The organism is Mesorhizobium sp. AA23 (assembly GCF_001672435.1).
Taxonomy (GTDB): Bacteria; Pseudomonadota; Alphaproteobacteria; order Rhizobiales; family Rhizobiaceae; genus Mesorhizobium.
In genome coordinates this window covers 1-57,296 of the sequence record NZ_LYTP01000014.1, presented here as the reverse complement: position 1 = coordinate 57,296, position 57,296 = coordinate 1, and the positions used below count along the sequence as shown (strand labels likewise).

Genomic DNA, 57,296 nt, shown 5'->3' with positions numbered 1-57,296 from the left:
GGTTGGGCCGGACGAGCGTGATGCGCCGGCCGATTTTGCCTCAACCTGATCCGCCGGATTGATGCTCCGCAATCGCGCTCAAGAAGACCTCGCCGAATTCCTTGAGCTTGGCTTCGCCGACACCGTTCACCTCGGCGAAGGCAGCGAGGTCGCGCGGGCAGCGCTCGGCCATGGCGATCAGCGTGCGATCGGAGAAAACGACATAGGCCGGGACTTGGCGTTCCTTCGCCAGGCGCAGCCTCAGCGCCTTGAGCGTGGCGAGCAGCGCGGCGTCCAGGTCTTCGGCGTCCGCCGCTGCCTGGGCCGAACGCGCCTTGTCGCGCAGGGAACGGTGCCGCGTCTCGACGCGATACTCGAAGGCGATCTCGCCGCGCCCGAGCGCGCGGCCGCTCTCGGAAATGGCAAGGCCGCCATAGCCGTCCGGGTCCGGCACCAGGTACCCGCCCGCCACAAGCTGGCGGATCAGCGACAGCCACGCGGGTCGCTTGTGCGCCGCGCCGGTGCCGAAGCTGGCAAGCCTTTGATGACCTCGGGCCAGCACTTTCTCGGTCTCGTGGCCGAGCAGGATGTCGACGATGTGCGAGGCCCCGAACCGCTCGCCGGTTTGCGCGACGGCCGAAAGGATGATGCGCGCCTCGATGCTTCCGTCCGCGCGCGGCGCCTGGCTGAGGCAGTTGTCACAATTGCCGCAAGGCGAGGCGCCTTCGCCGAAATAGCCAAGCAGGACCTGGCGCCGGCATTGCGCCGTCTCACAATAGCCGATCAGCGTGTCCAGCCGGCCATGCGAGCGCCGCCTGTGCTCCGGCGAGGCATCCTCGTCGTCGATGAACAGGCGCCGCGTGCGGATGTCGCCGAGGCCGTAGAGCATATGCGCCTCGGCCGGCCGCCCGTCGCGGCCGGCACGGCCGATCTCCTGGTAATAGGCCTCGAGGCTCGCCGGCAGGTCGGTGTGGAAGACATAGGCGACGTCCGGCTTGTCGATGCCCATGCCGAAGGCGATGGTCGCCACGATGACCACGCCGGACAGCGTCATGAAAGCGTTTTGGTTCGCGTCCCGCGCCTCCTTGCTCATGCCGGCATGGTAAGCGAGCGCGGTGACGCCGTTCTTTTCGAGGAAGGCCGCCATCTCCTCTGTCTTCCTGCGCGACAGGCAATAAACGATGCCGCTCTGTCCCGCATGGCGTTCGACGAAACGCAGCAGCTGGCGCTTGCTGTCCTGCTTCGGCTCGATGGCAAGCTTGATGTTCGGCCGGTCGAAGCCCAGCACCAGCGTGTCGACACGCTCGGCAAACAGCCGCGCCGAAATGTCGGTGCGCGTCGTTTCGTCCGCGGTCGCGGTCAGCGCGATCATCGGCACTTTCGGAAAGAGGTCCCGCAGCCGCGCAAGGTCCTCATATTCGCGCCGAAAGGCTGGCCCCCATTGCGAGATGCAATGCGCCTCGTCGACGGCGATCAGCCGGATGTCGAGCCTGGCCAACGCGTCGAGCATCCGCTCGGTCATCAGCCGCTCCGGCGCCAGATAGAGCAGACGCGTCTGGCCCGAGGCGACGCGGCGCCACGCCGCGACATTGGCATCGCGATCGAGCGAGGAGTTGATCGTATCGGCGGCGACGCCGGCGAGCCGCAGCGCCGCGACCTGGTCCTGCATCAGCGCCACCAGCGGCGAGACGACGATGGTGAGCCCGCCAAGGACCAGCGCCGGAACCTGGTAGCAGAGCGACTTGCCGGCGCCGGTCGGCATGACCGCCAGCACGTGGCGGCCGCACAGCAGCGCCTCTATCACCTCGGCCTGACCGGGTCGAAAATCGTCGAAGCCGAACACGTCCTTCAGCACGCGCCGCTTCGGATCGCGCCCCTCCGCCGCAATGCCCGCCACCGATGCCCGCCCCGCCATCGCGTTTTGCATTTGAGAGTGATTCCCGGTTTCGGCTGAGGTCACGTTCTTAAGGCGCGGATCGCCCGAACGCCATCGCAACCCGTTCTGTCCGCCGTTTTTGCCTGCCGGCGCCGCCGTCTCTGCCGGAGGTGTCGGCTCCTCCCTGCGCCGCAACCCGGCGATACCGAGATGGCAGGGCAAGGCGGTCGGCAGTGTCCACTGAGCCGAGGTTAGCAAAGGCAGGGCGCGTTAGACTCCAAGCCGGCTCCATAGATCCGCAATCAATTTTCGCAGCCCGGCAGCCCGGGGTTCCCCCGGTCGGATTTCGGCCAGCGCGATGCCGCTCTCGCCCGCAATGGCATAGAGCAGCCAGGTCCGGCCATCCTCCTCGAAAATGGCCGGATCGCGCAGCCCGTTCTCCTTGCTTCTTGCCACGCCCGCCTTGCTGCGGCGAACCGGCAGGCCGGCGCCCTCGTAGTCGGTGCCGGGTCTCAGCAATTCGGTCCTGCCGCGCACGACCCAGCGCCGCCAGTCCTTGGAAAGGTCGATGCTGCCGTAAATCACGCGCTCCGGCGCGTCGCCCTTGCGCGTATAATAGACAATCAGCGAATCCCCGTTCTTCTGCACCGCCACATGCCGCGGCCGAACCCGGCTCGAGCCCGGCAGCACGACCGGCCCTTCCTCGAAACCGGAAAGACCATCGATAGATCGGCGAAGCCTGATACTGCCGGTGCCGAAAAGCCCATACCACCAGCCGTCATGCCGAAAGATCCGCGCATAGAACGGCCCTAGCGCCTGGGGACTGGGGTTGAAGCAAAGGCCGTCGACCGATGTCGCCGCAAAGGTCGTCTGCTCGCGGCCATGTCGCTCGGGGCCGTGAAAATACATGACGATGCGTCGGGTCTGCTCGTCGACATGCACGTCGGGAGAGGCGATGTGATCCCTCAGAAAAGGACATTCGCCAAGCGAAAGCACGCCGCCCGGGTGAACGCTCCAAGGACCCTGCAGCGTATCTGAATAGGCTAGGCGGATGTAGGTGCCGTTGTGATGCGCGAAATAGAGGTGATACGTTGCGAGCCGGCCGGTCGCCCACGCCGGCATCCTCACCAGCGATGGGCCGTTTATGCTGGCTCCCTCATCGCCCGGCAGCATATCGGGCGTAATCAACGGTCCTCGCCGTTCGGCTGAAAGGCCGAGCATCGACGTCATGCGTTTGCCCACTCCGGCATGTCATAGCCGAACTCGTCACAGAACCCTCTCAGCCGGGCGAGGAAGGCGGCGGGCAGGGCTTTGAGATAGGCAAGGTATTCCTCGTTCCGTTCCCACTTCTTGAGCGATGTTGCCCGTATCGGGTTGCCGGCATCCTCGCTGAAGCGGATACGCGGCCTGAGGTCGAATGCTCGCGCGATCCTCTCCTGGACCTCGTCCGGCCGAGCGATCATGTCCTCGTAACGGACATAGACGATCGCGCGCTCCGGCTGCGCCTTTCTCAGCCGCAGCAAGGCCTCGTACTCGGCCAGCCAGCGTTCGGAGGTGACATGGAACCGGCGCTCCGCCCTGCTTTCCGGATGCGAGCTGGTGAGCACGTCGAAAGGATGGCGAACGCAATAGATCAGGCCAATGGCGGCGGGCAATTTCGCCAGATGCATATGACCCCGATCCGTGCGCTTGACGACAAGGTTGGATTCGGAGCGGTCCAACATATCCAGCTGGGTGTATTTCGCTTCGGCTCGATGGACGAAGGTGTCCTCGAAACACCCCATCAGGCGCTGGGTCAGCGTCGTGCCGCTGCGCGCGCAACCGGCAATGAATATCTTCTTGTAAGGCGCCGAGCGTCCAGCAAACCAAAGCCGCCACAGCCGCTTCACATCCAGCGCCAAGCGCCGAACCTCTCTGATCGGCCGCCTGATGGCCTTGCGCAAAAAGGCTTCTGATTTTCGTGCGACGTCCATTTCCGACTTCCGCTCCCGCCGGCTTAGTTCATCCGTTGCCAAAGCTGCGGCGCGCCGTCTCTTTGGCCGATATGCCGGCAGAGTGCCAGTCCTCTTCGTTAAACCTATCTTCACCATGTTGCGGCACCGTTGTCGTCCTGCGGCAATGTTTGAGTACCGCGGCGGCGCCACCTGCGCCCAGGCAACAAACCCGCGCCTCACGGCGCGGGTTTTTCTTTGGCAACAGGAATATCGCTATAGGAAGTCGGCCCGATAAGGCGCAAAACTGTCGACCAGCCGCCCCGCTTCCAGCGCCCTGACGCCGTGCACCAGGTTGGACGGCACGATGAAGCTGCTTCCCGCTGCCAGGATCTCTGACTTGTCGTCGATGGTGACTTCGAAGCGGCCTTCGGCGACATAGCTTGCCTGGACGTGCGGATGCGAATGCAGCGCGCCGAGGCCGCCCTTTTTGAAGGCGAATTCGACCATCATCAGTTCGGCCGTGTGCACCAGCACGCGCCGTCTGTTGCCGTCGGGCGTCGGCTCCCAGGCTTTTTCGCCGGCATGTGAAAAGAGAGGCGTCATCGCTTAGCTTCCGTTCGAAATTGGCAGAATGGTCACCGCGCCAGCCAGCCGCCGTCCACCGGCATCACCGCGCCATGCATGTAGTCCGACGCGGGCGCGAGCAGGAAAACGGCAGCATCGCCGATGTCGTCCGGCCGGCCCCAGCGCCCCGCGGGAATGCGCCCGAGGATGGCGGCGCTGCGGTCGGGGTCGGCGCGCAAGGCTTCGGTGTTGTTGGTTTCGATATAGCCCGGCGCGATGCCGTTGACGTTTATGCCTTTCGCCGCCCATTCGCAGGCGAGCAGCCTCGTGAGGCCAAGCACGCCATGTTTCGAAGCGGTGTAGGAGGCGACGCGGATGCCGCCCTGGAAGCTCAGCACCGAGCCGATGTTGACAATCTTGCCGCGCCGCCCAGGCTCGGCCAGCACGCGTCTGGCAAAACTCTGGCAAAGCCGGAAGACCGTCTTCAAATTGATGTCCATCACCTCGTCCCAGTCGGCCTCGGTCAGGTCGACCGCGTCGGCGCGTCGTATGATGCCGGCATTGTTGACCAAGCCGTCAAGCGGTCCCTTCTCATCCCATATCAGGTCGAGCATTGCGGCAGCCGCGGCAGGATCGCCGAGATCGGCAGCCACGGTTTCGAATTGGCCACCAATGGCCGCGACCTTCTCCGCAGTTTCATCCATCGCCGAGCGGCCGATGCCGATGACGGCGCCGCCGGCGCGCGCGGCCGACACGGCAATGCCTTGGCCGATGCCGGTGTTGGCGCCGGTGACGAGGATGCGTTTTCCTGCAAGGCTGAAGGCGAAAAGATCGCTCACTTGAGCTGGTCCATCGCCACCTGGTCGACGTCGATATGGTCGACATTGTCGCCGGCCATGGCCCAGATGAAAGCGCCGGTGTGTGTCTGGTCCATCTCTACCTTGCTCGAATGATTATCCGGTCGACGCAGCCGCCACGGACTTTGCGTAATAGGCCTGCCGCGCCTGCAGGCGCTCGCGGTAGCGCTGCTGGCTGGAGGTGAGATGTGCCCGCATCGCCTCGCGCGCGGCGTTGGCGTCGCCCGCCGAAATCGCGTTGAGGATCACCAGATGCTCGCGCTGCAGGCCGCGCTGGTACTCGTCGGACTGGACGAGCTCGGCCGACCAGGGCGAGGTGACGTCGCAGGGGATGGCGCGGCGGCCGAGCACGTCGAGCATCTCGACATAGAACGGGTTATTGGTGGCGCTGGCGATTGCCCTATGGAAGGCGAGATCCGCCGGACCGGTCGGCTGGCTGGCGAGCAGAAGCCGCTCGAACTCGAAGAAAGCCTCCTGGATCGCCGCCTCTTGCGCCGCGTTGCGGCGGATGGCGGCAAGGCCGGCCGATTCGATCTCGATCGCCAGCCGCACCTCGAGCACGTTGAGCGCGATCGAATCCTTGGCGCCCATATCGGCGGCTAAAACGCCGAGCGTGGTGGAGATGTGTTCGGTTACGAAGACGCCGGCGCCCTGCCGCGCCTCGACGAGACCGTCGGCGGCAAGCTTTGCCAGCGCCTCGCGAATGACGGTGCGGCTGACGCCAAAGGTTTCCGTGAGCTGCCCTTCGGTCGGCAGCTTGTGCCCGGGCGGGATCTCGCCCGCCAACAGCTGCTTGCGGATCGCCGCGACCACCGTTTCCGACAGCTTCGGCTTCCGTTCGACCCTGAGATCCGTCATGGGCCCGGCCACCGTCGCACTCCTCTATCTGAACGCCCTATTTGAGGACGCCTACTTGAAGACACTTGGCAACCACAGCGAGATCGCGGGAATATACGTCACCAGCGCCAGAACCACGATACCCGCGCCTTAGAACGGCCAGTTCGAGCGTATCGCTTCCCAGACCGTGATCTTGCCGAACTTCATGCCCTTCAAATCCTGGCGCCCGGCTCAGAGCCGGTACGCCTTCTTGGCAAGCGTGTAGGCAAGCTCGCGCGCCAGCTCATGCGCTTCCTCCTCGCGCAGCCGATGTTCGGCGACGAGCCGCGCCAGGAAGGCGCAGTCGACACGCCGCGCGACGTCGTGGCGCGCCGGGATCGATGGAAAGGCGCGCGTGTCGTCGTTGAAGCCGACCGTATTGTAGAAGCCCGCCGTCTCGGTGGTCATTTCGCGGAAGCGGCGCATGCCTTCCGGGCTGTCGTGGAACCACCAGGCCGGCCCAAGCTTCAGCGCCGGATAGACGCCGGCGAGCGGCGCCAGCTCGCGCGCATAGCTCGTCTCGTCGAGCGTGAACAGGATGATCGTCAGGTCACGCTCCAGCCCGACGCAGTCGAGCAGCGGCTTCAGCGCCGTCACATAGTCGGTCCGGGTCGGGATATCGAAGCCCTTGTCGCGGCCGAATTTCTGGAAAACAGCCGGCGAATGATTGCGCCACGACCCGGGATGGATCTGCATTACCAGCCCGTCGTCGCGGCTCATCTTGGCCATCTCGGTCAGCATCTGGGCGCGGAACAGTTTTCGCTCGCGCTCGTCTTCCGAGCCGCGGCGGATGCTGTCGAACAGTTCCTGCGCCGCCGTGTCGGAAAGATTGGCGGTGTCGGCGGTCGGATGGCCGTGATCGGACGAGGTGGCGCCGAATTCGTTGAAATAGGCGCGGCGTTTTCGGTGCGCCTCGAGATAGCCGGCCCATGTGCCGGTGTCGCATCCGGTGATTTCGCCCAGGCGATCGAGATTGGCTAGAAACCCTTCGAAATCGGGATCGACCACGGCGTCCGGCCGGTAGGCGGTAACGACGCGGCCCTGCCAACCGCTGTCACGGATCATCCGATGCCATTTGAGATCGTCGAGCGCCCCTTCGGTGGTGGCGATCACCTCGATGTTGAAGCGCTCGAACAGCGCCCGCGGCCGATAGTCGGCGCGCTGAAGAAGCGCGGCGATCGTGTCGTAGCACCGATCAGCGGTGCTGGCGTTGAGCGGTTCGTCGATGCCGAACAGGTGCTCGAACACATGGTCGAGCCAGAGCCGGGTCGGCGTGCCGCGGAAGAGATAGTAATGCTCGGCAAAGCGCCGCCAGATCGTTCTGCCGTCGGTCTCGACCGGCGCTCCGTCGAGCGTCGGCACGCCGAGCTTTTCCAGCGGCACGCCCTGGCTGAACAGCATGCGGAAAATGTAGTGGTCCGGGACGATCAGGAGCTGCGCGGGGTCGGGAAAGGGCTCGTTGAGCGCATACCAGCGCGGGTCCGTGTGGCCATGCGGGCTGACGATCGGCAGGTCCTTGACCCCTGCATGAAGGGCGCGAGCCAGCGTTCGCGTTTCCGGCGCGAACAACAGGTCCGGATCAGTCAATGCAGCCACTTCGCTCCTCCCAGGCTGCCCCATTGGTGGATTAGCAAACAACATTGTCAACATACAAAAACCAGCCAGTTGTATGATGACTTTTGCATAAGGCCCGGCCATTGTACCGGGCAGCGGCGGGTGCTACGCCGCTGCCGCCATTCCTGCCAGGCTCGACGCGCCAATCGGAGACTTCAAACCAATGAACAGCCGTCTGTCGAACGCCTCGATCGCGCAGCTGCCGGGCGCAATCGCCGTACCCCGCTACGATCGCGGCGCCGTGACGCCCGGCATCGTCCATCTCGGCGTCGGCGCCTTCCATCGCGCTCATCAGGCGGCCTATGTCGACGCCGTCCTGGCGGATGGCGATACAGGTTGGGGCATCATTGGCGTCTCGCTGCGCAGTCCCGATACACGCGATGCGCTGTCGCCGCAGGACGGTCTCTACACGCTGGCGGTGAGGGAAAGCGCCGGCGAGCAGTTGCAGATCATCGGCTCGATCGTGTCGTTGCTGGTGGCGCCCGAAGATCCGGACGCCGTGCTTACCGCGCTCACCGATCCGCGCACCCGCATCGTCACGCTGACCATCACCGAAAAGGCCTATCTGAGGGCCGCCGACGGCAGCCTCGACGAAACTCATCCCGATATCGTCCACGATCTGGGAAACCCCGGATCGCCCAGGACGGCGCATGGTTTTCTGGCCGAGGCGCTTGCGCGCCGCCGCGCCGCCGGCACGCCGCCCTTCACGGTGCTGTGCTGCGACAACCTTCCGGCCAACGGCGCCACGCTGCACAAGCTGTTGCTCGAGTTTGCCAAGCTGCGCGACTTACGACTTGCTCGACAGGGCGATGCCGGGCTCGCTCGACAGGACGATACCGAACTCGCCCGCCATGTCGCCAACGAAGTGGCCTTCCCGTCTTCCATGGTCGACCGCATCGTGCCGGCGACCACCGACTCCGACCGCGCCCGCATCGCCGGCGAGCTTGGTCTCGAGGATGCCTGGCCGGTGATGACCGAGCCGTTCTGCCAATGGGTGATTGAGGATCGTTTCCCCACCGGGCGGCCGGCCTGGGAGAAATTCGGCGTCACCATGGTCGAGCATGTCGGTCCCTTCGAGGACATGAAGCTGAGACTGCTCAACGGCGCGCATTCCGGCATCGCCTATCTAGGGCTGCTCAGCGGCCACGCGACCGTCGACCGCGCCTTCGCCGACCCGTCGATCCGACGGTTTGTCGACGCATTGTGGGCCGAAGCCGTGCCGACGCTGCCCCAGGATGCAGGCCTTGATACCGCCGCCTACACCGCCGAGCTCGCCCAGCGCTTCTCCAACACCGCGCTTGCCCATCGCACGGCGCAGATCGCCAATGACGGCAGCCAGAAACTGCCGCAGCGCATCGTCGCGTCAGCCATCGAATGCCTCGAAGCCGGGACCGAGTTCGTACACCTGACGCTGGTGGTCGCCGCCTGGATCGCCGCATGCGCCGCGCGCGGTGGCAGCTTGCCGGAGGGCCATTTCACCGATCCACTCGATACCGCCCTCAGCGACATCTTCGCCCGGATTCTGCCGACGGCGGAGATGACGGAGGCCGTGTTCGACCTCGCCGGCTTTGCCAAAGCTCATCCGGAGCGACAGAAGTTGATCGAGTCTGTCGCCACTCATCTCGTCCATTTCAAGCAGGGCGGTCCGAACCTGGCTCTCGCGGCGATCGGCATCGGCAAAGAACCGCCCCAGCTGGCCGAGTAGCGCGTCTGTACCGACTACTCGCCCGACCGTTCACGACCTGCCGTGTGGCATAGTCGGCCCCCGTTCGAGTTTCAGAACAGGCGCACTGCCTTGCTGACGAGATTAGAGCGGCTCGCCGTTTGCATGAAACGGCACGACACCCTGACAAGCAGGGCGGACCGTCTCCCAAACGAGAAAACGAGAAAACGGGGCAAACAAAAAAGCGGGGCAAGCCCCGGGGCAAGCCCGCTCTCTTTCAGTCCATCGTAAGAGGCCGCCGTCAGGCCGGCAGCAGCGCGCCTTCCAACGTGGTGAGCTGGCTGAGAAACTGCTCGGCCTTGCTGCGGGCCTCGTCGTCCTTGGCGTCGGCGGCGTCTTCCCTGGCTTCCTGGATGCGGCGGGCGAGGTCAGCGCGGTCGATGTCGCCGACGGCGACCGCCGATTCGGCCAGCAGCGTGCAGCCGGAGGGCAGGATGTCGGCGAAGCCGCCGAACACGACGTAGCGCTCTTCCTTGCCCGCCGCGGTTTTCACCGTGACGACGCCGGGCTTGATCGTGGTCATGACCGGAGCGTGCTGCGCCATCACGGTCATCTCGCCTTCGGCGCCCGGGATGACGACGGACTCGACCTGCTCGGAAACGAGCAGCCGCTCCGGCGAGACCAATTCGAACTTGAAAGCTTCAGCCATGCCAATCTAGCGAGTAGGAATAGCGAGTAGCGAGTAGTGAAAAACTCGGCCGGCCCACTGATCCCTATTCGCTACTCCCTATTCGCTATTCGCTTCTTTACGCCGCTTCAGCCGCCAGGCGCTGCGCCTTCTCGACCGCTTCCTCAATGCCGCCGACCATGTAGAAGGCGGCTTCGGGCAGATGATCGTAATCGCCGGCGCAGAGGCCCTTGAAGCCCTTGATGGTGTCGGCAAGGTCGACCAGCTTGCCGGGCGAGCCCGTGAACACTTCGGCGACGAAGAACGGCTGCGACAGGAAGCGCTCGATCTTGCGGGCGCGGGCAACGGTCTGCTTGTCCTCTTCCGACAGCTCGTCCATGCCAAGGATGGCGATGATGTCCTGCAGCGACTTGTAGCGCTGCAGGATCGACTGCACCTGGCGGGCGACCTGGTAGTGCTCCTCGCCGACAACCATCGGGTCGAGCATACGCGAGGTCGAATCGAGCGGATCAACGGCCGGGTAGATGCCCTTTTCCGAGATCGCGCGGTTGAGCACGGTCGTGGCGTCGAGGTGGGCGAAGGAGGTGGCCGGCGCCGGGTCGGTCAAGTCGTCGGCCGGAACGTAGATGGCCTGCACCGAGGTGATCGAGCCCTTGGTCGTGGTCGTGATGCGCTCCTGCAGCGCGCCCATGTCGGTGGCGAGCGTCGGCTGATAGCCCACGGCCGAGGGGATGCGGCCGAGCAGCGCCGACACTTCCGAGCCCGCCTGGGTGAAGCGGAAGATGTTGTCGACGAAGAACAGCACGTCCTGGCCCTGGTCGCGGAAATACTCGGCGACGGTGAGGCCGGTCAGGCCGACGCGGGCGCGCGCGCCCGGCGGCTCGTTCATCTGGCCGTACACCAGCGCGGCCTTCGAGCCCTGGCCGCCGCCCTTCTTGTTGACGCCCGATTCGATGAACTCGTGATAGAGGTCGTTGCCTTCGCGGGTGCGCTCGCCGACGCCGGCGAACACCGAGAAGCCGCCGTGGGCCTTGGCGACGTTGTTGATCAGCTCCTGGATCAGCACGGTCTTGCCGACGCCGGCGCCGCCGAACAGGCCGATCTTGCCGCCGCGGGCATAAGGCGCCAGCAGGTCGAGAACCTTGATGCCGGTGACCAGGATCTGCGCTTCTGTCGACTGGTCGACATAGGCCGGAGCCGGCTGGTGGATGGCGCGCATTTCGACGGCGTCGACGGGGCCGGCCTCGTCGACCGGCTCGCCGATGACGTTGATGATGCGGCCGAGCATGCCCGGGCCGACCGGCACCGAAATCGGTCCGCCGGTGTCATAGACATCCTGGCCGCGCACGAGACCTTCGGTCGAGTCCATGGCGATGCAGCGCACGGTGTTCTCGCCGAGATGCTGGGCGACTTCGAGGACCAGGCGGTTGCCGACATTGTCGGTTTCCAGCGCATTCAGAATGGCCGGCAAATGATCTTCGAACTGGACGTCGACGACGGCGCCGATGACCTGGCGCACCTTGCCGGCGGCGCCGACCCGCTTCGCCGCAACGCTGGCCGCCTTCGCCGGAGCCGCTGCCTTGGCCGGAGCGGCCGCCTTCTTGGCCGGAGCGGCATTCGCGGCTGCTGCCGGAGCCTTTGCCGCCTTGGGGGCCGGTGCCGCCTTGGCGGCGGTCTTCGGGGTAGCTGCTTTCGCCATCGTCTTTGCCCTTTTCGTCTGTCTGTTGCTCACGCCTTCTGCCGCGAGGTCGATGGCCTCGGCGGCGGGGCGCGCCTAGAGCGCCTCGGCGCCCGAAATGATTTCGATGAGTTCCTTGGTGATCTGCGCCTGCCGCTGGCGATTGTAGGTAATCGACAGCCTGTTGATCATGTCGCCGGCGTTGCGCGTCGCATTGTCCATCGCGCTCATCTTGGCGCCCATCTCGCCGGCCGCGTTTTCCAGCAGCGCGCGGAAGATCTGCACCGCGATGTTGCGCGGGATGAGGTCGGAGAGGATCTCGCCCGGCTCCGGCTCGTATTCGTAGACGGCCGTGGCGCCGTTGCTCGTCTCGGCAGCGGCGGAAGCAGGGGCCGCCGGGATGATCTGCTGCGCCGTCGGAATCTGGCTGATCACCGACTTGAACTGCGAATAGAACAGCGTGCAGACGTCGAAGCCGCCCTGGTTGAACAGGTTGATCACCTTGCGCGCGATCGCATCGGCATTGACGAAGCCGAGCGTCTTGACCTCGCGCAGGTCGACGCGCTCGAGGATCAGCGAGCCGTACTCGCGGCGCAGGATGTCAAAACCCTTCTTGCCGACGCAGATGATCTTGACCTGCTTGCCGTCGGCGAGAAGCTTACGAATATGCTCGCGGGCCAGGCGCGCGATCTGGGAATTGAAGCCGCCGCACAGGCCGCGCTCGGCGGTGCAGACGATGAGCAGATGCACGTCGTCCCTGCCGGTGCCCGTCATCAGCGCCGGGGCATCGCCGCCGCCGCCAATCGCCTGGGTGATGTTGGCCAGCACCGCCCCCATCCGCTCGGAATAGGGACGCGCCGCTTCGGCCGCTTCCTGCGCGCGACGCAGCTTCGCCGCGGCGACCATCTGCATCGCCTTGGTGATCTTCTGCGTCGCCTTGACCGAGGCGATACGGTTACGAAGGTCTTTTAATGAAGGCATGCTTCAAACCTGATCCCGTGCGTCCGGCTGTTCGTTAAGCGAAGGTCTTGGCGAAGGCGTCGATCTCGGCCTTGAGCTTGCCGCGCAAGTCGTCCGACAGCGCCTTCTCCTTGCGGATGCCGTCGAGCACGTCCTTGCCGGCCGAGCGCATGTGGCTGAGCAGGCCGTGCTCGAACTTGCCGACCTGGTTCAGCGCCAGTTTGTCGAGATAGCCATTGACGCCGGCGAAGATCACTGCGACCTGCTCTTCGGTCTTGAGCGGCGAGAACTGCGGCTGCTTCAGGAGCTCCGTCAGGCGCGAACCGCGATTGAGCAGACGCTGGGTGGCGGCGTCGAGGTCGGAGCCGAACTGCGCGAAGGCCGCCATTTCGCGGTACTGCGCGAGCTCGCCCTTGATCGAGCCGGCGACCTGCTTCATCGCCTTGACCTGCGCCGAGGAGCCGACGCGCGACACTGACAGACCGACGTTCACCGCCGGGCGGATGCCCTGGAAGAAGAGGTTGGTCTCGAGGAAGATCTGGCCGTCGGTGATCGAGATCACGTTGGTCGGGATGTATGCCGACACGTCGTTGGCCTGCGTCTCGATGATGGGCAGCGCGGTCAGCGAGCCGTTGCCATTATCGTCATTGAGCTTCGCGGCGCGCTCCAGCAGGCGCGAATGCAGGTAGAACACGTCGCCCGGATAGGCTTCGCGACCCGGCGGGCGGCGCAGCAGCAGCGACATCTGGCGGTAGGCGACGGCCTGCTTCGACAGGTCGTCATAGCTGATGAGGGCATGCATGCCATTGTCGCGGAAATATTCGCCCATGGTGCAGCCGGCGAACGGCGCCAGGAACTGCATCGGCGCCGGATCCGACGCGGTGGCGGCGATGATGATGGAGTAGTCGAGCGCGCCGCGCTCCTCGAGCACCTTGACGAACTGCGCGACGGTCGAGCGCTTCTGGCCGACAGCGACGTAGACGCAGTAGAGCTTCTCCTTCTCCGGGCCGTTGTCGTGCACCGACTTCTGGTTCAGCATCGTGTCGAGGATGATGGCGGTCTTGCCGGTCTGACGGTCGCCGATGACCAGCTCGCGCTGACCGCGGCCGACCGGGATCAGCGCGTCGATGGCCTTGAGGCCGGTCGACATCGGCTCATGCACCGACTTGCGCGGAATGATGCCGGGCGCCTTGACGTCGACGCGGCGGCGTTCGGTCGCCTGGATCGGGCCCTTGCCGTCGATCGGATTGCCGAGCGCGTCGACCACGCGGCCGAGCAGGCCGGGACCGACCGGAACATCGACGATGGCGCCGGTGCGCTTGACGGTGTCGCCTTCCTTGATGTCACGGTCGTTGCCGAAGATGACGACGCCGACATTGTCGGCTTCGAGGTTCAGCGCCATGCCGCGGATGCCGCCCGGGAATTCGACCATCTCGCCCGCCTGGACGTTATCGAGCCCGTAGACGCGGGCAATGCCGTCACCGACGGACAGAACCTGGCCGACTTCGGAGACCTCGGCCTCCTTGCCGAAATTCTTGATCTGGTCTTTCAGAATTGCGGAAATTTCCGCGGCGCGGATGTCCATCAGCCGACCTCTTTCAGTGCAAGCTTGAGCGAATTGAGTTTGGTTTTGAGCGACGTATCGATCTGGCGCGAGCCCATCTTGACGATCAAGCCGCCGAGCAGCGACGGGTCGACGGTCATAGCGATGGCCACGTCCTTGCCGGCGATGCCCGTCAGCGTCGCCTTGAGTTCGGCCTGCTGCGCATCCGTCAGCGCATGCGCGGAGGTGACTTCGGCGGACGCCTCGCCACGGTGGTCGGCGGCAATCTGGCGGAACGCCTTGATCATGCCGGGCACGGCGAACAGGCGGCGGTTGCGGGCGACGACGCGCAGGAAATTGCCGACGAGGCCGGTGATGTTGGCTCTGGAGATGATCGCCCCGATCGCCTTGGCCTGATCGTCGCTGGAGAACACCGGGCTGTTGATGAGCCGGGCAAGGTCGGCGCTGCCGTTCAGCATCGCCTCGAAATCGTTGAGGTCGGCCTCGACCTGGGCGACCGAATTTTCCTGCAGCGCGAGCTCGAACAACGAGCTTGCATAGCGCTCTGCGACAGCTGAGATTGGCGATGACGATTGGGCCACGGACCGTCTTTTCTCTTGTCTGACAGGCCGCAGATTGTTGGCGCGAGCGAAAACTCTGGCTAAATCTTTGACCTTACTACGATTTTTCCAAGCACGGAGGGATGCCTTCCGCTATCCCCGGCCGAAAGTCGATTGCCGTCTAGCACAGGCCTTTTGAGACCGCAATGCATCGTCCGGCATGGTTTTCAGGCACTTTTGTCGCATCCGGCGGCGAAGGCCGAGCCTGAGCGGCGGATTAGTCACGAATTCACGGTACGAAGCCGAAGGCGAAGGCAAGCGGCAGCGCCGCCAGGGCCAATTCAACCACGATGGAAGCCCAGTTGAAAGGTGTATTGGCGCCGTCCGACATCATCGACAAAAGCCGACCGAAAGCGGTGAACAGCCATGAGAAGCCGAGCGCCATATAGAGCAGCGGCTGCGCGAGCAGGATGCAACACAGGCTGACGCCGAGATAGAAGCCCGACATGCGGCCGCGCCCTTCGGCGATCGCCGCCGCTTTCTCCGGCTTTGCCTGCAGGCGCAGGATGCGGAAGGCGAGATTCGGCGCCAGGAAGAGGACGAGGCCGATGAGCAGCGTCACGACGGCGCTCGACCATGCCAGCCACTCGCCCTGGCTCGCCGGCCACGGAAACGCGAACTCCATCTGATCCCCCTCGTAAAGTCTTGTTCTGAAATTGCCGGCATTCTAGCCGAGGAAAATCCGCGCGCCAGATGTCGGCCGGCACATTTGAAAAGACCGCAAGAGAAGAAGCGACAGAACAGCGCCCGATCAGGACAATGCGAAGTCGATCGCTGCCTCGGCATGGATGCGCGTGGTGTCGAACACCGGCATGTCGAAATCGCCCTGGCCGATCAGTATGGTGATCTCGGTGCAGCCCATGATGAGGCCGTCGATCTTTTCGTCGCGCCGCAGACGGCCGACTTCCTCGACGTAGGCGGACTTCGAGTCGGCTTTGACGACGCCTTGGCAGAGCTCATCATAGATAATCCGGTGCACCAAGTCGCGGCCGGCCTGGGCGGGCACGACCGGCTGCAGGCCGTATTTGTCGGCGAGCCGCCCTTTATAGAAATCCTGTTCCATGGTGAAGCGTGTCGCCAGCAGCGCCGGGCGCTTCACGCCTGCGGCGACAACAGCGTGTCCAGTTGCGTCGGCGATATGGATAATGGGAATCGAGATGGCCGCTTGCACCGTGTCGGCGAGTATGTGGATCGTGTTGGTGCAAATCATCAAGCCCTCGGCGCCGCCGGCCTCCAGCTTGCGCGCTGCTTTTACCAGAAGGACACCGGCGCCGTCCCAGTCGCCGGCATGCTGGCGTTCGGCGATCTCGGCGAAGTCGAACGACCAGAGCAACAGCTCGGCCGAATGCAGCCCGCCCAGCCGCTCGCGCACGATCTCGTTGAGCAGTCGGTAGTAGATCGCCGTCGATTCCCAGCTCATGCCGCCGATAAGGCCGAGGGTTTTCATAAAGCGAGCACTCCGTTGGGACTGTCTTGCTCGCTTATAGGAAGCTCTGCGGGTCGATGTCGACCTGCACCCTGACGGAGCCGCGCAGCTTCGGCCCCTCCGCCAGCATGGCTCGAATAAACCCTTGCATGTCCGCGCGCCGCCCGCCCTGGACAAGCAAGCGGAAGCGGTGGCGGCCGCCGATCAGCGACAGCGGCGCCTCGGCCGGTCCGAGCACGAAGAGATCGGAGGCTGTAGGTGCCGCGCGCCGCAAGCCCCGCGCATGGGTTTCGGCCTCGGCGCGTGTCGCGGCACTGACGATGATGCCGGCGAGCCGGCCGAACGGTGGCAGCGCGGCGCGCTCCCGCTCCGCGATTTCGCGCTCGTAGAAGGCTTCCGAATCGCCGGAGACGATCGCCCGCATCACCGGATGGTCGGGCTGGTAGGTCTGCAGCAGGCCGAGGCTCTTCTTGCCGGTGCGGCCCGCGCGCCCGGTCACCTGGCTGAGCAGCTGGAAGGTGCGCTCGGCGGCGCGCGGATCGCCATTGGCGAGGCCGAGATCGGCGTCGACCACGCCGACGAGCGTCATGCCGGGGAAGTTGTGACCCTTGGCGACGAGCTGCGTGCCGATGACGATATCGGCCTCGCCATTGGCGACGGCCTCGAGCTCGAGCCGCAGCCGGCGCACGCCGCCCAAGAGATCGGACGACAATACGATCGTGCGGGCTTCCGGGAAATGCGCCACCACTTCCTCGGCGATGCGCTCGACGCCCGGCCCGCAGGCGACCAGATGATCGAGCGTGCCGCATTCCGGGCAGGCTTCCGGCCGCCGCTCATTGTGGCCGCAATGATGGCAGACGAGCTGGCCGCGAAAGCGATGCTCGACCAGCCAGGCCGAGCAGACCGGGCAGCCGAAGCGATGGCCGCAGACGCGGCAGAGCGTCAGCGGCGCATAGCCGCGCCGGTTGAGGAAGAGCAGCGACTGCTCTTGTCTCTCCAGCGTGCGCTCCATCTGCTCCAGAAGGAGAGGCGACAGAAAACCGCCGCGCGCCGGCGGCGCGCGCCGCATGTCGATCGATTTCAGGTCGGGGAGCGCCGCCTCGGCAAAACGCGCCGACAGCACCGCGCGCTGGTAGCGGCCCTGGCTGGCGTTGACGCGGCTCTCGACCGACGGCGTCGCCGAGGCGAGCACGACCGGGAAAGCGCCGATATGGCCGCGCACCACCGCCATGTCGCGCGCATTATAGAAGACGCGGTCTTCCTGTTTGTAGGCCGGGTCATGCTCCTCGTCGACGACGATCAGGCCTAGCTCCTTGAACGGCAAGAACAGCGCCGAGCGCGCCCCGGCGACGACGCGCACGCCACCCTCCGCCACCTGTCGCCAGACGCGTTCGCGCATCCGGGGCGGCAGGTCCGAATGCCACTCCGCCGGTTTGGCTCCGAAGCGGTCCTGGAAGCGCTCGAGGAAAGCGTGCGTCAGCGCGATCTCCGGCAGCAGGATCAGCACCTGCTTGCCCTTGTCGAGCGCCGCCGCCACCGCCTCGAAATAGACTTCCGTCTTGCCCGATCCGGTGACGCCGTCGAGCAGGGTGACGTTGAAGGCGCCGGCGGCGGTCGCCGCGCGCAGCTTCTCGGCCGCCGCCTTCTGGTCCGGCATCAATGCCGGCACAGCATGGCCGGGATCGGGTGCGGCGACCACCGGCCTTGGCGGGATCATCACCGTCTCGAACACGCCTTGTGCCCTCAAGCCATCGATGACGGTCGAGGAGACACCCGCCGCATGGGCGAGACCGGAGCGCGTCCAGGCAAGCCCGCCTTCGGCCGTCTCCAGCACGCGGCGTCGCGCGTCGGTCAATCGGTCGGGCTCGGCAAGCGTGCGCTGCAGGCCTTCGATCCACGGCTCCGGGTCGAAAGCTTCCGGCGCCCTCAACAACATCCGCGCCACCATGCCGGGCGCCGACAGCGTGTATTGGGCGATCCAGTCGACGAAACGGCGCATCGCCTTGTCGATCGGCGGGCAGTCGAAGACCTCCTCGATCGGCCGCAGCTTTTTCGGATCGACGGATTCGACGACGGCGTCCCAGACGATGCCGGCGACCTGCCGCGGCCCCAGCGGCACGCGCACGATCGAGCCCGGCACCACGCGCATGCCTGGCGGCACGGCATATGTGTAGGGCCGTTCGGCCGGCATCGGCACCAGCACCGGCGCGGCCGCGACAAAGGGCGAATCTTCGATCATCGGGCGTGACCTTGCCCCGACTTTGCTCTAGATCAAAGGGGACCCCCGCATCTGCCTGGCCGGCGTCAGGCAATCCCCAAGGAGACAGCCATGAAGTTTTTTGTCGATACCGCTGACATCAAGGAAATTAAGGAGCTGCACGATCTGGGGCTGCTCGATGGCGTCACCACCAACCCGTCGCTAATCCTGAAATCGGGCGGCAAGATCGCCGAGGTCACCAAGCAGATCTGCGACATTGTCGAAGGCCCGGTCTCGGCCGAGGTCGTGGCGACCGAGTACAAGGAGATGATGGCCGAGGCCGAGGTGCTGGCCAAGATCGCGCCGAATGTGGCCATCAAGGTGCCGCTGACGCTGGATGGGCTAAGGGCCTGCAAGACGATCCGCACCGAGATGAACCGCATGGTCAACGTCACGCTCTGCTTCTCGGCCAACCAGGCGCTGCTTGCCGCCAAGGCCGGCGCCTCCTTCATCTCGCCCTTCGTCGGCCGCATCGACGACACCGGCTCGGACGGCATGGAGCTGATCTCGGAAATCCGCACCATCTACGACAATTACGATTTCAAGACCGAGATCCTGACCGCTTCCGTGCGTACGGTGAACCACGTCAAGCAGGCGGCTTTGATCGGCGCCGATATCGTGACCGCGCCGCCGGCGACGTTGAAGGCGCTGGTCAACCATCCGCTCACCGACAAGGGCCTCGCCGCCTTCCTCGCCGACTGGGCCAAGACCGGCCAGAAGATTGGCTGAGGCCGGAGAGCAGACAACAAAAGGCCGGGGGTAACCTGGCCTTTTTTATTGCCTCGAATAGGGGAATAGCGCGGCGGCGCCCAGAGACCAGCTCAGGCCTTCTTGCCATTCTTGGCCAGGTCCTGGGCGATCGCCAGCCTGAGCAGATCGGCGAGCTCGCGGGCAGCGCGGTTCTCGGCGTCGATCTGCGCCCGGTAGGCCGCAAACTCCTGGCGCGGCCGGTCGAAGGAGGAAGGAATCGAGCGCTTGCCGAGCGCGACCACAGTGCCGGTCGCGGCGTCTCTGAGCACATAATTGGCGGTGAGGGTCACGGTGCCCGCCGTCGGCTCATCCTCTTCGGTTTGCACCTGAACGATGGCCGCCGACTCGACAAGCTCGGTGACGCCGAGGTCGAGCGTATAGGCAGGCGATGCCGGCTCGCCCGAGCCCTGGCCGAAAGCGAAGATCAGGTTGTTGCGCACCTGCTGCGCAGGGCGCGTGCTGACCGGCTTGATCGATATCGAGGCCAGCTCGGCGGCGGCCCCGACCTGCGACCCGGCGGTGAGCGGCGCGCTGGAATAGAGCGGCCGCACCGTGCAGGCGGAGACCAGTGCCAGCGAGGCGATCAGGCCGCTGAGAGCAGCGCGACGCAGCAAACGCGCCGCCTGTGACTTTTCCGGATCAGGCAACGACATTGACGATCCTCTGCGGGATGATGATCACCTTGCGCGGGGCTTTACCATCGAGCGCTTTCTGCACGAAGTCGAGAGCCAGCACCGCTTTTTCGACGGCACCTTGATCCGCGTCGCGGGCAATTGTCAAATCCCCGCGCTTCTTGCCGTTGACCTGCACCGGCAGCATGATCTCGTTGTCGACGACTAGGGCCGGATCGTAGGCAGGCCAAGGCCGTTCGGCGACCATCTCGGTGCCGCCCAACGCCTCCCAGCATTCCTCGGCCAGATGCGGCATCACCGGCGCGATCACATGCACCAGGATCTCGACGGCCTCGCGGCAGGCGCCCTTCAGCGCCGCGTCAGCCTTGCCTTCGGCGACGTCGTTGAGCGGCACGGCCAGCGCATTGGCAAGCTCGTAGATGCGGGCGATAGCTCGGTTGAAGCCGAGCTTCTCGATGTCCTCGCCGATCGCCTTAAGGATCTTGTGCGCGGCCTTGGAAACGGCACCTGCCTCGCCTTCGCTCGCCGCGGCCGGCTTCACGTCGGCAAGCTGTTCGGCCGCGATCTGCACCAGGCGCCAGACGCGCTGCACGAAGCGATGCGCGCCGGCGGCACCTTCGTCGGTCCATTCGACGTCGCGCTCCGGCGGCGAGTCCGACAGCATGAACCAGCGCGCGGTATCGGCCCCGTAGCCGTCGGTGATCTCCTCCGGACTCACCGTGTTCTTCTTCGATTTCGACATCTTCTCGAGCGCGCCGATCGTCGCTTCCTCGCCGGTCGCGATCTCGATGGCGCGGCGCTTGCCGCCGGCATCCTCGATCCTGACCTCGCTCGGCGACAGCCAGCGCCCATTTGTCGACGGACCGCCGACGCGGTAGGTCTCGTGCACCACCATGCCTTGCGTGAACAGGCCCTTGAACGGCTCGGCGAGGTTCAAATGGCCGGTCTCGCGCATGGCACGCGTGAAGAAGCGCGAATAGAGCAGATGCAGGATCGCGTGCTCGATGCCGCCGATATATTGGTCCACCGCCAGCCACTCGTCCGCCGCCTTCGGCTCGGTCGGCTCGTTCGCCCAGGGGGCGGTGAAGCGCGCGAAATACCACGACGAATCGACGAACGTATCCATCGTGTCGGTCTCGCGCCGCGCGTCGCGCCCGCATTGCGGGCATTTCACGTGACGCCATGTCGGATGCCGATCGAGCGGATTGCCCGGACGGTCGAACTCGATGTCGTCAGGCAGTTTCACCGGCAGATCGGCCTTCGGCACCGGCACCACGCCGCAGGCCTCGCAGTGGATCATCGGGATCGGGCAGCCCCAGTAGCGCTGGCGCGAGATGCCCCAATCGCGCAGGCGGAAATTCACCTTGCGCTCCGCCATCGGCCGGCCGCCGATCGTCTTCTGTTCGAGCAGCTTCGCCACCTCGTCGAACGCGCGCTGCGGCTTCATGCCGTCGAGGAAGCGCGAATTGATCATCACGCCGTCGTCGACATAGGCCTCCTCGGTGATCTGGAAGCTTTTTGCGTCGCCGTCTTCCGGCATCACTACCGGGACTACCGGCAGGCCGTATTTGTTGGCGAAGTCGAGGTCGCGCTGATCGCCCGACGGGCAGCCGAAGATGGCGCCCGTGCCATACTCCATCAGCACGAAATTCGCGACGTAGACAGGCAGCGTCCAGCCGTCGTCGAAAGGATGGACGACGCGGATGCCGGTATCGAAACCCTTCTTTTCGGCCGTCTCAAGCGCCGCCACCGAGGTGCCCATATGGCGGACCTCGTCGATGAACTTGGCCAGCGCCGGATTGTTCTCGGCGGCTTGTTTGGCCAGCGGATGATCCGCCGCGACCGCCATGAAGGAGGCGCCGAAGATGGTGTCCGGCCTGGTCGTGTAGACTTCCAGCTCGTGCATGTCGCCGCCGATCTTGGCAGAGCTTGCAGCCGCCAGCGGCCAGCGGATCAGCAGCCCTTCCGAGCGGCCGATCCAGTTATGCTGCATCAGCTTGACCTTCTCCGGCCATTCGTCGAGACGGCCGAGCGAATCCAGCAGGTCCTGCGCGAAATCGGTGATCTTGAAGAACCACTGCGTCAACTCGCGCTGCTCGACCAGCGCGCCCGAGCGCCAGCCGCGGCCGTCGATGACCTGCTCGTTGGCGAGCACCGTCATGTCTGCCGGGTCCCAGTTGACCTTGGAGGATTTGCGCGTCACCAGCCCCTTCTCGACGAAGTCGAGGAACAGCATCTGCTGGCGGTGATAGTAGTCGACGTCGCATGTGGCGAACTCCCGCGCCCAGTCGAGCGACAGGCCCATCATCTTGAGCTGCTCGCGCATGACGGCGATGTTTTCGTAGGTCCAGTCCTTGGGATGAACCTTGTTCTGCATCGCTGCGTTCTCGGCCGGCATGCCGAAGGCGTCCCAACCCATCGGGTGCAGCACGTTGAAGCCCTTGGCCCGCTTGTAGCGCGCGACGACGTCGCCCATCGTATAGTTGCGGGTGTGGCCGATATGGATCTTCCCCGAGGGATAAGGGAACATCTCGAGCACGTAGTATTTCGGCTTCGGGTCCTCGTTCCTGGCCTCGAACAGCTTCTTTTCGGCCCAGGCCTTCTGCCATTTGGGCTCTGACGTGCGCGGATTGTATCGTTCGGTTGCCATCAGATGTTTTTCACTTAAAAGCGGGTGCGCGGCGCTGGGCAAGGCCGGCAGCCGAGACAATGTCGTCGCGGTGTTCACCATGGATTGCCAGACCCGTCAACTGTGGCGATCCGGCGTTGGTGCTAAAACTATGGGCAGGATATGGACATGACGAGCCCCGTCGAACAGCTTCGCGCGGTCAAGGCGAAGATCGCAAGCGCCGAACGCGAGGCAAAGCGTGAGCCCGGCGCCGTCATGCTGGTTGCGGTCTCGAAGACCTTCGCGGCCGAAGATATCCGCCCGCTCATCGAGGCGGGCCAGCGTGTTTTCGGCGAGAACCGCGTGCAGGAAGCTCAAGGTAAATGGCCGGCGCTGAAAGCTGCGTTTCCCGACATCGAGCTGCACCTGATCGGGCCGCTGCAATCCAACAAGACGAAGGAAGCGGTGGCGCTTTTCGATGTCATCGAGACCGTCGATCGCGAGAAGATCGCCGCCGAGCTTGCCAAGGAGACCGCCAGGCAAGGCCGGGCGCCGAAACTCTATGTCCAGGTCAACACCGGTTCCGAGCGGCAGAAGGCCGGCATCGAGCCGCGCGACGCCGTCGCTTTCGTCAAACGCTGCCGCGAGGTGCACGGCCTCGCCATTGAGGGCCTCATGTGCATCCCGCCGGCGGACGAGAATCCCGGTCCGCATTTCGCGCTTTTGGAAAAGATCGCTGGCGAGGCCGGCGTCGCAATGCTCTCGATGGGCATGTCCGGCGATTACGAGACCGCGATCGCCTTCGGCGCGACCAGCGTCAGGCTGGGCTCGGCGATTTTCGGCAGTCGCTAAGCGCCTCGAGACGCTGGTAGCCATCTTGTTACCGACCCGACAATCGATCGATAACGCTTCCGCCAGCGCTTGAAACGAACCGGGCCGTTCCTACCAAGCCCGCGGATGACGAGTGATGGGCGTTTCCGCCAAACATTCGACGTACAGAGAACCTCTGCGCCGCTCAGTGCAGCACGAACTCCCCGTCCACTTTCCGCCACTCGTTCGGCGCGATCAGCTTCTGGTGCGTGTACGTCACCGAATGCAGCGGGCCGTCGAGCTTGGTCTTCCAGAATTCGATGAAGCGGATCAGCACCGGAAACTCCGGCGCGATGTCGTAATCCTGCCAGATATAGCTTTGCAGCAGATGTGGATGGTCTGGGAAGTGATAAAGGATCTTGGCCGTGGTCAGCCCATAGCCGCTGAGCATCAAGTCCATTTCGAGATGATGGCGCATTGCCGTCCTCAGTTGATTCTCCTTTCCTCCCAACGCGAAACTCTGCGCCTCGTTGCTTAACCGTCTATTGATTTTCGCACATCAGACCCAAGTTTTCCATCGGAAAAACAGACGGTTAGCAGCCCTAGGGCGAGAGTGCTGACAGGCGTTTGCACTTGCCCCTGCGTCATCCCGCCGCGCGAATCCAACGTCTAATATTGCCGTCACGGCGGAACTGTTAATAATGCCGCGAATTCACGGCTGCTTCGCCGTGATGCCGTCGGCACATCAAGCCGGCGGAACGGTTTCGGAGGAAAGCTAGAAAATGTCCGATGTCCATGTCCACCGCGTCCAGCCGGCGTGGAAGAAAAACGCGCTGATCGACAACGACACCTATCTCAAATGGTATGCCGACAGCGTGAAGAACCCGGACAAGTTTTGGGGCAAGCACGGCAAGCGCATCGACTGGTTCAAGCCCTTCACCAAGGTCAAGAACACTTCCTTCGACGGCAAGGTCTCGATCAAGTGGTTCGAGGACGGCCAGACCAACGTTTCCTACAACTGCATCGACCGGCATCTGAAGAAGCGCGGCAACCAGACCGCCATCATCTGGGAAGGCGACAACCCTTACGATGACAGGAAGATCACCTACAACGAGCTCTATGCGCATGTCTGCCGCTTGGCCAATGTGCTGAAGAAGCACGGCGTCAAGAAGGGCGACCGCGTCACCATCTACATGCCGATGATCCCGGAAACGGCTTACGCGATGCTTGCCTGCACGCGTATCGGCGCGATCCATTCGGTCGTCTTCGGCGGCTTCTCGCCCGATGCGCTGGCCGGCCGCATCGACGACTGCAAGTCGACCATCGTCATCACCGCCGACGAGGGCCTGCGCGGCGGCAAGCCGATTGCGCTGAAGGACAACACCGACAAGGCCATCGACATCGCCGCCAAGGCCGGCACCAAGGTGGAAAAAGTGGTGGTGGTGCGACGCACCGGCGGCAAGACCGGCTGGGTGCCGGGCCGCGACGTCTGGTACCATGACGAGGCCGCGACCGTTAAGGCCGACTGCAAACCCGAGAAGATGAAGGCGGAGCACCCGCTGTTCATCCTCTACACCTCGGGCTCGACCGGCAAGCCGAAGGGCGTACTGCACACCACCGCCGGCTATCTCGTCTATGTTTCGATGACGCACCAGTATGTCTTCGATTACCATGACGGCGACATCTACTGGTGCACCGCCGATGTCGGCTGGGTCACCGGCCACAGCTACATCGTCTATGGCCCTTTGGCCAACGGCGCCACGACGCTGATGTTCGAGGGCGTGCCGAACTACCCGTCGCAGTCGCGCTTTTGGGAAGTCGTCGACAAGCACCAGGTCAACATCTTCTATACCGCGCCGACGGCGCTGCGCGCCCTGATGGGCGCCGGCGATTCCCATGTGAAGAAGACCTCGCGCAAGTCGCTGCGCGTGCTGGGCACGGTCGGCGAGCCGATCAATCCGGAAGCCTGGGAGTGGTATTTCAACGTCGTCGGCAACGCCAAGGTGCCGATCGTCGACACATGGTGGCAGACCGAGACCGGCGGCATCCTGATCACGCCGCTGCCGGGCGCCACCGACCTTAAGGCCGGCTCGGCGACACGGCCCTTCTTCGGCGTCAAGCCGCAGCTGGTCGATGGCGAAGGCAAGGTGCTGGAAGGCGCGGCCGACGGCAATCTCTGCATCACCGATTCCTGGCCCGGCCAGATGCGCACCGTCTATGGCGATCACGACCGTTTCGTGCAGACCTATTTCTCGACTTACAAGGGCAAATACTTCACCGGCGACGGCTGCCGCCGTGACGCCGACGGCTACTACTGGATCACCGGCCGCGTCGACGACGTCATCAACGTTTCAGGCCACCGCATGGGCACGGCGGAAGTTGAATCGGCGCTGGTCAGCCACGACAAGGTCTCGGAAGCCGCCGTCGTCGGCTATCCGCACGATATCAAGGGTCAGGGAATCTACTGCTACGTCACGCTGATGTCCGGCACGACGTCGAGCGAGGATCTGCGCAAGGAGCTTGTCGCCCATGTCCGCAAGGAGATCGGCGCCATCGCAACGCCCGACAAGATCCAGTTCGCGCCGGGCCTGCCCAAGACCCGTTCAGGCAAGATCATGCGGCGCATCCTGCGCAAGATCGCCGAGGACGATTACGGCGCGCTGGGCGACACCTCGACGCTCGCCGATCCCGCCGTGGTCGACGATCTCGTTGCCAACCGGCAGAATAAAAGGGCCTGATGAACGCGCAGGCCGCACTCGGCACCGTCAGCCAGCTATGGCGCTATCCGGCGAGCTCGCTTGCCGGCGAGCGGCTGGACGCCATCTCCGTCGGCACGTCGACTGTCGACGGCGACCGGCTGTTCGGCCTGGTCGATGCGTCGGATGGCGAGATCGCCAGGCCGGACCGCGGACCGAAATGGCACAAGGTGCCGCTGATTCGCACCCGGCTGACCGAAGACCGCCGGCTCGAAGTGGCCGTGCCCGGCGGCGACTGGCTGCCGGCGCCCGACCCGGAAAGCGACCGGGTTCTTTCCGGATTTCTTGGCTTCGACGCCTCGATCCGGCCTTACTTCCGCGAGCACGCGCCGGGCTATGCCGGCCCGCTCACGGCCGAGCGATACAGCAGGACGCCGATCCATCTGCTCACCACCGCCTCGCTGGCGCGGCTGAAGGCGCTGCATCCGCAAGGCGTGCCAGATTCGCGCCGCTTTCGCCCCAACATCGTCGTCGACATGGAGCCGGTCGAAGGCTCCTTCCCGGAGACGGAATGGCTCGGCCGCAAGCTCGCGATCGGCGATCTGTTGCTCACGATCTCCGAGCCCTGCCGCCGCTGCGGCTTCACCATCATCGCCCAGGACGGCTTCGACAACGACCCCGGCATCCTGCGCAACCTGGTCCGCTATAACGCCCACAATATCGGCGTTTATTGCACCGTCGACCGGCCGGCACGCGTCGAGATCGGCGCGGAAGTGCGGTTCGCCTGACCTGCCTTGTCCCTACCGGTACAAATCTTCACGCGTCGGCGGCAGGACGCTTGGTCCCCGCGCGCGCTTGGTGGCGACGGTCTGGAAAATCTGCGCCGAGGCGCGTTCGAAGGCGATCGAGCAGCCGGTGAGATAGAGCAGCCATAGCCGCGCTTTCGCCTCGCCGACCTCGGCGATCGCCTCGTCGAAGCGCGCATGGAGACGCTCGGCCCACAGCCGGCAGGTGCGCTGATAATGCTCGCGAAGGTTCTCGACATCATGGACGAGGAAGCCACGCGCCTCGAGATTGCCGAGCGTCATGCCGATCGTGTCGAGCTCTCCACCTGGGAAGATGTATTTGATCAGCGCCTTGTATTCCGGGCCCTTGCGCAACGTCTTGCGGATGTCGCCCTTGCTGCGCCTGGTGATGGCGTGGTGCAGATAGATTCCGCCGGGCTTGAGCAGACGATGGACGGCCGAAAAGTAGGCGTCGTGATTGGCAATACCCAGATGCTCGAACATGCCGATGGACGATATCTTGTCGAACGTGCCGGAGAGCTCGGCGTAGGATTTGATCTCGATGGTGATACGGTCCTCGAGACCCTCGGCGCGGATGCGCTCGCGGGCAAGCTCCGTCTGGGCCCGCGACAGCGAGACGCCATGGCCGACGACGCCGTAATGCTTCGCCGCATGGATCAGCATCGCGCCCCAGCCGCAGCCGATGTCGAGCAGCCTTTCGCCGGGCTTCAGCCTGAGCTTGCGGCAGATATGGTCGAGCTTGTCGACTTGCGCCTGGTCGATGCCGTTGGCGAAATCCTTGAAATAGCCGCAGCTATAGACCATGCGCTCGTCAAGGAAGAGCCGGTAGAAGGCATTCGAGATGTCGTAGTGATGCTGGATCGCTTCCTTGTTCGACCCGCTGACATAAGGGTTGCGGCCGGAGAGGTCGCTGCGCGCCGTCATCTGTTTTCGCGAGAACAGCACTACCGGGAGGTCGCGCAGGATCTCCAGCTTGGGCAATGATCTGAGCTTCGTCTTGAGCCTGCCCTGCGAGGGCACGGCGTAGAAGTCGAACAGCGTGCCCTCTTCGATGTCGACGGTCTTGGAAATCCACATCTCGACAAGCGTCGAGAAGGCAGGACGCCGCAGCAGTTGCCAGACGATGTCCTGATCGTTGATGGCAAGCACCGGACCGTCGGCGGGCCCGATCCGCTCGCCGGTCCAAAGCCTGACCGCAAAACCCGGCTTCAACGTCTCGACGACCCTGCGTACGATCCGCGCGGCTCTGTCGGCGGCGTCCATTCCCACCTCCCGATAGGCGAAACACCGCCCTCGAGCGCCACTGTCGTCTACCGGCCTGTCGACCGCAATCCCGATCTGTTGCGAAAAAGCATCGCGCGAGGATGATCCTCGCCCGATGCACGGCCATTCCGTAGCGTCATCTTGTGTTTTGCCGCGACGCACCCCATCATTTGGCTGTGTTCAACAAACCGAAAGGAGGTGATCCGATGTCGAGTGATTTCGTTTTCCATAACGTGAGCTCAGCGGATTGCACTTCCGGGAAGCAGTCTTCCCGTTAAGGCGCGAGACGCGCGGCAGGTGACCCGAAGGGGTCGCCGCCAGGAGCCGCGTCATGGACGGAAACACGGAAGGCCGCCTGCTTCGTCAAGAAGCGGCGGCCTTTTCCTTTTCTCGCGGCCTGCCCTGTGGGTCAGCGATTGATGGTGAGCTTCTCGATATTGCGGGTGATCTGATCGAAGGCATCTGACAGTTCGGCGCCCGTGGCGGCCTCGTAAAAATGCTTGAGCGACGACGTGTCGTCGGTCGCACAGTCCTTCAATACGGATCTCGCTTGATCCCTCTCGGTCGTCGTCATCGACGGATCGTTGAGATCGAAGCCGATGGTGAAAACCTCTATGCCGTCGTGCTTCATATTCTCGCAAATGGCTTCGGCATTGGCGCGCGACCTCCGGCCCTCGTCGTCGGACGCGGACGTGCCGCGCCCGCGGGCAAAGGCGGTGTTGAACTGGCCATCCGTCATCAGGATGGCGATCTTTGCCACTTTCTTCGGATCGAAATTCGCCGGACCCGTGCCCAGGCGGGCATCGGCGATGGCCGAACGCCAGGACGGAGAAAGCATGTAATAGCCCCATTGCGCGGCAACCCCACCTGCCGTCACGCCCGCAGCTTGGAAATGACCGATGGCCGTGAGCAGCGTGTTCTGATCGGCCGTCAGCGGAACCAGAGCCGCGGATGGACACACTTTCATGCGGTAGTCGCGGTTGACCTTGGCCTGATAGGTCCTGCCATTGTTGTCCTGCCTCAGCGTATACGGGCCATCGGACGAATAATCGGCATAGCCGTCCTTGTCCTTGCGCTCGGTGGCGCATTTGTCAGGCGCGGTCGTCACGGAAATGGAAAGCGGCGCATCGATCGGCGGCGGCAGCTTCGGTCCGGTCGACGTCTCGACGAAGACGGTGTCGGCGAGGCCGCCAGTGTTGAGGGCCTCGGCATAGGGGACGATCGCCACCCGGACCCGGGGCTCGCCGGGATCCCGGTTCTGTCCCAAGAGATCCTTGACCGTCTGCGACGCGGCTGCCTGCAGGTCGCCGATCTTATTGGTCTTGGCGCGCTTGTTGGCCGCCATGGAGCCGGTGATGTCGAGCATCATCGCCACCTCGATCTTCTTGTCGGAATAGAGCGCGGTAGTCGAGGCGCCGACACGCTGCATATCGCCAACGCTGAACAGCGGAAAATAGAGGCCGACATCGGCATGCGCATTCACCTGCACGGTCTTCGATGTCCTGTCGATGGTGAGCTTGTCGAGCACGATCTGGTCGGCCTGCAGGATGCCGGCCGCGCTGTTCGCGTCGAGAAATGCCTGTACCGATGCGTTGGCATCGGCTTCCTTGATGATGCCTAGGGTGAGATCGCGTGCCGTCGAAGTCACAGCGGCATCGACGACGCTCTGCAGACTCGATCTCGCATTGTAGACCTGCGCGATATTGACTGCGAATCCCACCCCCAGCGCCAGCACCGATGCGGCAGCCCCAAACAGAACCGCGAAATTGCCTCCGCGATCCCGCGCAAAGCCGTCCACCCCACGAGCGAGACCTTTCAACTGCCGCATCGTCACCCTCGCCTGCTGCGGCTTCGGTGCCGCTCAACGGAAGCGCTGCAGGATTTCGGCCAGACACGGCCACCCTTCTGTTCGAAGGCGCGGAGCGACAGTTAACTCATTGTTTTTGCTGGAACACGGCAGACAGGAAGGTGAATGGCGGGTAAATGGAAACACAATAGGGAAATGCCGTTCATAAAGCGCTTACCATGAGTGGCGGAGCGATTGCGGCCCTTCCCGCTTCGGCACAGTGCGCCCTGTGCCAAAGCGGGTCAGCGCTGGTGCTGGCGCCGCAGTGAAACAGCCGCCTGGCTTACGCGAGCATCTGGGCGCTCGCGGTCCTGTCGATGCCGTGATGCGGCGGCTTGAACAGGTTGCCTTGCTGCTCATAGGTCCACACCTTGAACAGGGTAAGCCGATGCGGGCCGAAGCTGTGCAGCAGCGGCACGTCGGTGGCGTCGCGGCCGCGCGCGATCACGACGCGGCCGATCCTTGGACGATTGTGGCGCGGATCGAACGCGTACCATTTCCCGTCAAGGAACACTTCCATCCAGGCTGAGAAATCCATCGGCGCCGGATCGGCCGGCACGCCGATGTCGCCGAGATAGCCGTTCACATAGCGCGCTGGAATGTTCATCGCGCGGCAGAGCGCTATCGCGAGATGCGCGAAGTCGCGGCAAACGCCGACGCGCTCCTCATGCGCCTGCGCCGCCGTGCGGGTGGCGCGGGCATAGCCGTAGCCGAACGAAAGCCGGCTATGGACATAGTCAACGATCGCCTGCGCGCGCGCCCAGCCGGGCGGCAAGTGGCCGAACAGCTCCCAGGCGAGGTTGCTGAGGTGATCGGTTTCGCAATAGCGGCTGCCGAGCAGGTAGACGAGCACCTCGTCCGGGAGGTCCGCCACCGGCATTTCGCGCGCCAGCGTGTTGATCTCGTCGGCCTCGCCGCTGTCCTCGACCACCCCATCAAAGAGGATGCGGAAACCGCCGGCCGGCGCCGTGAAGCGGCGGCAGATATTGCCATGGCTGTCGCGATAGGTGGTCGTCGGCACCGAAGGCGAGGTGAGAAAGCGAGTCTGCCGCTTGATGTCGGCATGGCGATCCGGGTGGATGTCGAGAAGCGCGATGATCGGCGTCGCGGCATCGCATTCGATGGCGATTTCGTAGCCGAGCCTGATCAGCATCACTTCCCCTTGTTGGTGGTCTTGCCCTTGTTGGTGGTCTTGCCCTTGTTGGTGGTCTTGCAAGACTGGTTGGAGAACGCCGCAATGAGGAGCGTTGTTCCGGCGGCGAGTCGAAATGCCGGCATGCGCCTTTGCAGGCTCCGCTTCGGAGGTTAGGATAGCGGTGCGTTTCGCGCTCCCCGAAAACGATTCCCCCAGGATATCCGATGTTCCCAGGCAGAAAGTTCGCCGCTTTCCTTTTCGACATGGACGGCACGGTCCTCAATTCGATCGCCGCGGCGGAACGCGTGTGGACCAAGTGGGCTCGCCGTCACGGCCTCGACGTCGCGAGCTTCCTGCCGACTATCCACGGCAAGCGCGCGATCGAGACCATCGCCGCGCTGAAGCTTCCCGGCGTCGATCCCGTCGTGGAAGCCGATGCGCTGCTCGAGGCCGAGGCGGCCGACCTCGAGGGCATCGTTCCCATTCCGGGTGCTGTGGCGTTTCTCAAGTCGCTGCCGCCGGAGCGCTGGGCGGTCGTCACCTCGGCGCCGCGGGAACTCGCGCTGCTGCGTATGGCGGCGGCCGGCATTCCGGTGCCCGCCATCATGGTCTCGGCCGAGGACGTCACCCGCGGCAAGCCGGCGCCCGACTGTTTTCTTTTGGCGGCAAAGCGTCTCGGCGTCGAGGCGCGCGATTGCCTCGTCTTCGAGGATGCCCCGGCCGGCATCGCCGCGGGCGAAGCCTCCGGCGCCTCGGTGATGGTGATCAGCGCCACGCATGTCCATCCGGTCGTGACGCAGCACGCCAGCATCGCCACCTACGATGCGCTCGGCGTCGCCACTGACGACGATGGCTGGATGATCATCGAGCCGCAGCGCGACGCGGCCTGATGCATGTCGCGGTGTGCAGCGGTTTTGCGAAGACGACAGCACGAACAATGACTTAAAGCGCGTCGCCTGAATCCGCTTCAGCGCGACGCGCCTTGAGTGTCATTAAAAATCAGTGGCCAGACCCTTCACCTCCCAGTCGCCGTAGCGCCCGGGTTCCTTGCCGCCGCGTCCGCCGAACTCTTTCGGCAGGCGGGCTTCCGCCTCGCGGTATGCCTTCCGCCTGGCTTCCGCTTCCGCCAATGCGCGTTGCGCCTCAGGCGACAGCGTCCTTTGCGGCTTGGCGCCTTCGGTTTTGTTGGGTTGATCGGTCATGCGATGCTTCCTGCCGATTGAAACGGGGACCGGCCTTTCCCATCATATAGCCATGACAATGGCAGGATCGACCCCTATTCGCCACCACGCCAGACGGAAGAGACGATGAATACGCTTCGCACCGCCATGCTCCTTGCTGCGATGACCGCGCTGTTCATGGGCGTCGGCTTTCTGATCGGCGGCACCGGCGGCATGGTGATCGCCTTGCTGTTGGCCGCCGGCATGAACCTGTTCAGCTACTGGAATGCCGACAAGATGGTGCTGTCGATGAACCGCGCCATCGAGGTCGACGAGAGGAACGCTCCCGAATATTATGCGATCGTTGAGGCGCTGGCCAAGCAGGCCGGCCTGCCGATGCCGAAGACCTATCTGATCGACAGTCCGCAGCCGAACGCCTTCGCCACTGGCCGCAATCCCGAAAACGCCGCTGTAGCCGCATCGACCGGCCTGCTGGAGCGGCTCAGCCACGAAGAGGTCGCGGCGGTGATGGCGCATGAACTCGCCCATGTGCAGCATCGCGACACGCTTACCATGACGATTGTCGCGACGCTTGCCGGCGCGATCTCGATGCTCGGCAATTTCGCCTTCTTCTTCGGCGGCAGCCGCGAAAACAACAATCCGCTGGGCTTCGTCGGCGTGCTTGTCGCCATGCTCGTTGCGCCCTTTGCCGCCATGATCGTGCAAATGGCGGTGAGCCGCACCCGCGAATACGAGGCCGACCGGCGCGGCGCCGAAATTTGCGGAAATCCGTTGTGGCTCGCCTCGGCGCTCGACAAGATCGCGCGCGGCGCCGAGCGCATTCCCAATCCGGATGCCGAGCGAAATCCGGCGATGGCACATCTGTTCATCATCAATCCGTTGCACGGTGAGCGCATGGACAATCTGTTCTCAACCCACCCGAGCACAGAGAACCGCATCGCCGCCCTGCAGCAGATGGCGCGCGAGATGAGCGGTGCCGCCCAAGCCGCGCGGCGCGAAGCCCCTGCGCCAGGCCAGCCGGACGACCCGCAGGCAGGACCATGGAGCCAGCCGGCCGAGCCGGAGCGGCCGAAGCGCAATCCCTGGGGTCGCAACCCGACCGGCCCCCGCGGCACAGGATCCAAAGGTCCGTGGTCGTGAGCGGAGCGAAGCGCCGACCGCAAACCCAAGGCAGAGGTGACGCAAGTGCGAGCGAAACGGTCGCCGGCCTCGCGGCGCGCAAGGCGGCCGCCCGCCTGCTTGCCGCCGTCATCGATGCCCATACCCCGCTCGACGGCCTGACCGACAACGAGCACGGCCACCCGCAATACAAGGCGCTCGACCAGCGCGACCGCGCATTGGTGCGCGCCATTCTGGTCACGGCGCTGCGCCACCGCATGACCATTGCCGGACTGCTTGCAAGGCGTCTGGAAAGGCCGTTGCCGGCCAACGCCACCGTGCTCTCGCACATCCTGCACGTGGCCGCCGCGCAGATCCTGTTTCTCGACATCCCCGACAGCGCCGCCGTCGACCTCGCCGTCACCCACGCCAAGTCCGACCCACGCACGCTGCGTTTCTCCGGTCTCGTCAACGGCGTGCTGCGCTCGCTGGCGCGTGCCAAGGGCGCCGAGCTGGCGCCGACGCTCGCCGCGACGACCGAGGCGCCCCAGTGGTTCGCAGACCGACTGGCCACAGCCTATGGCGCCGCCAGGGCGGAGGCCATTCTTGCTGCCCATCGCCATGAGGCTCCGGTCGATTTCACCGTTAAAACCGACCCTTCGCTCTGGGCGGAGAAGCTGGGCGGTATCGTGCTGCCGACCGGCACGGTGCGCGTCGAGAAGCTGCAGACCGGCGTCACCGATCTGCCCGGCTTCGCCGACGGCGCCTGGTGGGTGCAGGATGCGGCGGCAGCCCTGCCCGCGCGCCTTTTCGGCGCCATCGAGGGACAACGCATCGCCGATCTTTGCGCCGCGCCCGGCGGCAAGACGGCCCAGCTGATCCTCGCCGGCGCGAACGTCACCGCCGTCGACAGTTCAAAGAACCGGCTGGCCAGGCTGGGTGAGAACCTAAAACGCCTCGGCCTTTCGGCCGAACTGGCGCACACCGACCTGCTCGACTACCGGCCGGCGGAGCCGTTCGACGCCGTGCTGCTCGACGCGCCCTGCTCCTCGACCGGCACCGTGCGCCGGCATCCCGACGTGCCGTGGACCAAAACCATGGCCGATGTCGAGAAGCTCGCCACGCTGCAGCGGCGCCTGCTCGCTCACGCCGTCACTCTCGTCAAACCGGGCGGACGGCTCGTCTTTTCCAATTGCTCGCTCGACCCGATCGAGGGCGAGGAGCTTTATCGCGTCTTCCTTGCCGGAACTCGCGGCGTGATCGCCGATCCGATCCAAGCGGGTGAATTCGCCGGCCTCGATCCCTTCCTCACGCCCGATGGCACGCTGCGCACCACCCCCGCCGATTTGGTGCTGAATTCACCGGGGGTTTCGGGGCTCGACGGCTTCTTTGCCGCCCGGATGAGAAGGACGATTTAGGACGTTATTGCATAAATCTTGCCGACTTTTTTAGCGATGCCCAGGTCATGGCCGCGTGAAGGGGTTCACTTCGTGGAATCCGCCTTCGCATAAGTTCTTGAATCATATAAGCTTGTGCTTAGGGGCTGACGACTATCAGGAGGGGTTTTGGCACTTGCTGCCGGCAGCACGACGCGTCTTTGGACGCTTGTCGCGAGGGAGTTCTGGCGCAAAACGCGCCGGCGCCTTCGTGCCGGTCCTATCTATCGCTGGCGTTATTCCGGCCGCACGCCCGAGCGCGTCCTCATCGCGCCGCCGGATCTGAGGCTCGCCGACCCGCAGATCGCGCTCGAAATCTACTATGGCCGCTATCCGCTGTCCGGCCACATGGTCGAGACCGGCGGCAAATCGCCTTTCCAGATCAATGTGCCCAATCGCGGCTGGCAAAAGTCGCTGCACGGCTTCCGCTGGCTGCGCCATATGCGCGCTGCCGGCACCGAGCTCGCCGCCGCCAATGCTCGCGCCCTGGTCTCGGACTGGATCGTCATGCACGGCAACCAGATATCGGGCGTCGCCTGGGAGCCTGGCACGACAGCCAAGCGGGTGATTGCCTGGCTGCAGCATTCCTCGGTCGTGCTGCAAGGCGCCGAATTCCCGTTCTACCGCGCCTTCCTCAAATCGCTCGCCATGCAGATCCGTTATCTCAGATCGATGGCGCGCGAGATGCCGGACGGCAAGGACAGGCTGCGCGCTCGCATCGCGCTCGCCTTCTCCACCCTGTCGCTACCCGCGCCGGCCTCGGCGCTGCGCGCCGCCACGCGCAACCTGGCCGAGGAGCTCGACCACCAGATCCTGCCGGACGGCGGTCACATCTCGCGCAACCCGATGACGGTGCTGGAATTGCTGGCCGACCTTCTGCCGTTGCGCCAGACCTATGCCAACCAGGCCGAGGCGCCGCCGCCGGCGCTGATCAATGCCATCGACCGCATGCTGCCGGCGCTGCGCTTCTTCCGCCACCAGGACGGCAGCCTTGCCCGCTTCAACGGCATGGGCGCCACCATCCACGATCGCATTGCCACCATCCTGCGTCATGACGACACGGTCGGCGCGCCGCTGCTGCACGCGCCCCATTCCGGCTATGAGCGCCTGTCGATGGGCGGCGTCACGGTGATTGCCGACACCGGCCTGCCGCCGCCTGTCGACATCTCCAACGCGGCGCATGCCGGCTGCCTCGCCTTCGAGCTTTCCTCCGGGCGCCAGCATTTCATCGTCAACGCAGGCATCGACACTTATGGCGCCGCCGAATTCCGGCCGCTCGCCCGCGCCACCGCCGCGCATTCGACCGCCACCGTCAACGACACGTCCTCGGCGCGCTTCAGTCACTCGTTGCGGGTCAGCGACCTACTCGGCTCGCCGCTGATCGGCGGCCCGCAGCACGTGCCCTGCAAGCGCATCGACCAGAAGGGTGTGCAGGGCTTTGTCGCGCGCCACGACGGCTATGCCGCGCGCTTCGGCTTGCTGCACGAGCGGGAGGTGAAGCTGGCGGAGAACGGCAATGTGCTGACCGGCCGCGACCGCTTCCTTCGCCCCGGAGGTGCGGCGATCCGCAACAATGGCCGCGATTTCGTCACCGTGCGCTTCCATATCCATCCCGACATCGGCCTGCTGCACGACGAGCAGGGCCGCCTGACCCTGGCGGCCTCCCAGGGCGACACCTGGGTGTTCACTTGTGCCGAAGTGGCGCCGGAAATCGAGGAATCGATCTATTTCGCCGGGCTCGGCGGACCGCGCCGCAGCCGGCAGATCGTGCTTGCCTTCAAGGCCTCGGAGATCGCCGAGGTGCACTGGCAGCTGACGCGCGCCGCCGTCGCCGGCTATCCCGAGAACAACTGATTCGCGGCCAAGGAACCCGAGTTGCGCGCTTGATTTCCGAGCCTCATATGCTACGGCCCGCGAACGTTCCCAACCAGCCTTGAAAGGCCGCCAGCCATGGCCGTCCCCGCCAAGAACATTCCGGCGCCCGACCTCGTTCCGATTCGCCGCGCGCTGCTTTCTGTTTTCGACAAGACCGGTTTGATCGACTTTGCCAAAGCCCTTGCCGCCGCCGGCGTCGAGCTGGTCTCCACCGGCGGCACCGCGAAGGAGATCGCCGCGGCCGGCCTGGCCGTACGCGATGTTTCGGAGCTGACCGGCTTTCCCGAGATCATGGACGGCCGCGTCAAGACCTTGCATCCCTCAGTGCATGGCGCCCTGCTCGGCGTGCGCGACGACCCAGAGCACGCGAAAGCGATGCACGACCACCACATCCAGCCGATCGACCTCGTCGTGTCCAACCTCTACCCGTTCGAGGAGGTCCGCCGCTCTGGCGCCGGCTACGCCTCGATCGTGGAAAACATCGACATCGGCGGCCCGGCGATGATCCGCGCCTCGGCCAAGAACCACGCCTATGTCGCCATCGTCACCGACCCTGCCGACTATGCCTCGGTGCTCAACGCGCTCGAGATGAATCTCGGCTCGCTGTCGCTCGATTTCCGCAAGAAGCTGGCGGCGAAGGCCTTTGCCCGCACCGCGACCTACGATGCGGCGATCTCCGGCTGGTTTGCCGACACGCTCGAAATCGAGCATCCGACCTGGCGGGCCTTTGGCGGCCGTCTGGACCAGGTGATGCGCTATGGCGAGAACCCGCATCAGGGCGCCGGCTTCTATCTCTCCGGCGACAAGCGCCCGGGCGTCGCGACCGCCAGGCAGCTGCAGGGCAAGCAGCTTTCCTACAACAACATCAACGATACCGACGCCGCCTTCGAGCTGGTCGGTGAATTCGATCCGACCCGGTCAGCGGCGATAGCCATCATCAAGCACGCCAACCCGTGTGGCGTCGCCGAGGGCGCGACGCTGAAGGCGGCTTACGCCAAGGCGCTGGCCTGCGATCCGGTCTCGGCCTATGGCGGCATCGTCGCCATGAACCGCATGCTCGACGCCGAGGCAGCGGAAGAGATCGTGAAGACCTTCACCGAGGTCATCATCGCGCCCGATGCCACCGATGAGGCCGCGGCGATCATAGCGGCGAAGAAGAACTTGCGCCTTCTGGTCACCGGCGGTCTGCCCGACCCGCGCGCCGACGGCACGGTCGCCAAATCGGTCGCCGGCGGGCTGTTGGTGCAAAGCCGGGACAATGCGGTGGTCGACGACCTCGAGCTCAGGGTGGTGACGAAACGCGCGCCGACTCCGGCCGAGATGGCCGACCTTAAATTTGCCTTCCGCGTCGCCAAGCACGTCAAGTCGAATGCCATCGTCTACGTCAAGGACGGCTCGACCGTCGGCATCGGCGCCGGCCAGATGAGCCGCGTCGATTCCTCGCGTATCGCCGCCCGCAAGGCGCTCGACGCTGCCGAGGCGGCTGGCCTGGCCGAGCCGCTGACCAGGGGTTCGGTCGTCGCTTCCGACGCCTTCTTCCCCTTCGCCGACGGCCTGCTGTCGGCCATCGAGGCCGGCGCCACGGCCGTGATCCAGCCCGGCGGCTCGATGCGCGACGAGGACGTGATCGCCGCCGCCGACGAGCACGGCATCGCCATGGTGTTCACCGGCGTGCGGCACTTCAGGCATTGAGGGCCCTTCTTCCCTTCTCCCCTTGTGGGAGAAGGTGGATCGGCGCTTAGCGCCGAGACGGATGAGGGGTGTTCCAGCTTGGCAATGCGCTTGAAATTGCCGCCGCCTCATTCCGTCCAGCACCCCTCATCCGTCGCCTTCGGCGACACCTTCTCCCACAAGGGGAGAAGGAGAGCGCTATTCCACCGGCTTGTCCGCCGGATATGGCGTCCTGACCAGGATTGCCATGCCGAGGCCGAGGAACAGCGCGATCACCGCCATGCCGAGCCGTGCCGAGCCGCTGGCCAGCGTGATCGTCGACACCAGGAACGGCGCCAGGAAGCTCGTTGCCCTGCCGGCCAGCGCGTAGATGCCGAAATAGCGGCCGGACTCGGCGGCCGTGACGCTGCGCGCCATGTAGGAGCGCGAGGAGGCCTGGACCGGCCCGAAGGCGAGTCCGATCAGCAGGCCGTAGAGGATGTAGGCCTTTTCGGCCGCGGTGCCGAAGAGGCCGCCGGAATCGGTGGTGGGCAGCTGTATTAGGCCGAGCAGCGTGAAGCCTGGCCCGGTCGACACGACGCCGATCGTAGCCAGCAAAAGCAGCATCAGCGCAATCATCACCACTGCCTTCGATCCGAGCGCGGTGTCGAGGCGCGCGGCGATCCAGCAGCCGAAGATCGCGACGACGTTGAGGATGATGCCGAACATGCCGATCTCGGTGATCGACCAGTTGAACATGCCGGCGGCAAAGGTGCCGCCGAGCGCCAGGAGCGCGTTGACGCCGTCCTGATAGATCATGCGGGCGACGAGGAAGCGGAAAATGCCGACGCGCTTGCGCACCTCGAAGAGCGTGGACTTCAATTCCGACAGGCCCTCCCGCACCGCCGGGCCCATTGAAAGCCCCTTGATGGCGTCCGGCGTGAAGATGAACATCGGCAGGATGAACAGGAAGTACCATCCGGCCGACATCGGCCCGGTGAAGCGCGCGTCCTCGCCGAGCTTAGGATCGAGCCCGAACAGCGGGTCGAGGCCGATGATCGTCTTGCCGGTTTCCAGATTGCCGGCCAGGAACAGCACCACGAAGATCAAGGCCACCATGCCGCCGAGATAGCCGAGTCCCCAGGCGATGTTGGAGATCTTGCCGATATCCTCCTTGGGCACCAGGCGCGGCATCATGGAATCATTGAAGACGGTGGAGAATTCCGCGGCCACAGAGGCGAGCGAGAAGAGCAGCACGATCAGGAACAGGCTGGAGCCGGGCGCGGCGAACCAAAGCAGAGTAAGGCTGATGATCTTGATCGCTGCGAAGGAGGCGATCCATGGCTTGCGCGGCCCGGTCTGGTCGGCAATCGAGCCGAGCACCGGCGAAAGCACCGCGATGACAAGACCCGCGGCAGCGATGCCGTAACCCCAGGCAGCCTGCCCGGTTGTGGCGTCGCTCGCCATGCGCGAGACGAAGTATGGCCCGAAGATGAAGGTAGTGACGACGGTGAAGAAGGGTTGCGCCGCCCAGTCGAAGAACATCCAGCCCCAGATGCCGCGCCCCGTTGCCCGCTGCACTGCTACTTCGGCCATGTCCCCTCCGGCATCGTCCGCCCGCGACCCGCGCATGTCTGCATGTTTTCGGGCGGCGATGCAAATGAACAAGCACGGCGCCGCCGCTCGGTGGCTTGCGCGTTTCCACTCCGCGTCAGCGGGAACAAGAGCGCCGGCCGCGACCTCTTCCTTCTGGGGAGGTCGGACCTCAGGTCCGGATGGGGGTGGCGCCGAGCCCCGCCCCGCTGCTTCGCAGCGACCCTCCCCGCAAGGGGCAGGGTAAACCTACATCCCCGTCAGGTCGCTCATCAGGCCGGACGCCACCGACAGCCGAGACACGGTGATGTCGCCGCCTTCGGTCAGCGCCTGCAGCCGCTCGCGGATGCGCCCGACCTGCTCGCCGCCGGCTTCCAGCCAGGCCGCCACCGGATCCACCGCCTGGCCGTGGGCGGTGAGCGCCGCGACCGCGATGCCGCGCCTTGCGGCGCCGATCGTGTCGGTCGCGCGCGACAGCGCCAGCTGGTCGTAATAGTCCGGCGGCATGATCGAGCGCGCGGCCTCCTCGACGCGTGGAATGCGAAAAGCGTCGCTGACGGCGAAGAAGGCCCTGGCGGCGCTGACGATATCGGCATTGGCCGTGCGTGCGGTGAGCGCGATGTCCGGGATCAGGTCGCTCACCTCGGCCAGCGCCAGCTTTTCGGCAAGTTTGTCGGGCGCGCCGCCCTCAGTCAGGTCGTGCCGCCGCGCCTCGATCCGCTCGCGTGAGAAGGCCGGCAGCAGCGAGATGAGCTTCGGCTCCAAAGCCATGCGCGCTTCCTGCAAGTCGGCGATGCGCTGGCCCAGCGGCGCGGAGGATAGGTCGTTCTTCAGGTACCAGCCGCTGGTCATGAAGATGAGCCGGCTGACTGCCTGGTAGAGATCGAGCTGCGTCTGGCCGTCGATCTGGTTGTCGAGGGCATCGATCTCCTTGTAGAGCGAAGGCAGCGCGAAACCGTCGCGCACCAGGGCGAAAGTGCGCACGACGGCGCCCGCTGTGCGGCCCGTCGCTTCCTGCAGCCGGTTGACGAAAGACGGCCCGCCGCGGTTGACGAGATCGTTGGCGACGACGCGCGCGATGATCTCGCGCCGCAGCCGGTGGGCACGGATCTCGCCGGCGAATTTCTTCGCCATCCGCTCCGGGAAATAGCCCATCAGATCGCGGTCGAAATGCGGATCGTCCGGCACGTCGCTGGCGACGATGTCGGAGAAGAGCACGATCTTGGCATAGGCAAGCAGCACGCCGAGCTCGGCCCTGGTCAACGGCTCGCCGCGAGCCTCGCGCTCGGCAAGCGCCGCCGGCGAAGGCAGCGTCTCGACGGCGCGGTCGAGCAGGCCGCGCGCTTCGAGCGCCGTCATGAAGCGCGCCTGGTGCGCGATGTCGGCCAGCCCGCGCTTGCGCGCCAGCGACAGCGCCAGCGTCTGCTGGTAGTTGTTGGAAAGCACCAGCGTGCTCACCTCGTCGGTCATCTCGGCAAGCAGCTTGTTGCGCGCCGGCCGCGCCAGCGAGCCTTTGCGCATGGCGGACGCCAGCGCGATCTTGATGTTGACCTCGACGTCCGAGCAGTTGACGCCGCCCGAATTGTCGATGGCGTCGGAATTGCAGCGGCCGCCCTTCATGCCGAACTCGATTCGCGCCCGCTGCGTGACGCCGAGATTGGCGCCCTCGCCGATGACCTTGGCGCGCACGTCGAGCGCGGTGACTCGGATGGCGTCGTTGGCGCGGTCGCCGACATCGGCATTGGTCTCGCCGGAGCCCCGGACATAGGTGCCGATGCCGCCGAACCACAAAAGATCGACGGGCGCCTTGAGGATGGCGTTCATGATCTCGACCGGCGTTGCCGTGGTCTTGGCGAGGCCGATCGCAGCGGCCGCCGCCTGCGGCAGCGTTATCGACTTCAGGCTGCGCGAGACGATGACGCCGCCTTCCGACAGCTTTGACTTGTTATAGTCCTGCCACGACGAGCGCGGCAGCGCGAAAATGCGCTGGCGCTCGGCCAGCGAGGCCGCCATGTCCGGGTCGGGGTCGATGAAGATGTCGCGGTGGTCGAAGGCGGCGATCAGCTTGGTTGCCGGTGACAGGAGCATGCCGTTGCCAAACACGTCGCCCGACATGTCGCCGACGCCCACGACCGTGAAGGGCTCGGTCTGGATGTCGCGGTTCATCTCGCGGAAATGCCGCTTCACCGCTTCCCAGGCGCCCTTGGCGGTGATGCCCATCTTCTTGTGGTCGTAGCCGGCCGAGCCGCCGCTGGCGAAGGCGTCGTCCAGCCAGAAATTGTGCGTCTCCGAAATGGCGTTGGCCGTATCGGAGAAGGTCGCCGTGCCCTTGTCGGCGGCAACGACGAAATAGGGATCATCCTGGTCGCGCCGCACCACGCCGGCCGGCGGGATGATGCCGTCGACACCGATATTGTCGGTGATCGAAAGCAGGCTGGAGACGAAATTCTTGTAGGCCGAAGTGCCGGCCTCGAAGATCGCGTCGCGGCCGGCGCTCATCGGCAGTTTCTTCGGATAGAAGCCGCCCTTCGCGCCGACCGGCACGATGACCGCGTTCTTGACCTGCTGCGCCTTGACCAGACCCAGCACCTCGGTGCGGTAGTCCTGGGCGCGGTCAGACCAGCGCAGGCCGCCGCGCGCCACCGGGCCGAAGCGCAGATGAACGCCCTCGACCTCCGAGCCGTAGACGAAGATCTCGCGCCAGGGGCGGGGCGCCGGCAGCCCGTCGACCGCCTGCGAATCCAGCTTGATCGCCAGCGACTGTCCTTTGTCTTTCGTATCGGCAACGAAATGATTGGTGCGCAGCGAGGCTTCGATCAGGTTGAGATAACGACGAATGATGGTGTCGTCATCGATGTTGGGCACCTCTTCCAGCGCGTCCTTGATCTTGGCCTTGAGGTGCTTGGCGGCGACCACGCCCTCGGTCTCGGCCGTAGGGCCAAGGCGGGCAACGAACAGCTGATGCAGGCCGCGCGCGATCTCCGGATAGCGGTTGAGCGCGGCGGCGATGAAATCCTGGCTCTGCGGGATACCGGCCTGCTGCAAATAGCGGCCGTAGGCGCGCAGGATCGTGATTTCGCCCGACCAGAGACCCGCGGTCTGGGCAAGGCCGTTATAGCCGTCATTGTCGACGTCGCCGCGCCAGACCGACAGGAAGGCATCCTCGAACAGCGCGCCGTCGCCGAGGTCGATCGGCTTGCCGTAGCTGTTCTCCAGCTCCATGTCGTGGATGAACACCATGCCGGAGGCTTCGTCGCCAACCTCGAAGGTGCGCTCGCTGATGACGCGGAAGCCGATATTCTCCAGCACCGGCACGCGCCGCGACAGCGCCACCGGACTGCCGTGGTGATAGATCTTCAGCGCCGCCTGGTGCGGCTTCTGGTCGGCATGGCGGTAATAGTCAATGGCGATTGGATTGGCCGCATCGATCCTGGCGATGCGTCCTGCATCGGCCAGCGCCACGGCCGGCGAGAACGAATCGCGATAGCTTTCCGAAAAGCGCGAGGCAATTGCCGTAAGCGTTGCATCGGCGCCCGATTCCGACACTGCTTCGCGCAGCGCATCGTCCCAGGTGCGCACGATGTCGCGGATCGCTGCCTCTATCGTTGCCGGCTCGACCTTCGGCGTCTTGCCGCCGGAACGGCCGATGATGAAATGCACACGCGCCAGCCCGCCTTCTGGGAAGGCCGGATAATATGCCGACAGCCGGCCCTGAAATACTGTCTTCAGGTAGGTGCCGATCTTCTCGCGCACGACGCTGTCGTAGCGGTCGCGCGGCACGAAGACGAGAATCGAGACGAACCGGTCGAACTGGTCGACCCGCACCAGCGCCCTGACGCGCGGCCGTTCGATCAGTCCGAGGATGGCTTCGGCGTGCTTCCTGAGGATCGGCACCGGAACCTGAAACAGCTCGTCGCGCGGATAGCTCTCCAGCACGTTGATCAGCGCCTTGCCGGAATGGTCATGCGGATTGAAGCCGGACTTGGCGATGACCGTCTCGGCCTTCGAGCGCAGATAGGGGATCTTCATCACCGAACGCGTGTAGGCGGTCGAGGTGAACAGGCCTACGATGCGCAGCTCGCCTGAAAGCACGCCCTTGGCGGTGTAGGTTTTGACGCCGATATAGTCGAGATAGATGCGCCGGTGCACCAGGGACTTGGCATTGGCCTTGGTGACGATCAGCGGTTCCGGCCCATGCAGGAAGGCGCGGATCTCCGGCGTTGTCGACACCGCCTCGGTGCCGCGCCTGAGAACCAGGACGTCGGGATCCGCGAGGATGCCGAGGCCGGGTTTGTCGGCGCGCTCCAGCATGCCGCTCTTCTCGCCGCCGGTGTAGTTGAACTCGCGCATGCCGAGGAAGGTGAAATTGTCGTCTCGCAGCCATTCGAGGAAGGCGATCGCCTCGGTGACATGCGCCTTGTCGAGCGGCACCGGCGCGTAGCGGAATTCCGAGATGGCCTGATCGAGCCGGGCAAGCATCGGCTTCCAATCGGCGACGGCGGCGCGCACCTGGTCCAGCAGCTTCTTCAGGCGGCCGGCCAGGGCTTCGGCCTGATCCGCCGAAAGGCGGCCGATATGGACGTGGACGACGCTCAGCCGGTCATGGCTGGTTTCGCCCTTGACGGAGCCGCCGTCTCCGAGGATCTCCTCGATGCCGCTCTTGCCGTGCCGGACGACGATAACGGGATGGGTGACCAAAAGCGGCTCGCCGGCGCTCTCGGTGATCTCGCCGAGGATGGAATCGAACAGGAACGGCATGTTGTCGTTGACGACGGTGATGACCGTCATCGGCCGGCCCTGGCGCGTCACGCCGGAATCCACGTCTATGGCAATGATGCAATCGCCCTTTCTGTGCCTGGCGACCGCCCGGCCGGCGAGATCGGCGGCGCGTTCGAGGTCGGCGACGTCATAGGCGGCGATGTCTTCGGCCGGCGTGCGGGCGAGGAGATAGTCGGCGAGCCTGCCGGGCTTTTCGCCTGCCCTTGCCGCGCCTCCTTTTGCCGGACTGGTTTTTTTCGGCTGGCTTGCGGTTTTCAGGCTGGCCATGATGTGAAGTCCCTCCCGTCACATGCTTTTGGGTCTATGGTAGCAGATGAGCGCTATTTGGCGACAAAGGTTTGACGACGCTTTAAGAAAATCGAACCGACGCTCACCCTGCGAGGAGAACGGATATGACCGACAGGATTACGGCGCTCGACCTGGCCCGGGCGGAGCTGAGCGAAGCGACGAAGGCTTATTTGGCCAAATGCGAGGAAAAGCTCGGCCTCGTGCCCAACGTGCTTCTGGCCTACGCCTTCGACGAGAAGAAGCTGCGCGCCTTCACCGACATGTACAACGAGCTGATGCTGGGCGAGTCCGGCCTGTCGAAGCTGGAGCGCGAGATGATCGCGGTCGCCGTTTCCTCGATCAACCAGTGCTACTACTGCCTGACCGCGCATGGCGCGGCGGTGCGCCAGCTTTCCGGTGAGCCCGCTCTTGGCGAGATGATGGTGATGAATTTCCGCGCCGCCGGCTTGCCCGAAAGGGAGACGGCGATGCTGGAATTCGCGGTCAAGCTGACGGAGGAGCCAGCCAAGATCGTCGAGGGCGACCGCGCCGCGTTGCGACAGGTGGGCTTCAGTGATCGCGACATCTGGGACATCGCCTCGACTGCCGCCTTCTTCAACATGTCGAACCGGGTGGCCGCCGCGGTCGACATGCGACCGAACCCCGAATACCACGCCATGGCAAGGTGAGGCTCACCGGCCTCACATTAGCAACGTCGAATTTCTCGTTGCCCGCCCCGCCGTTTGGGTCGATGATCAACGATTGCGGTTAGCCCGCGATGATTGCGGCTAGCTCGCATATCAACGATTGCGGCGTAGCCGCATATCGGATTGCGGCATAGCCGCATACCGCCAGGCGGCGCTGCCGCATCCCGGCTCGACGCCGCCGAAAGGGAGGAGAACATGGCGAAATTTCTCTATGTCTATCACGGCTCCGGCAAGATGCCGACCGAGGAGGCCGAGCGCAAAGCTGCGATGGATGCCTGGACCGGCTGGTACGACAAGCTGGGTTCGGCCGTGATCGACGGCGGCAATCCTGTCGGCATGTCGAGAACGGTGCTGCCCGGCGGCGCGGTCGAGAACAATGGCGGCAGCAATCCAACCGCCGGCTACACGATCGTCGAAGCGAAGGATATCGACGATGCCGTCGCCAAGGCCAGGGATTGTCCGATCCTGATGAACCCGGCCTTCAGCGTCGAGGTCGCGCCGATCATCGAGATGATGTAGCGCCAAAGCGCCCGAAGGTCGTCAGAGTGAAACACGGCGGGCGGCATACTCTTGCCCGCCCGCCGTCGCACGGCTAGAAGAGCCGATCCTTCCCGATTTCGAGTTTCACTTTGCCTCAGTAAACGCCGGTCTCGTCTACTCCCCGAAAGCACGCGCAGGCGCGCTTTGGCGGCGCCTGCATCATTTCATGTGTTCTTCAGGCGGCGGCTCGAGACCGGTTTGGCATTGCTGAGCCGCCGTCGCGCAATTGCGCGGGCGTCTGATTTTCAACCACTACAGCCTTTCGCCACACCGTGCCCGCATGGGCATCTCGGACATTGCCGCGCTGACGGACTTCCCGACGGGAAGGGCCTATCGGCATGTCTCGAACTTTGCGCATTCGCTGGGTGGTCGCGCCCGCAGTCGCGCCTCGACCTCTCATCAACTGCAATCGCTGCGGCGGCGTCAAACCTTACCAATGCAGCGGAAAGTTCCGCGTCAACGCCAACGGCAAGCGCATCGATGCCTGGCTGATCTATCGCTGCACCGACTGCGACAATTCCTGGAACCGAACCATTTTCGAGCGATGCAACCGTCGCGACATCGCACCGGCGCTGATGGCTGCACTGGAGCGCAACGATCCGACGCTGGTCCGACACTATGGCTTCGATGCCGTGGCGCTCAGAAATCGGGTCGGGCGGATCGAAGAATCTCCCGAAGTCACGGTGCGAAAGGAGCCGCTGGATGGCAGGCCGGAAGGCGCGACGGCGCTTTGGCTTGAGCTTCGGCTCGATGCCGCAACGCCCTTGCGGCTTGACCGCTTGCTCGCCGGCGAGCTCGGCATCTCCCGGTCGAGGCTGCAGGCCTGGGAAGCGCGGCGGTTGCTCGCCATCGAACCGTGCGGCGCCAAAGCCCTGCGCAGGCCGGTGCGCGACGGCATGGTCGTACGCGTCGACCTCTCCGGCGAGACCGGCCGTGACGCTGTCGTTTCGGCCGCATGTGCATGAAGTGAAAAGAGAGGGAGCGATGCCCCCTCCCTTGAGTAACTGCCTGGGCTAAAACCCTACGCCGCGCCCATCACCTTGGCCGACTTCTCGAAGCGCTTGCGCTCGTTCGGGTCGAGATAGAGCTTCCTGAGCCGAATGGTCTTCGGCGTCACCTCGACCAGCTCGTCGTCCTGGATCCAGGCCAGCGCGCGTTCCAGCGTCATGCGGACCGGCGGCGTCAGCTTCACCGCCTCGTCCTTGCCGGCGGCGCGGATGTTGGTGAGCTTCTTGCCCTTCAGCACGTTCACTTCCAGGTCGTTGTCGCGGGAATGGATGCCGATGATCATGCCCTGGTAAACCTTGACGCCCGGATCGATGATCATCGGGCCGCGATCCTCCAGGTTCCACATCGCATAGGCGACCGACTCACCCTGTTCGTTGGAGATCAGCACGCCATTGGTGCGGCCGGGCAGCTCGCCCTTGTAGGGCTCGTAGGCATGAAACAGCCGGTTCATCACGGCGGTGCCGCGCGTGTCGGTCAACAGTTCCGACTGATAGCCGATCAGGCCGCGGGTCGGCGCATGGAAGACAAGGCGCTGGCGGTTGCCGCCGGAGGGGCGCAGCTCGACCATCTCGGCCTTGCGTTCCGACATCTTCTGCACGACCACGCCGGCGTGCTCCTCGTCGACGTCGATGACGACTTCCTCGACCGGCTCCAGCAACTGGCCGTCATCGCCCTTCTGCATGACGACCCGCGGGCGCGACACGGCGATCTCGAAGCCTTCGCGGCGCATCGTCTCGATCAGCACGGCAAGCTGCAACTCGCCGCGACCGGAGACGAAGAAGGAATCCTTCTCCGGCGATTCCTCGATCTTGAGCGCCACATTGCCTTCGGCCTCGCGCAGCAGCCTGTCGCGAATGACGCGGCTGGTCACCTTGTCGCCCTCGGTGCCGGCAAGCGGACTGTCGTTGACCAGGAAGGACATGGTCACCGTCGGCGGGTCGATCGGCTGCGCATGCAGCGGCTCGCTCACGCTCGGATCGCAGAAGGTGTCGGCGACGGTGCCCTTCGACAGGCCGGCGATGGCGACGATGTCGCCCGCCTGGGCTTCCTCGATCGGCTGGCGCTCGAGCCCGCGGAAGGCGAGGATTTTCGAGATTCGTCCGGTCTCGATCTGCGTGCCGGCATGGTGCAGCACCTTGACCGCCTGGTTGGGCTTCAGCGAACCGGACTCGATGCGGCCGGTGATGATGCGGCCGAGGAACGGATTGGCCTCGAGGATGGTGCCGATCATGCGGAACGGACCGGGATGCACCGTCGGCGCCGGCACATGCTTGACGACGAGATCGAACAGCGGCGCAAGGCCATGGTCCTTCGGGCCTTCCGGATTTTCCGACACCCAGCCGTCGCGGCCCGAGCCGTAGCGGATGGGGAAGTCGAGCTGCTCGTCGGTCGCATCGAGCGCTGCGAAGAGGTCGAACACCTCGTTCACCACCTCGATGTGACGAGCGTCCGGCCGGTCGATCTTGTTGATGACGACGATCGGCCGCAGACCTACCTTCAGCGCCTTGCCGACGACGAACTTGGTCTGCGGCATCGGCCCTTCGGCGGCGTCGACGAGCACGATCGCCGAATCCACCATCGACAGGATGCGCTCGACCTCGCCGCCGAAGTCGGCGTGTCCGGGCGTGTCGACGATATTGATGCGGGTGCCCTTCCAGTCGACCGAGGTCGCCTTGGCCAGGATGGTGATGCCGCGTTCTTTTTCGAGGTCGTTGGAGTCCATGGCGCGCTCGGCGACGCGCTGGTTTTCGCGGAAGGCGCCGGACTGTTTCAGGAGTTGGTCGACGAGCGTGGTTTTTCCATGGTCGACATGCGCGATGATCGCGATATTGCGGAGGTTCATTGTCTGGTCTCGGGAGCGTTGCAGGCAGCAGGCCCGAAAGCGCCGCCTTTTTCGGTTGGGCGGCTCATACAAGGTTTTTCGCAATTGCGAAAGGGGAGGCCCCGCCCCAAATAAATGGTCACTGATTCTTAAACGTCTTGGTGTGAAATGATTCTGTTAACCAAGGGGGAACCTTTGAGGGGCCGGGCAATTTCATGTTCATGACCGATCAGATGTCCAGATTGCGTCCGGTTTTCGCGTGGGCAGCGCTTGGCGTGCTTGTTGCGGCTGGCGCCGCACAGTCGGCGGCTGCCCTGAGAGAAGCTGACCCCTCGCCCCGTGATGCCAAAACCGCGCAGCAGATGTTTGCCGACGCCCCGGACGGGGTCGACCCGATCGTCACCGGCCCGGTCAGCGCCGCCTTCAAGCAGCGCCAGAAGGCAGCCAACTGCGACACCGCCGTCTGGCCGAACATTCCCGCGACCTGCTATCCGGATTAATATTGCGACGGCTACCTGACAAAGGTGGCACTCCGGGACACCCCCCTGTGCCCTGCCGGACTGTCCGGCAGGGCACAGGGGGGTGCCTGGCGCCGACCCTAAGCCGACCGCACCGGATCGAGCGTGACCTTGTAGAGCTCGTTGTCGTCGCGATCCATCAGCCGCACCGTTAGCTGCTCGGTGGCGCCGGAAATGTCGACCAGGCCGAAGAACTGCAGGCCCGCTGATGGCGGCAGGTTCTGGCCCTGCTCGGCGCTCGGCGCCTTGATGAACTTCAGCTCGGGCCCGAAGGTCATGTCGAGATCGTTGGGACCGAAGGTGCCGGCGTGGATCGGGCCGGAGACGAATTCCCAGAACGGGTTGAAATCCTGGAACTGCGCCTTGTCCGGATTGTAGTAATGCGCCGCCGTATAGTGGACGTCGGCGGTCAGCCACACCGTGTTGGTGATGCCGGCGTTCTTGATGTAGCGCAGCAGGTCGGCGAACTCGAGCTCGCGGCCTTTTGGCGTGCCATTGTCGCCGTTGCTGACCGCCTCGGCTCCGGCCTTTTTGGCCGCGTCGTTCCAGACGACGAGGCCGAGCGGCATGTCGGCGGCGATGATCTTCCAGGTCGCCTTGGAATTCGCCAGCTCGCGCTTCAGCCACTGCGTCTGCTGCTCGCCGAGCATGCGCGACTTCGGCGTCAGCGTGTCCTCCATGTCGGGGCCGTTCGGGCCGCGATAGGAGCGCATGTCGAGGAAGAACACGTCGAGCAGCGGCCCGTGGGCGATCTTGCGATAGACGCGTCCCGGTTCCGAAGGTTCGTAGCGGATGGTCGTCATCTCATGGAAGGCGCGCGCCGCGCGGGCCGCCAGCACAGGGATGGATTTTTCCGTGTAGCGGTTGTCGGTCGTCAGGTCCTTCGAATCCGACCAGTTGTTCACCACCTCGTGGTCGTCCCACTGGTAGAAGGTCGGGCAGATGGCGCTAAGCGCGAGCACGTGCTTGTCCATCATGTTGTACTTCCACTGGTCGCGATACTCGTCCAGCGTTTCGGCAACCTTGCGCTTGCCGTCGATCATGACGACGTTCTTCCACTTGCCGCCGCCGGGCAGGTCGACCTCGTCCTTCATGGCGCCGTCGGCATAGATCGTGTCGCCGGAATGGAGGAAGAAGTCAGGCGTGTGCTTGGCGATGGTGGAGTAGGTCTTCATGCCGGTCTCGTCGATGCCCCAGCCCTGGCCGGCGGTGTCGCCCGACCACGCGAAGCGCACGTCGCGCTTCGACGCCGGCGCGGTGCGGAAACGGCCGACGATCGGCTCGGAGACGGCGTTGATGTCGGAAAGATCGGCGGCCGTCATCCGGTAGAAAATGTCCTGGTCGGCGGCGAGGTCGGTGAGCAGCCGCTTCACCGTATAGTCGCTGGCGGGCGAGGTATCGAGCGGCGCCAGCCTGACGGCGTCGGCGAAGCCTTCGGTGGTCGACACTTCGTACATCACGCGCGCCGGCCGGTCGGTGCGGGTCCAGACCATGCCGGAGGTGGCGTCGATATCGCCGGACTGGACGCCGTGGGTGAAGGCCGGGCGCTGATTGGCGCGCGAATAGTAAGGCAACGCGAGTCCGGAGGCGCCGACTAGGGCAAAGGCGCTGGCCGAGGTGACGAAAGCGCGGCGGGTTAACGAGAGCTTGTTCATGGCTGTCTCCGGATGGCGTTCAACGGGACCGCCAACCTCCGGCCTCAATGTTTCAGGCGCATATCGGAACCATGAAATTTTGATAACAGGTCACAGCTCTTCCCTTCTCCCCTTGCGGGAGAAGGGAAGTCGCGCTTTAGGCCGCCTGCGGTTCCGGCTCAAAAGCCGGCTTGCTCGTGTTGATCAAGAGCGAAATACAGGCCGCGGCTATGCCGGTCATGCCGGCGATCAGGAAGGCAAGCTCGTAATTGCCCTGCAATTCGCGCATCGTGCCGCCGAAGGCCGCCGCCGCCGCGGCGCCCACCTGGTGGCCAGCGACGATCCAGCCGAACACGATCGGGCCGCTGCGGTCGCCGAAAGCTTCGTTGGCGAGCCTGAGCGTCGGCGGCACTGTGGCGATCCAGTCGAGCCCATAGAGCACGGCGAAGATGATCAGGCTGACGGCCGAGAAGCCGGAATAGGGCAGATAGATCAGCGACAGGCCGCGCACGGCATAATAGACGCCAAGCAGCTTGCGCGGATCGAAACGGTCGGTGAGCCAGCCGGACAGCGTCGTGCCGATCAGGTCGAAGATGCCCATCATCGACAACAGCCCGGCTGCCTGCACCTCGCCGATGCCCATGTCGCCGCAAAAGGCGATGAGGTGCGTGCCGACGAGGCCGTTTGTGGTGAAACCGCAGACGAAGAATGTGGCGAACAGGTACCAGAACACCCTGGTTCCCGCGGCACGGCGCAACGTGTTCAGCGTATGCGCCAGGAAATTGCCTTGCGCGGCCGGCGACACCGGCGGCACGTCGTCGGCATCGGCCCCATAACGCACCTGGCCGATGGAAGCCGGGCGCTCCGGCACCAGCAGAAAGACCAGCGGCACGAGAGCCGCCGTGGCAATGGCGATGGCAACGGCGACCGGCTTCCAACCTCCCGACTGAGCCAGCGAGGCGAGCAGCGGCAGGAACACCAGCAGGCCGGTCGCGCTGGAGGCGGACATCAGCCCCATCACCAGGCCGCGATTGGTCTTGAACCAGCGATTGACGATGGTGGCGCCGAGCACGGTCGCGACCGCGCCCGAGCCGATGCCCGAAAATACCCCCCATGTGATCAGCAGATGCCACGGCTTGGTCATCAGCAGGCTGAGCGCTGTGGAGCCCGACATGATCAGCAGCGCGGCAAGCAGTGTGCGGCGTAGCCCGATCCGCTCCATCAACGCCGCGGCAAATGGCCCGGTGAGGCCATAGAGGAAGATGCCGACCGCGGCGGCAAGCGAGACGACATCGCGCCGCCAGCCGAAGCTCTCTTCCAGCGGCAGCATCATGACCGCCGGCGCGGAACGGAGTCCGGCGGCGATCAGCAGGCAGAAGAAGATGACTGCGACGACGACGAAGGCGTAGCGCTGGCCAAAGGGGCGGGAATGAGCTATCATGTTACTGACCGGTACGTTGCAGTGGAGCGGCGCCATTCATACGTACCGGTCAGTAACATTGTCAAGCGAGTTTGTTGAATGCCATCGGACAAAAAAATTGAAGCGTCGATCAGCGGAGCCGGCACGGCACCGGCGCCGAAGGCTGCCGACAAGATCCTCGACGTGGCGCGCGACCTGTTCTATCGCGAAGGCATCCGGGCGATCGGCGTCGACGAGATCGTCAGGCGCGCCGGCGTCACCAAGCCCAGCCTGTACCGGACCTTCCCGTCCAAGGACGAACTCGCCGCTTCCTATCTGCGCAAGTACGACCTCGAATTCTGGCAGCGGTTCGACGACGCCGTGGACGCGCATCCTGGCAACCCGCGCGCGCAGATCATCGCTTTCCTCACTCGCGTCGGCAAACGCACGCAGAGGCCGGACTATCGCGGTTGCGGCATGACCAATGCGGCGGTCGAATATCCCGAGCACGGCCATCCTGCGCGGGTGGTGAGCGAGAACAACAAGCAGGAATTGCGCCGGCGCCTGCGCGCCATGGCGGCCGCGATGGGTGCGAGTGATTCCGACACGCTGGGCGATGGGCTGCTGCTGCTGATCGAGGGCGCCTATATCAGCGGCCAATTGTTCGGCCTCGGCGGACCGGCGGCATCAGTCGCCCGTAACGCCGATCTGCTGATTGAAGCCAGCTTGAAGAACTAGTGTCCGCTGCTTCGGCGCTTTTCCTGCAACGTCGGCTGTTGGCGAAACCATCGAGGAGAGCGCCCCTCTCCCCGTCGCTATACAGGGAGAGGATGCCGGCAGGCAGGTGAGGAGCAGCACCGGCCTAGACAATTGACCCTTCGCGCCAACCCAGCTTCCTAGGCTCACGCGGGTTTTAACGCTACGCTGCTGCACCAAACGGAGGTCTTCGGATGCGCGCCTGGCTTGCTCTTACTGCCTTTGTCATCCTTGGTGGCTCGGCCCATGCCGGCGACATTTCCAGCGACTATACCGACCTCGACTGGAAGAAGGACTGCGTGACCTACGCGCAATCGGAAGAAGGCGACGGCGACTGGGCGAACCTCGCCTGCGCCGGCTATCGCGGCTATCCGGTGCTGATCGGCTATGACGACGCGCGCGAGTCCGTCTACTACGGTTTTCCCTCCGACGACATGACCGCCATCTGGGAGAGTTTCTCCGGGTTCAACACCGCTGGGGCGAAGGTCGAGTGGCGCATCGAAACCAATGGCGACAAGGCGGTGCCCTTCGCCGTCATTCATCGTCGCGAGATCAGCAATCCCGAAAACGAAAACAAGCCGACCGAGGTGCTGGTCGTCGCCAAGGTCGCGCAGCCGGAGGAGCATGAGGGCTGCACAATCGGCCTCGTGCTCGCTACCGGCAACCCTCAGGCCAACGATCAGGCCCGCAAGCTCGCCGACCAAAAGGCGAAGGGTTTTGCTTGCGGCAAGGACAAGCGCGAGGTGATCGGCAACGTGCCGGACTTCGGGCGAGTAGATAACTAGAAATCAGAGGGTGTTCGACGAATGCGAGACGGCGAAGGTTGCGCATCCGTCATCCTTGGGCGGAGCAAGGAGCGAAGCGACGCGGCGCAGACCCAAGGATCCATGCCGTTACATCAAGGCGTTGCCACGGTGCAGTAATTCTGTTCCGTAACGATCTTCGCGCGACCTCACGGCATGGATCCCAGGGTCTCCGCGACGGAGCTGCGCTCCTGCTTCGCCCTGGGATGACGACGTTGAGGGCTCGCCCAAGCCCCATCGCCCAGCCGTTGGCTGCCGCTTACCTACTTGACCGCCTTCGCCCGTTCGATCGCCTCGACGATCATCTTCTTGGCATAGTTGGAATCGTGCCAGCCCTCGATCTTGACCCATTTGCCGGGCTCGAGATCCTTGTAGTGCTCGAAGAAGTGCTGCACCTGCTGGCGGGTGATTTCCGGCAGGTGCGTGTATTCGGTGACATTCTCGTAGCGCAGCGTCAGCTTCGGCGAGGGAACCGCGATCACCTTCTCGTCCTGGCCGGCATTGTCTTCCATGATCAAGACGCCGATCGGCCGCACATTGATGACGCAGCCCGGCACCAGCGCGCGCGTGTTGCAGACGAGCACGTCGATTGGGTCGCCGTCCCCCGACAAAGTGTGCGGCACGAAGCCGTAATTGCCGGGATAGCGCATCGAGGTGTGCAGGAAGCGGTCGACGAACAGCGTGCCGGCCTCCTTGTCCATCTCGTACTTGATCGGCTCGCCGCCGATCGGCACCTCGATGATGACGTTGATGTCCTCGGGCGGATTCTTCCCCGTTGGTACGGCTTCGATGCGCATGCTCAAATCCCTCTCTCGATTTGTGAGATCGATAGCGGGCGGCGCTTCATGGTGCAATGCGGCGAATAGCACTGGACGCTAATGGAAGCGCACAGTTTGTGATGGATTGTAACCCAATGCATGTCGCCCAAGACTGCGCAGCGGTTTTGGGCGAACGATATGCATCAAACGAAGACTTGAAGCACGTCACCGCTACGCGCTTTAAGTGGCGGCCATCATTCCCAGACGAAGGCAACCTTCTTCAGCGCCTTCTGCTCGAAGACCTCGACGCCTTCGGCGACGTCGCGGCCGCCATTGCCGGCATAGAAGGCCAGCGCGTTGTAATTGTCCTCCAGCGCCCACACCACCAGGCCTCTGAGGCCGTGGTCGGCAAGGCGCGTCCGCGCCGCCTTGAACAGCCTGCTGCCGAGGCCGATGCCCTGATATTCCGGACGCAGGTAAAGCTCGTAGATCTCGCCTTGCTGCCTGAGCTCGCGGGCGCGGTTCCTGCCGATCGTGGCATAGCCGGCGATCGTGCCCCCGATCTCGACCACCAGCACGGTCGCTGCCTTGCGAATTGCGTTCGCCCACCAATCGGGGCCGCGGCGATTGATCATGGCCGTCAGCGTGCGATGCGGGATGATGCCGGAATAGGCGCCGCGCCATGCCTCCTGGTGCACGTCCGCGATAGCCATTGCATCGCGAGGGTCGGCTTTCCGGATGTCGATCGTCAGCGTGTTCATGATTTGTTAATCATAAACCCGCTTGGCCCGACTGCAAAGAGTCCGCGCTGTCGCGCCCGCGCTTTCTCACAAACGAGCTTGGCGGCGTCGGAGGCGCCGAAAACCAGCCCTCACCCGGCCCCGGCAGAGCAGATTTTCAGTCAGTTCCGTCAGATCTCGACGAGATGGTCATCCAATTCATTGGTGTCGCCGGCGGTAACCGGGAAATGCTCGGCCAGCACCGCGCCGACCGATTCGATCGCCTTGGCGAAGCCGTCGGCGAGTCGGTCGTCGCCCGCGTGCTGTGTCAGGTCCCGCACCACGCCATCCCAGACATGCTGGCCGACCTTAGCATCGATGCCGCTGTCGGCAACGACCTCGGCATAGCGCTCGGCGATGGAGACGAAGATCAGCACGCCCGTCCTCGCCTGGGTGCGGTGGACGTTGCGCGCGAGAAATTGCTTCATCGCATTGGCATGCGCCGCCTGGTAGCGCAGCCGTTTCGGCACGAGGTGAATTCGCAAGCCGGGCAGCGCCCAGAGGAGCGCAAGCATGCAGCCAAACGCCAGAAGCTGAGCAAGCACGAAATGCGGCAAACGGATGGTCAGCCACAAGGCTTCCAGCCCGTAGGCCACTGCGAGGCTGACGACAATCGTGGCGAGCGCCGCCGCGAACGCGGCCGGGAAGAAATAGCCGTCGCTGGACCCCGCCACGACGCAGTATATCTCGCCGTCGGTCCTTGCTTCCGCGGCACGGATGGTCTCGGCGATGCGGTCATGGTCCTCGGGGCTGATCGGTCGCGTTGCCATGGTTTCTCACCAGCTTCCAGAGGAGCCGCCGCCGCCCGACGAACCGCCGCCGCCGGAAAACCCGCCACCGCCGCCACCGGAGGACCAACCTCCACCGCCCGACGACCAGCCGCCGCCACCGGACGACCATCCGCCGGAGGATCGCCGGCTGGGTTCGAAGGTCATGCCGAGCCAGCGGTAGCGGCCGGGCCCGATCCTCTGGCCGAAGATCGGCGGCAACACCGTCAGCGCGATGCTGCCGAAGAAGATCAGCGCCCAGAGGGTGATGAAGATGGCGAAGAACAGGTCGTCGGAGTTGAACGGCGCCTGCTCGTTGCGCTTGCCGCGCGCCTCCAGCTCCTCCGGATTGCCCTCCAGCACCATGATGATGTCGTCGACGGCCTTGCTGATGCCGCCGGAGAAGTCCCCGGCGCGGAAGGCCGGCACCATGTCGTTCTCGATGATCAGTTTGGTGTGCAGGTCGGTCAGCGTGCCTTCCAGCCCATAGCCGACCTCGATGCGCATCTTGCGATCGTTCGGCGCAACCAGGAGAAGAACACCATTGTTCTCCTTGGCCTGGCCGAGCTTCCAGAAGCGGAACAGCCGGTTGGCGTAGGGCTCGATCTCCTCGCCGCCGAGGGTGGGGATGGTCGCGACGACGATCTGATCGGAGCCTTTCTTCTCGAAATCGGCGAGTTTCTGGGTCAGCGCCGCGCGCGTGCCGGCATCGACAATGCCGGCATTGTCGACGACACGGCCGCTAAGCGGGGGTAGGTCGGCGGCAAGGGCGGCGATGGGGAGGAGGAGGCAGAAGATGCTCAGCAAAAGGCCAATGAAGGCACTCCGTCCCACCCCCCTCTGGC

Annotated in this window: 48 protein-coding genes; 16 read left to right on the top strand and 32 right to left on the bottom strand. The window is 64.6% G+C overall.

Annotated elements, in window-relative coordinates; genetic code table 11:
- Nucleotides 1-40: 40 nt before the first annotated feature.
- From recQ to uxaC, 7 genes are all read right to left on the bottom strand, one after another.
- On the bottom strand, nt 41-1,906 hold the full coding sequence (gene recQ / locus A9K66_RS15540) for a DNA helicase RecQ (RefSeq protein ID WP_067324981.1): 1,866 nt from the start codon (nt 1,904-1,906) through the stop codon (nt 41-43).
- 219 nt (nt 1,907-2,125) lie between these two features.
- Complete coding sequence (locus A9K66_RS15535) at nt 2,126-3,085, bottom strand: hypothetical protein (protein ID WP_067324979.1); 960 nt, start codon at nt 3,083-3,085, stop codon at nt 2,126-2,128.
- Nucleotides 3,082-3,828 carry a sulfotransferase gene (locus A9K66_RS15530; RefSeq protein ID WP_067324977.1) on the bottom strand — a complete coding sequence of 249 codons (747 nt, stop codon included), beginning with the start codon at nt 3,826-3,828 and terminating at the stop codon, nt 3,082-3,084. Before A9K66_RS15530 ends, A9K66_RS15535 begins: the two co-directional genes overlap by 4 nt.
- A 234-nt stretch (nt 3,829-4,062) precedes the next feature.
- Nucleotides 4,063-4,392 (bottom strand): cupin domain-containing protein, encoded by a 330-nt coding sequence (locus A9K66_RS15525; RefSeq protein WP_067324975.1) that lies wholly within the window; start codon nt 4,390-4,392, stop codon nt 4,063-4,065.
- 32 nt (nt 4,393-4,424) lie between these two features.
- Nucleotides 4,425-5,192 (bottom strand): 2-dehydro-3-deoxy-D-gluconate 5-dehydrogenase KduD, encoded by a 768-nt coding sequence (kduD, locus tag A9K66_RS15520; RefSeq protein WP_067324973.1) that lies wholly within the window; start codon nt 5,190-5,192, stop codon nt 4,425-4,427.
- Between the two features lie 114 nt (nt 5,193-5,306).
- Nucleotides 5,307-6,068: a FadR/GntR family transcriptional regulator gene (locus A9K66_RS15515; protein ID WP_082953895.1), complete on the bottom strand. Its 762-nt coding sequence runs from the start codon at nt 6,066-6,068 to the stop codon at nt 5,307-5,309.
- A 210-nt stretch (nt 6,069-6,278) separates the two neighbouring features.
- A complete protein-coding gene (gene uxaC, locus A9K66_RS15510) occupies nt 6,279-7,682 on the bottom strand; it encodes a glucuronate isomerase (RefSeq protein WP_067324969.1) in 1,404 nt (467 codons plus the stop codon).
- 181 nt (nt 7,683-7,863) lie between these two features.
- Between uxaC and A9K66_RS15505 the strand changes: the two genes are divergently transcribed.
- Nucleotides 7,864-9,405 (top strand): mannitol dehydrogenase family protein, encoded by a 1,542-nt coding sequence (locus A9K66_RS15505; protein ID WP_067324967.1) that lies wholly within the window; start codon nt 7,864-7,866, stop codon nt 9,403-9,405.
- Nucleotides 9,406-9,664: 259 nt separating this feature from the next.
- Here A9K66_RS15505 and A9K66_RS15500 read toward each other — a convergent pair whose 3' ends face one another.
- The 8 genes from A9K66_RS15500 to A9K66_RS15465 all read right to left on the bottom strand — a co-directional run bounded on the left by A9K66_RS15500 (nt 9,665) and on the right by A9K66_RS15465 (nt 18,517).
- Complete coding sequence (locus A9K66_RS15500) at nt 9,665-10,072, bottom strand: F0F1 ATP synthase subunit epsilon (RefSeq protein WP_067001534.1); 408 nt, start codon at nt 10,070-10,072, stop codon at nt 9,665-9,667.
- Nucleotides 10,073-10,169: 97 nt separating this feature from the next.
- Nucleotides 10,170-11,750 (bottom strand): F0F1 ATP synthase subunit beta, encoded by a 1,581-nt coding sequence (gene atpD / locus A9K66_RS15495; RefSeq protein WP_067002177.1) that lies wholly within the window; start codon nt 11,748-11,750, stop codon nt 10,170-10,172.
- A gap of 75 nt (nt 11,751-11,825) precedes the next feature.
- On the bottom strand, nt 11,826-12,710 hold the full coding sequence (locus A9K66_RS15490; protein ID WP_067001531.1) for a F0F1 ATP synthase subunit gamma: 885 nt from the start codon (nt 12,708-12,710) through the stop codon (nt 11,826-11,828).
- A gap of 34 nt (nt 12,711-12,744) precedes the next feature.
- Nucleotides 12,745-14,274 carry a F0F1 ATP synthase subunit alpha gene (gene atpA, locus A9K66_RS15485; protein ID WP_067001528.1) on the bottom strand — a complete coding sequence of 510 codons (1,530 nt, stop codon included), beginning with the start codon at nt 14,272-14,274 and terminating at the stop codon, nt 12,745-12,747.
- Nucleotides 14,274-14,834, bottom strand: coding sequence for a F0F1 ATP synthase subunit delta (locus A9K66_RS15480; protein ID WP_067324965.1), 561 nt, complete (start codon nt 14,832-14,834; stop codon nt 14,274-14,276). Before A9K66_RS15480 ends, atpA begins: the two co-directional genes overlap by 1 nt.
- A gap of 247 nt (nt 14,835-15,081) precedes the next feature.
- Nucleotides 15,082-15,477, bottom strand: a complete 396-nt coding sequence (locus tag A9K66_RS15475; protein WP_067324963.1) for a DUF4345 family protein — start codon at nt 15,475-15,477, stop codon at nt 15,082-15,084.
- Between the two features lie 126 nt (nt 15,478-15,603).
- Nucleotides 15,604-16,299 carry an aspartate/glutamate racemase family protein gene (locus A9K66_RS15470; RefSeq protein ID WP_067324961.1) on the bottom strand — a complete coding sequence of 232 codons (696 nt, stop codon included), beginning with the start codon at nt 16,297-16,299 and terminating at the stop codon, nt 15,604-15,606.
- A gap of 34 nt (nt 16,300-16,333) precedes the next feature.
- Nucleotides 16,334-18,517, bottom strand: coding sequence for a primosomal protein N' (locus A9K66_RS15465; RefSeq protein ID WP_067324959.1), 2,184 nt, complete (start codon nt 18,515-18,517; stop codon nt 16,334-16,336).
- 90 nt (nt 18,518-18,607) lie between these two features.
- Between A9K66_RS15465 and fsa the strand changes: the two genes are divergently transcribed.
- The gene (gene fsa / locus A9K66_RS15460; RefSeq protein WP_067324957.1) at nt 18,608-19,264 is read left to right on the top strand and encodes a fructose-6-phosphate aldolase; all 657 of its coding nucleotides are present in this window, start codon (nt 18,608-18,610) and stop codon (nt 19,262-19,264) included.
- 92 nt (nt 19,265-19,356) lie between these two features.
- On the opposite strand, the gene lptE is transcribed toward fsa, so the two are convergent.
- Both lptE and leuS read right to left on the bottom strand, forming a co-directional pair.
- Complete coding sequence (lptE, locus tag A9K66_RS15455; protein WP_067324955.1) at nt 19,357-19,938, bottom strand: LPS assembly lipoprotein LptE; 582 nt, start codon at nt 19,936-19,938, stop codon at nt 19,357-19,359.
- Nucleotides 19,925-22,567, bottom strand: a complete 2,643-nt coding sequence (gene leuS, locus A9K66_RS15450; protein WP_067324953.1) for a leucine--tRNA ligase — start codon at nt 22,565-22,567, stop codon at nt 19,925-19,927. The genes lptE and leuS overlap by 14 nt, the downstream gene beginning before the upstream one ends.
- A gap of 147 nt (nt 22,568-22,714) precedes the next feature.
- Between leuS and A9K66_RS15445 the strand changes: the two genes are divergently transcribed.
- On the top strand, nt 22,715-23,377 hold the full coding sequence (locus A9K66_RS15445) for a YggS family pyridoxal phosphate-dependent enzyme (RefSeq protein WP_067325004.1): 663 nt from the start codon (nt 22,715-22,717) through the stop codon (nt 23,375-23,377).
- Nucleotides 23,378-23,540: 163 nt separating this feature from the next.
- Here the strand turns inward: A9K66_RS15445 and A9K66_RS15440 are convergent, their stop codons facing one another.
- A complete protein-coding gene (locus tag A9K66_RS15440) occupies nt 23,541-23,813 on the bottom strand; it encodes an aspartate-semialdehyde dehydrogenase (RefSeq protein WP_067001506.1) in 273 nt (90 codons plus the stop codon).
- Between the two features lie 304 nt (nt 23,814-24,117).
- Here A9K66_RS15440 and acs point away from each other — a divergent pair, with 304 nt between their 5' ends.
- Together acs and A9K66_RS15430 are read left to right on the top strand one after the other, a co-directional pair.
- Nucleotides 24,118-26,073, top strand: coding sequence for an acetate--CoA ligase (gene acs, locus A9K66_RS15435; protein ID WP_067324951.1), 1,956 nt, complete (start codon nt 24,118-24,120; stop codon nt 26,071-26,073).
- Nucleotides 26,073-26,819 (top strand): MOSC N-terminal beta barrel domain-containing protein, encoded by a 747-nt coding sequence (locus A9K66_RS15430; protein WP_067324949.1) that lies wholly within the window; start codon nt 26,073-26,075, stop codon nt 26,817-26,819. The genes acs and A9K66_RS15430 overlap by 1 nt, the downstream gene beginning before the upstream one ends.
- A gap of 12 nt (nt 26,820-26,831) precedes the next feature.
- On the opposite strand, the gene A9K66_RS15425 is transcribed toward A9K66_RS15430, so the two are convergent.
- The 4 genes from A9K66_RS15425 to A9K66_RS31490 form a co-directional block, all read right to left on the bottom strand.
- Nucleotides 26,832-28,100, bottom strand: a complete 1,269-nt coding sequence (locus A9K66_RS15425) for a cyclopropane-fatty-acyl-phospholipid synthase family protein (protein WP_067324947.1) — start codon at nt 28,098-28,100, stop codon at nt 26,832-26,834.
- A gap of 409 nt (nt 28,101-28,509) precedes the next feature.
- Complete coding sequence (locus A9K66_RS15420) at nt 28,510-29,928, bottom strand: pilus assembly protein (RefSeq protein WP_067325002.1); 1,419 nt, start codon at nt 29,926-29,928, stop codon at nt 28,510-28,512.
- 301 nt (nt 29,929-30,229) lie between these two features.
- A complete protein-coding gene (locus tag A9K66_RS15415) occupies nt 30,230-31,099 on the bottom strand; it encodes a transglutaminase family protein (protein WP_067324945.1) in 870 nt (289 codons plus the stop codon).
- Complete coding sequence (locus tag A9K66_RS31490; RefSeq protein WP_278057108.1) at nt 31,099-31,224, bottom strand: hypothetical protein; 126 nt, start codon at nt 31,222-31,224, stop codon at nt 31,099-31,101. The genes A9K66_RS15415 and A9K66_RS31490 overlap by 1 nt, the downstream gene beginning before the upstream one ends.
- Before the next feature lie 81 nt (nt 31,225-31,305).
- On the opposite strand from A9K66_RS31490, the gene A9K66_RS15410 reads away from it, so the two are divergent.
- A complete protein-coding gene (locus tag A9K66_RS15410; RefSeq protein WP_067324943.1) occupies nt 31,306-31,971 on the top strand; it encodes an HAD-IA family hydrolase in 666 nt (221 codons plus the stop codon).
- A gap of 102 nt (nt 31,972-32,073) precedes the next feature.
- Here A9K66_RS15410 and A9K66_RS15405 read toward each other — a convergent pair whose 3' ends face one another.
- Nucleotides 32,074-32,283: a DUF1674 domain-containing protein gene (locus tag A9K66_RS15405; protein ID WP_067324941.1), complete on the bottom strand. Its 210-nt coding sequence runs from the start codon at nt 32,281-32,283 to the stop codon at nt 32,074-32,076.
- 105 nt (nt 32,284-32,388) lie between these two features.
- On the opposite strand from A9K66_RS15405, the gene htpX reads away from it, so the two are divergent.
- The 4 genes from htpX (at nt 32,389) to purH (ending at nt 38,363) form a co-directional block, all read left to right on the top strand.
- Nucleotides 32,389-33,402, top strand: a complete 1,014-nt coding sequence (gene htpX / locus A9K66_RS15400) for a zinc metalloprotease HtpX (RefSeq protein WP_067324939.1) — start codon at nt 32,389-32,391, stop codon at nt 33,400-33,402.
- Entirely contained in the window at nt 33,393-34,778 is a 1,386-nt protein-coding gene (locus A9K66_RS15395; RefSeq protein ID WP_245307539.1) for an RsmB/NOP family class I SAM-dependent RNA methyltransferase, read from the top strand. The genes htpX and A9K66_RS15395 overlap by 10 nt, the downstream gene beginning before the upstream one ends.
- A 147-nt stretch (nt 34,779-34,925) precedes the next feature.
- Nucleotides 34,926-36,650, top strand: a complete 1,725-nt coding sequence (locus tag A9K66_RS15390; protein ID WP_067324937.1) for a heparinase II/III family protein — start codon at nt 34,926-34,928, stop codon at nt 36,648-36,650.
- A gap of 96 nt (nt 36,651-36,746) precedes the next feature.
- Nucleotides 36,747-38,363, top strand: a complete 1,617-nt coding sequence (purH, locus tag A9K66_RS15385; RefSeq protein WP_067324935.1) for a bifunctional phosphoribosylaminoimidazolecarboxamide formyltransferase/IMP cyclohydrolase — start codon at nt 36,747-36,749, stop codon at nt 38,361-38,363.
- Nucleotides 38,364-38,540: 177 nt separating this feature from the next.
- On the opposite strand, the gene A9K66_RS15380 is transcribed toward purH, so the two are convergent.
- Both A9K66_RS15380 and A9K66_RS15375 read right to left on the bottom strand, forming a co-directional pair.
- A complete protein-coding gene (locus tag A9K66_RS15380; RefSeq protein ID WP_067324998.1) occupies nt 38,541-39,917 on the bottom strand; it encodes an MFS transporter in 1,377 nt (458 codons plus the stop codon).
- Between the two features lie 246 nt (nt 39,918-40,163).
- A complete protein-coding gene (locus tag A9K66_RS15375) occupies nt 40,164-44,960 on the bottom strand; it encodes an NAD-glutamate dehydrogenase (RefSeq protein ID WP_067324933.1) in 4,797 nt (1,598 codons plus the stop codon).
- 125 nt (nt 44,961-45,085) lie between these two features.
- Here A9K66_RS15375 and A9K66_RS15370 point away from each other — a divergent pair, with 125 nt between their 5' ends.
- The 3 genes from A9K66_RS15370 to A9K66_RS15360 all read left to right on the top strand — a co-directional run bounded on the left by A9K66_RS15370 (nt 45,086) and on the right by A9K66_RS15360 (nt 47,172).
- Nucleotides 45,086-45,649 carry a peroxidase-related enzyme gene (locus A9K66_RS15370; RefSeq protein ID WP_067324931.1) on the top strand — a complete coding sequence of 188 codons (564 nt, stop codon included), beginning with the start codon at nt 45,086-45,088 and terminating at the stop codon, nt 45,647-45,649.
- Nucleotides 45,650-45,862: 213 nt separating this feature from the next.
- Nucleotides 45,863-46,186: a YciI family protein gene (locus A9K66_RS15365; RefSeq protein WP_067324996.1), complete on the top strand. Its 324-nt coding sequence runs from the start codon at nt 45,863-45,865 to the stop codon at nt 46,184-46,186.
- A 359-nt stretch (nt 46,187-46,545) separates the two neighbouring features.
- Nucleotides 46,546-47,172 carry a DUF1062 domain-containing protein gene (locus tag A9K66_RS15360; protein ID WP_067324929.1) on the top strand — a complete coding sequence of 209 codons (627 nt, stop codon included), beginning with the start codon at nt 46,546-46,548 and terminating at the stop codon, nt 47,170-47,172.
- A gap of 56 nt (nt 47,173-47,228) precedes the next feature.
- Here A9K66_RS15360 and typA read toward each other — a convergent pair whose 3' ends face one another.
- Nucleotides 47,229-49,058, bottom strand: coding sequence for a translational GTPase TypA (typA, locus tag A9K66_RS15355; protein WP_067324927.1), 1,830 nt, complete (start codon nt 49,056-49,058; stop codon nt 47,229-47,231).
- Nucleotides 49,059-49,252: 194 nt separating this feature from the next.
- On the opposite strand from typA, the gene A9K66_RS15350 reads away from it, so the two are divergent.
- A complete protein-coding gene (locus A9K66_RS15350; RefSeq protein WP_245307538.1) occupies nt 49,253-49,537 on the top strand; it encodes a hypothetical protein in 285 nt (94 codons plus the stop codon).
- A 98-nt stretch (nt 49,538-49,635) separates the two neighbouring features.
- Here the strand turns inward: A9K66_RS15350 and A9K66_RS15345 are convergent, their stop codons facing one another.
- The gene (locus tag A9K66_RS15345; protein WP_067324925.1) at nt 49,636-51,210 is read right to left on the bottom strand and encodes an alkaline phosphatase; all 1,575 of its coding nucleotides are present in this window, start codon (nt 51,208-51,210) and stop codon (nt 49,636-49,638) included.
- Nucleotides 51,211-51,346: 136 nt separating this feature from the next.
- On the bottom strand, nt 51,347-52,630 hold the full coding sequence (locus A9K66_RS15340) for an MFS transporter (protein WP_067324923.1): 1,284 nt from the start codon (nt 52,628-52,630) through the stop codon (nt 51,347-51,349).
- A gap of 78 nt (nt 52,631-52,708) precedes the next feature.
- Between A9K66_RS15340 and A9K66_RS15335 the strand changes: the two genes are divergently transcribed.
- Both A9K66_RS15335 and A9K66_RS15330 read left to right on the top strand, forming a co-directional pair.
- On the top strand, nt 52,709-53,326 hold the full coding sequence (locus A9K66_RS15335) for a TetR/AcrR family transcriptional regulator (protein WP_067324921.1): 618 nt from the start codon (nt 52,709-52,711) through the stop codon (nt 53,324-53,326).
- Nucleotides 53,327-53,538: 212 nt separating this feature from the next.
- Entirely contained in the window at nt 53,539-54,129 is a 591-nt protein-coding gene (locus A9K66_RS15330; RefSeq protein WP_067324919.1) for a hypothetical protein, read from the top strand.
- 281 nt (nt 54,130-54,410) lie between these two features.
- On the opposite strand, the gene ppa is transcribed toward A9K66_RS15330, so the two are convergent.
- The 4 genes from ppa to A9K66_RS15310 all read right to left on the bottom strand — a co-directional run bounded on the left by ppa (nt 54,411) and on the right by A9K66_RS15310 (nt 57,285).
- Nucleotides 54,411-54,944 (bottom strand): inorganic diphosphatase, encoded by a 534-nt coding sequence (gene ppa / locus A9K66_RS15325; protein WP_067001447.1) that lies wholly within the window; start codon nt 54,942-54,944, stop codon nt 54,411-54,413.
- Between the two features lie 215 nt (nt 54,945-55,159).
- Nucleotides 55,160-55,666 carry a GNAT family N-acetyltransferase gene (locus A9K66_RS15320; RefSeq protein ID WP_067324917.1) on the bottom strand — a complete coding sequence of 169 codons (507 nt, stop codon included), beginning with the start codon at nt 55,664-55,666 and terminating at the stop codon, nt 55,160-55,162.
- Nucleotides 55,667-55,815: 149 nt separating this feature from the next.
- Nucleotides 55,816-56,454: a TPM domain-containing protein gene (locus tag A9K66_RS15315; RefSeq protein ID WP_067324916.1), complete on the bottom strand. Its 639-nt coding sequence runs from the start codon at nt 56,452-56,454 to the stop codon at nt 55,816-55,818.
- Nucleotides 56,455-56,460: 6 nt separating this feature from the next.
- Nucleotides 56,461-57,285, bottom strand: coding sequence for a YgcG family protein (locus A9K66_RS15310; RefSeq protein WP_067324914.1), 825 nt, complete (start codon nt 57,283-57,285; stop codon nt 56,461-56,463).
- Between the last annotated feature and the right edge of the window lie 11 nt (nt 57,286-57,296).

Excerpts from the sequence above, each read along its gene's own strand:
- A9K66_RS15375 (WP_067324933.1), bottom strand. The coding sequence starts at position 44,960 with ATGGCCAGCCTGAAAACCGCAAGCCAGCCGAAAAAAACCAGTCCGGCA.
- A9K66_RS15535 (WP_067324979.1), bottom strand. The coding sequence starts at position 3,085 with ATGACGTCGATGCTCGGCCTTTCAGCCGAACGGCGAGGACCGTTGATT.
- A9K66_RS15350 (WP_245307538.1), top strand. The coding sequence starts at position 49,253 with ATGTTCATGACCGATCAGATGTCCAGATTGCGTCCGGTTTTCGCGTGG.
- atpA (WP_067001528.1), bottom strand. The coding sequence starts at position 14,274 with ATGGACATCCGCGCCGCGGAAATTTCCGCAATTCTGAAAGACCAGATC.
- ppa (WP_067001447.1), bottom strand. The coding sequence starts at position 54,944 with ATGCGCATCGAAGCCGTACCAACGGGGAAGAATCCGCCCGAGGACATC.
- A9K66_RS15515 (WP_082953895.1), bottom strand. The coding sequence starts at position 6,068 with ATGACGGATCTCAGGGTCGAACGGAAGCCGAAGCTGTCGGAAACGGTG.
- A9K66_RS15370 (WP_067324931.1), top strand. The coding sequence starts at position 45,086 with ATGACCGACAGGATTACGGCGCTCGACCTGGCCCGGGCGGAGCTGAGC.
- A9K66_RS15335 (WP_067324921.1), top strand. The coding sequence starts at position 52,709 with ATGCCATCGGACAAAAAAATTGAAGCGTCGATCAGCGGAGCCGGCACG.
- A9K66_RS15340 (WP_067324923.1), bottom strand. The coding sequence starts at position 52,630 with ATGATAGCTCATTCCCGCCCCTTTGGCCAGCGCTACGCCTTCGTCGTC.
- acs (WP_067324951.1), top strand. The coding sequence starts at position 24,118 with ATGTCCGATGTCCATGTCCACCGCGTCCAGCCGGCGTGGAAGAAAAAC.
- A9K66_RS15470 (WP_067324961.1), bottom strand. The coding sequence starts at position 16,299 with ATGAAAACCCTCGGCCTTATCGGCGGCATGAGCTGGGAATCGACGGCG.
- purH (WP_067324935.1), top strand. The coding sequence starts at position 36,747 with ATGGCCGTCCCCGCCAAGAACATTCCGGCGCCCGACCTCGTTCCGATT.
- A9K66_RS15365 (WP_067324996.1), top strand. The coding sequence starts at position 45,863 with ATGGCGAAATTTCTCTATGTCTATCACGGCTCCGGCAAGATGCCGACC.
- htpX (WP_067324939.1), top strand. The coding sequence starts at position 32,389 with ATGAATACGCTTCGCACCGCCATGCTCCTTGCTGCGATGACCGCGCTG.
- A9K66_RS15405 (WP_067324941.1), bottom strand. The coding sequence starts at position 32,283 with ATGACCGATCAACCCAACAAAACCGAAGGCGCCAAGCCGCAAAGGACG.
- A9K66_RS31490 (WP_278057108.1), bottom strand. The coding sequence starts at position 31,224 with ATGCCGGCATTTCGACTCGCCGCCGGAACAACGCTCCTCATTGCGGCG.
- fsa (WP_067324957.1), top strand. The coding sequence starts at position 18,608 with ATGAAGTTTTTTGTCGATACCGCTGACATCAAGGAAATTAAGGAGCTG.
- A9K66_RS15525 (WP_067324975.1), bottom strand. The coding sequence starts at position 4,392 with ATGACGCCTCTCTTTTCACATGCCGGCGAAAAAGCCTGGGAGCCGACG.
- leuS (WP_067324953.1), bottom strand. The coding sequence starts at position 22,567 with ATGGCAACCGAACGATACAATCCGCGCACGTCAGAGCCCAAATGGCAG.
- typA (WP_067324927.1), bottom strand. The coding sequence starts at position 49,058 with ATGAACCTCCGCAATATCGCGATCATCGCGCATGTCGACCATGGAAAA.
- atpD (WP_067002177.1), bottom strand. The coding sequence starts at position 11,750 with ATGGCGAAAGCAGCTACCCCGAAGACCGCCGCCAAGGCGGCACCGGCC.
- lptE (WP_067324955.1), bottom strand. The coding sequence starts at position 19,938 with ATGTCGTTGCCTGATCCGGAAAAGTCACAGGCGGCGCGTTTGCTGCGT.
- A9K66_RS15315 (WP_067324916.1), bottom strand. The coding sequence starts at position 56,454 with ATGGCAACGCGACCGATCAGCCCCGAGGACCATGACCGCATCGCCGAG.
- A9K66_RS15530 (WP_067324977.1), bottom strand. The coding sequence starts at position 3,828 with ATGGACGTCGCACGAAAATCAGAAGCCTTTTTGCGCAAGGCCATCAGG.
- A9K66_RS15445 (WP_067325004.1), top strand. The coding sequence starts at position 22,715 with ATGACGAGCCCCGTCGAACAGCTTCGCGCGGTCAAGGCGAAGATCGCA.
- A9K66_RS15415 (WP_067324945.1), bottom strand. The coding sequence starts at position 31,099 with ATGCTGATCAGGCTCGGCTACGAAATCGCCATCGAATGCGATGCCGCG.
- A9K66_RS15430 (WP_067324949.1), top strand. The coding sequence starts at position 26,073 with ATGAACGCGCAGGCCGCACTCGGCACCGTCAGCCAGCTATGGCGCTAT.
- A9K66_RS15440 (WP_067001506.1), bottom strand. The coding sequence starts at position 23,813 with ATGCGCCATCATCTCGAAATGGACTTGATGCTCAGCGGCTATGGGCTG.
- A9K66_RS15345 (WP_067324925.1), bottom strand. The coding sequence starts at position 51,210 with ATGAACAAGCTCTCGTTAACCCGCCGCGCTTTCGTCACCTCGGCCAGC.
- recQ (WP_067324981.1), bottom strand. The coding sequence starts at position 1,906 with ATGCAAAACGCGATGGCGGGGCGGGCATCGGTGGCGGGCATTGCGGCG.
- A9K66_RS15380 (WP_067324998.1), bottom strand. The coding sequence starts at position 39,917 with ATGGCCGAAGTAGCAGTGCAGCGGGCAACGGGGCGCGGCATCTGGGGC.
- A9K66_RS15420 (WP_067325002.1), bottom strand. The coding sequence starts at position 29,928 with ATGCGGCAGTTGAAAGGTCTCGCTCGTGGGGTGGACGGCTTTGCGCGG.
- A9K66_RS15320 (WP_067324917.1), bottom strand. The coding sequence starts at position 55,666 with ATGAACACGCTGACGATCGACATCCGGAAAGCCGACCCTCGCGATGCA.
- A9K66_RS15465 (WP_067324959.1), bottom strand. The coding sequence starts at position 18,517 with ATGATCGAAGATTCGCCCTTTGTCGCGGCCGCGCCGGTGCTGGTGCCG.
- A9K66_RS15410 (WP_067324943.1), top strand. The coding sequence starts at position 31,306 with ATGTTCCCAGGCAGAAAGTTCGCCGCTTTCCTTTTCGACATGGACGGC.
- A9K66_RS15505 (WP_067324967.1), top strand. The coding sequence starts at position 7,864 with ATGAACAGCCGTCTGTCGAACGCCTCGATCGCGCAGCTGCCGGGCGCA.
- A9K66_RS15425 (WP_067324947.1), bottom strand. The coding sequence starts at position 28,100 with ATGGACGCCGCCGACAGAGCCGCGCGGATCGTACGCAGGGTCGTCGAG.
- A9K66_RS15490 (WP_067001531.1), bottom strand. The coding sequence starts at position 12,710 with ATGCCTTCATTAAAAGACCTTCGTAACCGTATCGCCTCGGTCAAGGCG.
- A9K66_RS15330 (WP_067324919.1), top strand. The coding sequence starts at position 53,539 with ATGCGCGCCTGGCTTGCTCTTACTGCCTTTGTCATCCTTGGTGGCTCG.
- A9K66_RS15500 (WP_067001534.1), bottom strand. The coding sequence starts at position 10,072 with ATGGCTGAAGCTTTCAAGTTCGAATTGGTCTCGCCGGAGCGGCTGCTC.
- A9K66_RS15360 (WP_067324929.1), top strand. The coding sequence starts at position 46,546 with ATGTCTCGAACTTTGCGCATTCGCTGGGTGGTCGCGCCCGCAGTCGCG.
- A9K66_RS15475 (WP_067324963.1), bottom strand. The coding sequence starts at position 15,477 with ATGGAGTTCGCGTTTCCGTGGCCGGCGAGCCAGGGCGAGTGGCTGGCA.